Origin of the sequence: Streptomyces sp. NPDC014734 (genome assembly GCF_043083325.1) — a bacterium.
GTDB lineage: Bacteria > Actinomycetota > Actinomycetes > Streptomycetales > Streptomycetaceae > Streptomyces.
In genome coordinates this window covers 62,657-120,327 of the sequence record NZ_JBIBYN010000007.1, presented here as the reverse complement: position 1 = coordinate 120,327, position 57,671 = coordinate 62,657, and the positions used below count along the sequence as shown (strand labels likewise).

Sequence of the window (57,671 nt, the reverse complement as noted above, 5' to 3'; positions counted from 1 at the left end):
CCGGAGCCGCTCTCGCGCTGAGCGCATCGGGACGGTGGACGGCCACGGGGGTCACGGCCTGCGTCGGCACGGCACTGGTATTCCTTGCCTGGTCGGGGGCGCCGTTGCCCCGTGCGCTCAGTAGAAGCCGGGCCGGTCACGGGGGAGAACCGGCGGCCGACGGAAACGGTGCGGGCCACCGGCGGCGGACGCGCACCACCGTGACCGCCACCGCCGCCGCGTTGCTCTGCGCGGCGGCCGGGGCCGCGTCGGCGGGCCTGCACGGTGCGGACGTCCGGCAGGGGCCGGTACCCGAACTGGCACGGCAATTCGCGAGCGTCGAGGCGGAGGTGGCAGTGACCTCCGACGCACGCAAGACCGTGCCCCGGGTGCGAGGAGACCACAGCACACCCGCCTCGCTGCTCATGGACGCCGAGATCACCCGGCTCTTCGGCCACGACGGAACGGTCACCCGGCTGCGGACGCCCGTGCTGCTGATCGTCCGGCCCGGCGGGGAGGCGGCCCGGTGGCAGCGGCTGCTCCCCTCCACACGCCTGCGCATCGGCGGTCGGCTGGCACCGCCCCTGCACGAGGGGGAGCGCAACGCCGCCGTGCTGAGGCCGGACGGCAAGGGACCACCCCGCGTCATCGGGCCGCCCTCGTCCCTCCACCGCACGGCGGGCGCACTGCGCGCCGGACTGCGGCGGGCGACGGACCGGCTGGACCCCGACGCCCGCGCTCTCCTGCCGGGCCTGGTCGTCGGCGACACATCAAGGGTCTCGCCCGAACTGCGGGAAGCCTTCCGGGCGACCGACCTCACCCATCTGATGGCGGTCTCCGGCGCCAACCTGGCGATCCTGCTCGCCCTTCTGATCGGGCCGCCCGGCACAGCATCGCGCGCCGAACGCCGTGGCCTGGCGCCCCGTCTGGGTATTCCGCTGCGGCTGACCGCGCTGCTCGGCGGTGGGCTCACGTTCGCGTTCGTCATCGTCTGCCGCCCCGAGCCGAGCGTGCTGCGCTCGGCAGCCTGCGGACTGATCACCCTGCTGGCCATCGGCACCGGCCGTCGCAGATCACTGCTTCCGGCACTGGCCGCAGCGGTCCTGCTGCTGGTCCTGTACGACCCGTGGATGGCACGCAGTTACGGCTTCGCCCTCTCCGTACTGGCCACCGGTGCCCTGCTCACCATCGCCCCGAAATGGGCCGACGCGTTGCGACGGCGCCGAGTGCCGCCCCGGGTCTCCGAGGCGCTGGCAGCGGCCGCGGCGGCGCAGGCCGTGTGCGCGCCGGTCATCGTGCTGCTCGCCTCACAGGTCAGCCTGGTGGCGATCCCGTGCAATCTGCTTGCCGAGTTCGCGGTGGCGCCGGCCACGGTGCTCGGCTTCGCCGCGCTCGGCGCCGCGCCGGTGGCCATGCCCGTGGCAGAACTGCTCGCCCGGGTCGCGGGGTGGCCTGCCGGATGGATCGCCTCGGTGGCCCGCACCGGGGCGGGACTGCCCGGGGCGGCGATCGACTGGCCCGACGGCGGAAAGGGGGCGCTGCTGCTCACCGGGCTGACGGTGCTGGTGCTGCTGTTCGCCCGTCGTGCGGCGCGCCACCCCTGGATCTGTACGGTCGCCGCGTTGCTGCTGGTTCTCGCGGTGCTGCGCCCGGTTCCGCTCACCCGGGTGCTGACGGGATGGCCGCCCCCGGACTGGGCGTTCGCCATGTGCGACGTGGGCCAGGGAGACGCCCTGGTGCTGGCCGCGGGGGACGCCGCGGGAGTGGTCGTCGACACCGGACCCGATCCGGCGCCGGTCGACCGCTGCCTGCGCGATCTCGGCGTCTCCGAGGTGCCGTTGCTGGTTCTCACACACTTCCACGCGGACCACGTGAGGGGACTTCCGGGAGTACTGCGCGGCAGAGCGGTGGGGGCGATTCAGACGACGAGCCTGGACGAACCGCCGGAACAGGCGGCGTTCGTCCGGAGAACTGCCGCCGCGTCGGGAGTCCCGCTGATCCGGGCCGTTCCCGGCGAGCGCCGCCGGATCGGGCTGCTTGACTGGCAGGTCCTGTGGCCGGTGGGCGGGACGGGGGCAGCGGGCATACCGGCCGGTGCCACCCCGTGGGCCGGACCCGTACCGCAGGATCCGAACGACGCCAGCATCACCCTGTACGTCCGGACCGGAGGGCTGACCCTGCTGCTGCTCGGAGACCTCGAACCCCCGGCCCAACAGGCGCTGTTGGGAAGGTATCCCGCTCTGCCGCCGGTGGACGTGCTCAAGGTCGCCCATCACGGTTCCGCTCATCAGGAGCCGGAACTGCTGCGCAGCGCGCACCCCAGACTCGCCCTGGTGAGCGCGGGCAGGGGCAACCCGTACGGGCATCCGGCCCCCCGCACCCTCGACGCACTCGGGGCCGGTGGCGCGAGGGTACTGCGCACCGACAGGGACGGCGCTATCGCCGTGTCGGGGTTCGGGCCGCGGCTACGGGCGGTGGGCCGTTCGTGAAGCCGGGTTCCCCCGTCGTACCGGTACGGGTCGGCGCAGGCGCAGGGCGCGGACACCACGACGGCCGCGCTTCCGAGGAGCCGTCTTTGTGATCTTCTCCGTCCCGCCGCCGGTGCTCCGGATCGCCGCCGGTGCTTTGGATCGCCGTCCGTCCCCATCCGGCCGTCGGTACGGGCAAACCATGGTGTACGCGCGCATACGTCCCGCCGGATTCGGAGAAGCCACTTGCGCCGCTCCCGTACGGACGGCTGCGGTACCGGCGGAACGGCAATTCGGACCCTCGGTAACATCTCTACGCAAGCACTTGCGAGCTGCTCTGTTTGCCTCGAACACCACAAGGGTGGTCGAATGCATCATCGTCGGTGGGCCGGTGCTCCGACGCGTACGTCCAGTCGTCAGGCCCCAAGGTGACTTACCCCAGGGGGTAGTGGAGAGATGTTCGGCCGCTGGTTGCGAAGCAGGGCAACGACGGGTGCCGTGCGGGGCAACGCCCTCGCCGGGGTGGAGATGCCGCGCACCGCGGGGGCGCTCAGCTGTCGCGTGCTCGATCCGGTCAACGAGATTGTCCGGCAGGCCGAGTTCGTGGTCACGGACGGCGCGGGCCGCAAGGTCTTCGGTGGTGAGACGGACCCTTATGGCAATGTCCTCGCCACAGTCCCGGCGGGTGAGTACCGACTCGCTGTCACAGCCGAGGGATTCACCCCGTTCCACGGTGCGGCGACCGTCGTCGAGGGCGGTCACGCGAGCCTGGGCGACGTGACCCTGCAGATATCCCCGCTGCCGCAGTTGCCCGATCCGGGGGACTGGGAGGTGGAGCCGATGCATTCGCAGATCGGTTTCACGGCCCGGCACATCGGCATGGCACGTATTCACGGCAGGTTCAACAACTTCGCCGGTGCGGTCCGGATCGGCGACCGCATGGAGGACTCGGCCATGCACGTGATCATCGACGCCGCGTCGATCGACACGAACGTCCAGATGCGTGACGACCACCTGCGTTCCAGCGACTTCCTGGACGTCGGCCGCTACCCCACGATGGAGTTCTACGGCGACCGCTTCGTCCACCGCGGTGGCACCCGCTGGGGTGTGACCGGTGCGCTCACCCTGCACGGCGTCAGCCGCACGGTCACGCTGGACACCCACTACCTCGGCCTGGGCAACGGGCTGGAGGGCGAGACGCGCGCAGCCTGCCGGGCCACCACGGAACTGCATCGCGAGGACTTCACGCTCACCTGGCAGACCATGCTGGCCCGGGGCATCGCGGCAGTCGGCTCCAGCATCTCCATCGACCTGGACATCCAGATCGTCCCCAAGGCCTGAACAACCGGGACGCGGACCGGCGTCGCGTCGCGTGCGACGCGCAGGGCGCCTCACGGCACTTCGAGCCAGCCCTCGTACTCGGCGGCGAACGCGTCGAGCGCCGAAGCGTCAAGTCGTCCCGACGGGTCCTCCACGACCACCAGCCACTGGGCGTCCTCGGCATCGTCCTCGCCGGCCAGCGCATCGCGTACCAGCTGGGGCTCCTCGGCCACCCCGAAACGGTCGCCGAGCTCCTCGGCCACTTCCTCGGCGGCCTCGCGGTCGGGCAGCACCAGCACATGTCTCACATCGCTCACCTGCCCATTCTCCCGTACGGCGGGCGTCACGGAACTCGTTCCGGCGGACCGGCGGGGGAGGGAGCCGGGGGGTTTGTCAGTGGTGCGTGGGATGCTGGACGGCGATGGCCACCAGAAGGAATTCGACCGACGATCCGCTCGCCCCCCTCACGCTCGCCGTGGGTCAGGAGGACCTGCTCCTCGACCGCGCCGTGCAGCAGGTGGTCGCGGCGGCCCGTGCCACGGACCCCGACACGGACGTGCGCGACCTCACCCCCGACCAACTCCAGCCCGGCACCCTCGCCGAGCTGACCAGCCCGTCGCTCTTCGCCGAGCGCAAGGTCGTGATCGTCCGGAACGCGCAGGACCTCTCCGCCGACACGATCAAGGACGTCAAGGCGTACCTGGGCGATCCGGTCGAGGAGATCACTCTCGTCCTGCTGCACGCCGGGGGTGCCAAGGGCAAGGCGCTGTTGGACGCCGCGCGCAAGGCAGGGGCGCGGGAGGTCGCCTGTCCGAAGACGACCAAGCCCGCCGAGCGGCTCTCCTTCGTGCGGACGGAGTTCCGGACGCTGGGGCGGTCCGCGACGCCCGAGGCGTGCCAGGCGCTGGTCGACTCGATCGGCAGTGATCTGCGGGAGCTGGCGAGCGCGGTCGCGCAGCTGGTCGCGGATGTCGAGGGCACGATCGACGAGTCGGTCGTCGCCCGCTACTACACGGGCCGTGCGGAGGCTTCGAGTTTCACCGTCGCGGACCGCGCGGTCGAGGGGCGGGCGGCGGAGGCGCTCGAAGCGCTGCGCTGGTCGCTGTCGACGGGTGTGGCGCCGGTGCTGATCACCAGCGCGCTGGCGCAGGGGGTACGGGCGATCGGTAAGCTCTCCTCGGCGCGCGGGGGACGGCCCGCGGATCTCGCCCGTGAGCTGGGCATGCCGCCGTGGAAGATCGACCGGGTGCGTCAGCAGATGCGCGGGTGGACACCGGACGGTGTGGCGGTGGCCCTGCGGGCGGTCGCGGACGCGGATGCCGGAGTCAAGGGCGGCGGTGACGATCCGGAGTACGCGCTGGAGAAGGCCGTCGTCGCGATCGCACGGGCGGCGCGGTCGGGGCGCTGACCGCCCTTCCGCGTCCGTCTTTCGACGGCCGCCGTTCCGCGTCCGCTCGACCGCGTTGGCCTCTTGGGAAACCGCTCTGCCGCGTTCGCTCTGCTGTGCTCGCTCTGCTGTGTTCGCCCTGCCGCCCGAAGCCCCACCATCCGACCGGAGCCGTGCGGTCCGGGCACGACGAAGGCCCCGGCCGCGCTCCGGGGAGAGCGGGACCGGGGCCTCCGGTTCACACTTGGTGCGCCGCACCCGCGTGGCGAACGCAGGTTCGGTGTGCGGCGCGGGGGCCGGGCAGGGGCGGGAGAGAGGGCCCGCTGATCCGTTCCGGCAGGTGGATCTCAGACGGCTCAGCCCTGGAGGGAGGCAACCTTGGAGGCCAGCGCCGACTTCTTGTTGGCGGCGGCGTTCTTGTGGATGACACCCTTCGAGACGGCCTTGTCGAGCGCACGGGAGGCGTCGCGAGTGGCCACGGTGGCCTTCTCGACGTCACCGGCGGCGACGGCCTCACGGGCCTTGCGGATAGCGGTCTTGAGCGAGGACTTGACGGCCTTGTTGCGCAGGCGCGCCTTCTCGTTCGTCTTGTTCCGCTTGATCTGGGACTTGATGTTCGCCACGAAAGAGCCTTTTCAGGTTCGTTGGATCTTCGATGAGTGTCCTGCGGCCCGGGAGGGTCGCGAGACACAGCTGTCAACGGTACCAGCCGCGCTCGGACCGGCCCAAACCGGTCCCCGCCCCGCAACCATGGGACGATGGAGGCTACGTATCGATCCGACCGAACCGACATCGACCCGAGACACGGCGTTCGGCGTCTCAAGAATCAGGACCCTGCGTGCCCGCGACTCCTACCAACGTGCCCGAGCCGAGCCGTACCGACCCGGCGCTGATCCGCAACTTCTGCATCATCGCGCACATCGACCACGGCAAGTCGACCCTTGCCGACCGGATGCTTCAGCTGACGGGCGTGGTCGACCAGCGGCAGATGCGTGCTCAGTACCTCGACCGGATGGACATCGAGCGCGAGCGCGGCATCACCATCAAGTCCCAGGCGGTCCGTCTGCCCTGGGCGCCCACGACGGGTGAGGACGAGGGGCGCACCCATGTCCTCAACATGATCGACACCCCGGGTCACGTGGACTTCACCTACGAGGTCTCGCGCTCGCTCGCCGCCTGTGAGGGCACGGTCCTGCTGGTCGACGCCGCGCAGGGGATCGAGGCCCAGACGCTGGCCAACCTCTACCTGGCGATGGAGAACGACCTCACCATCATCCCGGTGCTCAACAAGATCGACCTGCCGGCCGCGCAGCCGGAGAAGTTCTCCGAGGAACTGGCCAACCTCATCGGCTGCCAACCGGAGGACGTGCTGAAGGTCTCCGCGAAGACCGGAGTCGGTGTGGACGCGCTGCTCGACCGGGTGGTGCGGGACATCCCGGCCCCGGTCGGCATGGCGGACGCCCCCGCACGGGCGATGATCTTCGACTCCGTCTACGACTCGTACCGCGGTGTCGTCACGTACGTCCGTGTCGTCGACGGCCAGCTCAACAAGCGCGAGCGCATCCGGATGATGTCCACCGGAGCCACCCACGAGCTGCTGGAGATCGGGGTCTCCTCCCCGGAGATGACCCCGGCCGACGGTCTCGGGGTGGGTGAGGTGGGCTACCTCATCACCGGTGTGAAGGACGTGCGGCAGTCCAAGGTCGGTGACACGATCACCTCCCTGAGCAAGGGCGCGACCGAGGCACTGGGCGGCTACAAGGATCCCAAGCCGATGGTGTTCTCGGGCCTGTACCCGCTGGACGGCTCGGACTACCCGGACCTGCGCGAGGCGCTCGACAAGCTCCAGCTCAACGACGCAGCCCTGGTGTACGAGCCGGAGACCTCCGCCGCGCTCGGCTTCGGTTTCCGCGTCGGCTTCCTCGGTCTGCTCCACCTCGACGTGATCCGTGAGCGGCTGGAGCGCGAGTTCGGTCTCGACCTCATCGCCACCGCGCCGAACGTGGTCTACCGCGTCGACATGGAGGACGGCACCGAGCACACCGTCACCAACCCGAGCGAGTTCCCCGAGGGCAAGATCGACCGGGTGCACGAGCCCGTCGTGCGCGCCACGATCCTCGCGCCCAGCGAGTTCATCGGCGCGATCATGGAGCTCTGCCAGAGCCGCCGCGGCACCCTGCTCGGCATGGACTACCTCTCCGAGGACCGGGTCGAGATCCGCTACACCCTGCCGCTCGCCGAGATCGTCTTCGACTTCTTCGACCAGCTGAAGTCCAAGACGCGCGGGTACGCCTCCCTGGACTACGAGCCCACCGGCGAGCAGACCGCGCACCTCGTCAAGGTCGACATCCTGCTGCACGGCGACAAGGTCGACGCGTTCTCCGCCGTCACGCACAAGGACAAGGCGTACGCCTACGGCGTGCGGCTGGTCGCCAAGCTGCGCGAGTTGATCCCGCGGCAGAACTTCGAGGTCCCGATCCAGGCGGCCATCGGCTCCAGGGTCATCGCCCGCGAGACCGTCCGCGCCATCCGCAAGGACGTCCTCGCCAAGTGCTACGGCGGTGACATCTCCCGTAAGCGGAAGCTGCTGGAGAAGCAGAAGGAGGGCAAGAAGCGGATGAAGATGGTCGGCAGTGTGGAGGTGCCGCAGGAGGCCTTCATCGCCGTGCTGTCCACGGACGACTCGGGCGGGGAGAGCAAGGGCAAGAAGTAGGCCGTTGCCACGGGTGGGCGGACGGATGCGGTTCCCGTGCCCGTCCGCCCCGGCTCCGTCCGCACCGTTCCGTCCGCACCACCCCCGGGTGCCCGCCCGACGGGCCCCTGCGTCGCAGCACTCCGCGACACAGGGGCCCGTTTGTTATGAAGCGGCGGCCCATTGCCTCTTACGCGGCGGACGCGGGCGCTCTACCCTGATCACGACCTCGTGGTTACTCGCCAGTTAAACAACGTGGGGTCGAGAGCCGCCAGACGCGCACCGTACGCACGGACGACGAGGCTCACGGGCCGAAGCGGAAACCACGCGGACGCACGCGGAAAGCCGGTGAGCAGGAGGCACGGGAAACCGTGTGGTGGGCGACGCGCAGGAAGACGAGCAGCACGAGCACGCGGGCAGCAACCCAGGAGCAGGCCAAGTGGAAGCCCGGTCCGGCCCAGGAGCAGGCCGGGCGGAAACCCGGCACGACAGGAGCAGTCCCAGCAGGAACCCGGCACAACCCAAGAGCGGGAATCCAGTAGCAGCCCAGTAGCAGCAGCCCAGCAGCAACCCAGCAGGAAAACGAGCAGCCACACATAACCACCAGCAGCGACCAGCAGCCGGTCGTGAAGCACTGCCGCAGGCCCGGAGGATGTCGTGAGCGACACACTGACCCAGATCGAGAACCGACCGCCCTCCGTGGCGAACCTCTTCGTCGACCGCGTGGCGGCCACCCCCGACGGGGAGGCGTACCGCTACCCGGTCCCCTCGGCCGGCGGCGAGGGACCCGATGACTGGAAGTCGCTGAGCTGGGCGCAGGCCGCCGAGCGCGTGTACGCGATCGCGGCGGGACTCATCGGACTGGGCGTGCGGCCGGAGGAGCGCGTCGCGCTCGCCTCCTCCACCAGGGTGGAGTGGATCCTCGTCGACCTCGGCGTGATGTGCGCGGGCGCCGCCACCACCACGGTCTACCCGTCGACCAACGTCGAGGAGTCGGCGTTCATCCTTGCCGACTCCGAGAGCCGGGTACTGATCGCCGAGGACGCGCAGCAACTGGCGAAGGCGCGGGAGCGCCGCGCCGACCTGCCCGAACTCGCCCACGTCGTCGTCATCGACCCCGAGGGTGCCGAGCCCGCCGAGGACGACCCGGAGGGCTGGCTGCTCACCCTCGCCGACCTGGAGGCCCGCGGTGCCGAGTACCTGGTGAAGCACCCCGAGGCGGTGAAGGAGCGGGTCTCCGCCATCACCTCGGACCAGCTTGCCACCCTCATCTACACCTCGGGCACCACCGGCCGCCCCAAGGGCGTGCGCCTGCCGCACGACAACTGGTCCTACATGGCCAAGGCCACCGTCTCGACCGGGCTGATCACCGCGGACGACGTCCAGTACCTCTGGTTGCCCCTCGCCCACGTCTTCGGCAAGGTCCTCACCTCCGGCCAGATCGAGGTGGGCCACGTCACCGCCGTGGACGGCCGGGTCGACAAGATCATCGAGAACCTGCCGGTGGTCCAGCCGACCTACATGGCCGCCGTCCCCCGGATCTTCGAGAAGGTCTACAACGGCGTCGCGGCCAAGGCGCGGGCCGGCGGCGGGGCCAAGTACAAGATCTTCCAGTGGGCGGCCGGGATCGCCCGCGAGTACGCGAAGGTCTCGCAGGACAACTTCCGGCACACCGGCACGGCGTCCGTCCCGTTCGGGCTCGGGGCCAAGCACAAGGTCGCCGACGCCCTTGTCTTCGCCAAGATCCGGGAGGCGTTCGGCGGCCGACTGCGCGCCTGCGTCTCCGGTTCCGCCGCGCTCGCCCCCGACATCGGCTACTTCTTCGCGGGCGCCGGCATCCACATCCTGGAGGGCTACGGCCTCACCGAGTCCAGCGCCGCCTCCTTCGTCAACCCGGGCGAGGCCTACCGCACCGGCACCGTCGGCAAGCCGCTGCCCGGCACCGAGGTGCGGATCGCCGACGACGGGGAGATCCTGCTGCGCGGCCCCGGTCTCATGGAGGGGTACCACGGGCAGCCGGAGAAGACCGCCGAGGTGCTGGAGGCGGACGGCTGGTTCCACACCGGGGACATCGGCGAGCTGTCCGTGGACGGCTACCTCCGGATCACCGACCGCAAGAAGGACCTGATCAAGACGTCCGGCGGCAAGTACATCGCCCCGGCGGAGGTCGAGGGACAGTTCAAGGCGGTCTGCCCGTTCGTCTCGAACATCCTGGTGCACGGCGCGGACCGCAACTACTGCACCGCCCTGATCGCGCTCGACGAGCCCACCATCCTCGGCTGGGCCGCCGAGAACGGCATGGGCGGGAAGGCGTACGCCGACGTGGTGGCCTCGCCGCGGACCGTCGAACTCATCGACGGATACGTGCGCCGGCTCAACGAGGGGCTCCAGCGCTGGCAGACCATCAAGAAGTTCCGGTTGCTGCCGCGTGATCTGGACATCGAGCACGGGGAGCTGACGCCCAGTCTGAAGCTGAAGCGGCCCGTCGTCGAGCGCGAGTACAAGGACCTCATCGACGACATGTACGTGGGGGCCCGCGAGGCATAGGGCCCATCCGGCCACCGGGGGAGAATCCGGCCCCCGCACGGAAGCACCCGGGCGCGGAACGGATCCCGCGAGCCCCCGTACCGAGGGGCCCGCGGGGTGCGCCCCGGGTTCCTCCGGGCCTGCCGCACGACGCGTCCGGCCCTGTCGTTCTCCGCTCACTTCGGCAACTCGCCTCTTATGGGCATGGTCAATCTGTCAGTCTGTCGGTGTCGTCAGTGGCGTCCAACGAGAAACAGACAGCAACGAGAACAGCCAGAGCGAGAACAGGTCAGGAGCTGCACCGTGGGGTCCGTTCCCTTGCAGCGGGACATCGTTCAGCGTCCCGGTATCACCGTCGGTCACCCGGAGGAGCGGCCGGTCGCCCGTACATCCCTGCCCGGAAACCTCCTCGCGCCCTCCGCGGGACGCCGGTTCGTCCAGGCCGCGCTCGCCGAGTGGAGCGGCCTCGGACTGCCGACGGCCGTGGGGTGCAGCGAGCGCCTCGCCGACGACGCGTCGGTCGTCGTCAGCGAGCTGGTCACCAACGCGGTCGTGCACGCCGGAACCAACGTCGAGCTGCTGTGCCGGCTGGAGGAGGCCACCGACGACGAGGCCGCCGCCCTCGTGCTGGAGGTCTCCGACCACCACCCCGCACGCGCCGTTCGCAGCGACCGCCCGGCGGACGACGGAGCCGGATACGTCCTTCCCGCCGATCCGGTCGAGTACGGCCGCGGCCTCCAGCTCGTCGGCACCCTCGCCGAGCGCTGGGGCATCACCTACCGCACCGGCCTCAAGACCGTCTGGGCCCGGCTCCCCGTCGACGACTGGAACCCGTTCCCCGAGGCGTCCGGCGAGCCCGGATTCCAGCACGGGCTGCGCGCCGCCGAACTGCTCGCACCCACCGCCCGGCGGGCCCTGCGCGACGACGCGGACTGGGCCGGCCGCGGCGCGCTGTCGTTCCTCGCCGAGGCGTCGGACCTGCTCGCCGGACAGCTCGACGAGGACATCGTGGCGGCGCTCGCCGGACAGTTACTCGTTCCCCGGCTCGCCGACTGGTGCGCGATCTGGCTGGAGCCCGAGAACGGCGGCCCGGTGGCCGTCCCCCGGCTGGCCAGCGTCTGGCACCGGGACGAGACCGAGACCCCCGGCCTGCGCACGGTGCTGGAGCAGGACCCGATCCGGCTGCCCGAACGGGTCGGCACCGGGCCCGTCTCGCTGGCCTGGACCGGAAACGAGGAGGACGGCGGGGAACCCGGGACGCACGAGGCGCACGCCGGATCCGCCCTCGCCTACCGGATCACCTCGGGCGGCCGGACGCTCGGAGCCGTGCTCCTCGGCAGGGAGGGCGCGGGACGCGTCCCCGACGAGGTGACCGCGCTGATAGAAGACTTCGTCCGCAGGGTGGGTCTCGCCGTCGGCGCCGCCCGCGCCTACACCCGGCAGGCCACCATCAGCCGCATCCTGCAACGCGCGCTGCTGCCCGGCAAGGTCGCCGACATACCCGGGGTGACCAGCTCGCTGGTGTACGAGCCCAGCGACGACGGGGTCGTCGGCGGGGACTTCTACGACATCTTCCCGTGCCCCGGCGACCGCTGGTGCTTCGTGCTCGGCGACGTCCAGGGCAGCGGCCCCGAGGCCGCCGTCGTCACCGGCCTCGCCCGGCCCTGGCTGCGGCTGCTGGCCCGAGAGGGATTCGGCGTCGGCGAAGTGCTGGACCGGCTCAACCGGCTGCTCCTGGACGACGCGATGGAGGCCGCCGAGGCCGCGGCGCTCATGGTGGCCGCGGCGGGCGGCCAGCACACCGCGGACACCGGGCAGTCCCGCTTCCTGTCCCTGCTGTACGGGGAACTCGTCCCGCTGCCGGACGGCGGGGTGCGCTGCACCCTGGCCAGCGCGGGCCACCCGCTGCCGCTGCTGCTCCGGCCCGACGGCGCGGTGCGCCCGGCCGCCGAACCGCAGATACTGCTCGGAATCTTCGACGACGTCGCCTACGAGAGCCAGAGCTTCGAGCTGGCGCCCGGCGACAGCCTGTTGTGCGTCACCGACGGGGTCACCGAGCGGCGCTCCGGAACGCTGATGTTCGACGACGGGGACGGCCTGGCCCTGGCCCTGGCCGACTGCGCGGGCCTGTCGGCGGACGGCATAGCGGACCGGATCAAGCGGGCCGTGCACGAATTCGCCGAGCGTCCGCCGGACGACGACCTGGCGCTGCTGGTGCTCCAGGCGGGGTGAGGCCGGGCCCGGCCGGGCGGGAGCGGGCGGGCCCGGGCGACGTATCCGCCCGGGGGCGGTCCGGGTGTGTCCGGGTGGTTCCGGCCGACGAGCGACAATGGGCGGTATGCCTTCCGTACTGCCCGATGGTGAACCCGTACCCGACGACGGGGCGCTGCCCCGTCATGCCCTGGAAGGCGCCGCCGACCGGCCGCTCGGCTTCTACCTGCACGTGCCCTACTGCGCGACCCGCTGCGGATACTGCGACTTCAACACGTACACCGCCACCGAGCTGCGCGGCTCCGGCGGCGCACTGGCCTCCCGGGACAACTACGCCGGGCACCTGATCGACGAGATCCACCGCGCCCGCACGGTCCTCGGCGACGATCCGCGCCCGGCCCGCACGGTCTTCGTCGGCGGCGGGACGCCGACCCTGCTGGCCGCCGCCGACCTGGTCCGGATGCTGGGGGCGATCCGCGACGAGTTCGGGCTCGCGGACGACGCCGAGATCACCACCGAGGCCAACCCGGAATCCGTCGGTCCGGCCTATCTCGCCGAACTGCGGGAGGGCGGCTTCAACCGGATCTCGTTCGGCATGCAGAGCGCCCGGCAGCACGTGCTGAAGGTCCTGGACCGCACGCACACCCCCGGGCGCCCCGAGGAGTGCGTCGCCGAGGCCCGCGAGGCGGGCTTCGAGCACGTCAATCTCGACCTGATCTACGGCACGCCCGGCGAGTCCGACGACGACTGGCGGGCCTCGCTGGACGCGGCGATCGGGGCGGGCCCGGACCATGTGTCGGCGTACGCGCTGATCGTCGAGGAGGGCACCGGACTGGCTCGGCGCATCCGGCGCGGCGAGGTCCCGATGACCGACGACGACGCCCACGCCGACCGGTACCTGATCGCGGAGGAGGCGATGACCGCGGCGGGCTTCTCCTGGTACGAGGTGTCGAACTGGGCCCGCACGCCCGAGGGCCGCTGCCTGCACAACGAGCTGTACTGGCGCGGTGCCGACTGGTGGGGGGCCGGACCCGGGGCGCACAGCCACGTCGGCGGGGTGCGCTGGTGGAACGTGAAGCACCCCGGGGCGTACGCGCAGGCGCTGGCCGAGGGGCGGTCGCCGGGGGCCGGGCGCGAGATCCTCTCCGCCGAGGACCGGCGGGTCGAGCGGATCCTGCTGGAGCTGCGGCTCGTGGACGGCTGCCCGCTGTCGCTGCTGAAGCCGGACGGGCTGGTCGCGGCGGGACGCGCGGTCGGGGAAGGGCTGCTGCGGCCCGAACCGTACGAGCGGGGCCGGGCGGTGCTCACCCTGCGCGGGCGGCTGCTGGCGGACGCGGTGGTGCGGGACCTGGTGGACTGAGACTGGACGCGCCGGACGGGACGGGACGGGGCGGGCGGAGGGCCGCGCGGGCGGGACGGGGGCGCGGACCGCGTATCGGCACCGCCCACCGCCCCCGGAAACGCCCCGCGCTACCCCTCCGGTGCCGTCACGAAGTCGATCAGGTGTTCCACGGAGCCCAGCAGGGACGGCTCCAGATCCCGGTAGGAGCGCACCGAGGACAGAATGCGCTGCCAGGCCGCGCCGGTGTTCTCCTCCCAGCCCAGCGCCCGGCACACCCCGGTCTTCCAGTCCTGGCCGCGCGGCACCGCCGGCCAGCCGCCGATGCCCACGGACGACGGCTTCACCGCCTCCCACACGTCGATGTAGGGATGGCCGACCACCAGCACGTTCGCGTCGGAGACCTGTTCCGCGATCCGGGACTCCTTGGAACCGGGGACCAGGTGGTCCACCAGGACGCCCAGCCTGGCGTCCGGGCCCGGGGAGAAGGCGCGCACGACGGCCGGGAGGTCGTCGACGCCCTCCAGGTACTCCACGACCACGCCCTCGATCCGCAGGTCGTCGCCCCAGACCCGCTCGACCAGCTCCGCGTCGTGCCGGCCCTCCACATAGATCCGGCCCGCCCGCGCCACCCGGGCACGCGCCCCGGGGACCGCGACCGATCCGGACGCCGTGCGCGCGGCACGTGCCGGGGCCGCCGCCGTCGGGCGCACCAGGGTGACCACCCTGCCCTCCAGCAGGAAGCCGCGCGGCGTCATCGGGAACACCCGGTGCTTGCCGAAGCGGTCCTCCAGGGTCACCGTCGGGCCCTCGGCCGTCTTCTCACAACGGATCACCGCACCGCAGAACCCGGTGGCGACCTCCTCCACGACCAGATCGGCTTCCGCGGGGACCTCGGGAACGGGGGCGGACCTCTTCCACGGCGGGGTCAGGTCCGGCTGGTAGCTGCGCATCGCACGACGATAGGACGGGAAGGGGGCACGACACGCCGGAGGGCCCGTCTCCCGTTCCCCCGGCCGGTGGTGGAACGCGGGGAACGTCGGGCGCGGCCGTCGTGGAACGGGGAAGGCCACGCGGCCGTCGTGGAACGCGGGGCGTCAGGCGCGGCCGTGCGGGGCGGCCAGCCAATCGCGCTGGGCCCGCACGAACGCCGCGTCCACCACCGCTCCGTGCCCCGGCACGTACAAGGCGTCCTCGCCGCCGAGCGCCAGCAGCCGGTCCAGCGCGTCCGGCCAGCGCGACAGGGCAGCGTCCCGGCCCGCCTGCGGTTCGCCGGACTCCTCGACCAGGTCGCCGCAGAAAACCACCGCCGGGGAGCCGGGCACGACGGCCACCAGGTCGTGGCCGCTGTGCGCGGGGCCCAGGCTCGCGAGCAGCACCCGGCGGCCGCCGCCCAGATCGAGCGTCAGCGCGTCGGCCACCTCGTGGTGCGGCGCCACCAGAGCCTCGACGGCCGCCGCCGCGTCCTGCTCGGACACCCCGTGACGTACCGCGGAGGAACGGATCGCGTCCGCACCGTGCCTCATCAGCGCGGCCATCCCGGCAGCTCCGTACACCTCGGCGCCGGGGAACGCGGCGGTGCCCAGTACGTGATCGAAATGCGGGTGGCTGAGTGCGACATGCGTCACGTCCCGGCCGAGCAGGGTCCGCGCCATGTCCCGGATCTCCGCACCCTCGCGGAGCGTCGATCCGGTGTCGCAGAGCAGCACTCCGTCGGCCCCGGCCACCAGCGCGACCGTCGCGTCCCACCCGGGAAGACGACGCCGGCCCACACCGTGACCGAGTCGCTCCCAGCCGAACTCTTCCCAAGACACGTCCATACCGGGACGCTACCGGCAGAGGCCCGCACGGTCTCACGAAGGTCCGGCCGGTTGCTCTTGCTAGGTCCCCACTCGACCGCCGTACACTGGCCGGGGGATTGCTGGCACTCGCGCCGACAGAGTGCCAGGGGGATTCCCGGGAAAGAAACGGGCGGGGCCCACGCACGGCCCGAGAACCACCGCTGAACGACTACTTGGAGGTGCGCGCGATGCTCAGCGAACGCAGACTCGAAGTGCTGCGCGCCATCGTCCAGGACTACGTCGGCACCGAGGAACCCGTCGGCTCCAAGGCGCTGACCGAGCGGCACAAGCTGGGGGTGTCCCCGGCCACCGTGCGCAACGACATGGCGGTGCTGGAGGACGAGGGCTTCATCGCCCAGCCCCACACCAGCGCGGGCCGCATCCCGACGGACAAGGGATACCGGCTCTTCGTCGACCGGCTCGCGGGCGTCAAGCCGCTCTCGTCGCCGGAACGTCGCGCCATTCACAATTTCCTCGACGGCGCGGTCGACCTCGACGACGTCGTGGGCCGCACCGTCCGGCTGCTCGCGCAGCTGACCCGGCAGGTCGCCATCGTGCAGTACCCCTCGCTGACCCGGTCGACGGTGCGGCACGTGGAACTGCTGTCGCTGGCACCCGCCCGGCTGATGCTCGTGCTGATCACGGACACCGGCCGGGTCGAGCAGCGCATGGTCGACTGCCCCGCGCCGTTCGGCGAGACCTCCCTCGCAGATCTGCGGGCCCGGCTCAACAGCCGGGTCGTCGGACGCCGTTTCACGGACGTCCCGCAGCTCGTGCAGGACCTGCCGGAATCCTTCGAGAGCGAGGACCGGGGAACCGTGTCCACCGTGCTCTCCACCCTGCTCGAAACCCTCGTCGAGGAGACGGAGGAGCGGCTGATGATCGGCGGCACCTCCAACCTCACCCGCTTCGGGCACGACTTCCCGGTGATGATCCGGCCGGTGCTGGAGGCACTGGAGGAACAGGTCGTGCTGCTGAAGCTGCTCGGCGAGGCCAAGGACTCGGGCATGACCGTACGCATCGGGCACGAGAACGCCCACGAAGGACTGAACTCCACGTCCGTCGTCGCGGTCGGCTACGGTTCGGGCGACGAAGCAGTCGCCAAACTCGGCGTGGTCGGACCGACCCGCATGGACTACCCCGGAACGATGGGAGCGGTACGCGCAGTGGCACGTTACGTCGGACAGATCCTGGCGGAGTCGTAAGTGGCCACGGACTACTACGCCGTACTCGGCGTACGCCGCGACGCGTCCCAGGACGAGATCAAGAAGGCATTCCGGAGGCTCGCCCGCGAGCTGCACCCGGATGTGAATCCCGATCCGAAGACCCAGGAGCGGTTCAAGGAGATCAACGCCGCCTACGAGGTGTTGTCGGACCCGCAGAAGAAGCAGGTCTACGACCTCGGCGGCGACCCGCTGTCCGCCTCCGGCGGCGGCGCCGGCGCGGGCGGCTTCGGACAGGGCGGCTTCGGCAACTTCTCCGACATCATGGACGCGTTCTTCGGCACGTCGTCGCAGCGCGGGCCCCGCTCGCGCACCCGGCGCGGCCAGGACGCCATGATCCGGCTGGAGATCGACCTCGCCGAGGCCGCGTTCGGCACCACCAAGGAAATCCAGGTCGACACGGCCGTCGTCTGCACCACGTGCAGCGGCGAGGGCGCCGCCCCCGGCACCTCCGCCCAGACCTGTGACATGTGCCGCGGTCGCGGCGAGGTCTCGCAGGTCACCCGGTCCTTCCTCGGACAGGTCATGACCTCGCGGCCCTGCCCGCAGTGTCAGGGCTTCGGCACGATCGTGCCGACCCCGTGCCCGGAGTGCGCCGGGGACGGCCGCATCAGGTCGCGGCGGACACTCACCGTGAAGATCCCCGCCGGTGTCGACAACGGCACCCGCATCCAGCTCGCGGGCGAGGGAGAGGTCGGCCCCGGCGGCGGCCCGGCCGGCGACCTGTACGTGGAGATCCACGAGCTGGCGCACCCGGTGTTCCAGCGCCGCGGCGACGACCTGCACTGCACCGTCACCATCCCGATGACGGCGGGCGCCCTCGGCACCAAGGTGCCGCTGGAGACGCTCGACGGTCTGGAGGAGGTCGACATCCGGCCCGGCACCCAGTCCGGCCAGTCGGTCCCGCTGCACGGCCGCGGCATCACGCATCTGCGGGGCGGCGGTCGCGGCGACCTGGTGGTGCACGTCGAGGTGATGACCCCGACGAAGCTCGACCCGGAACAGGAACGACTCCTGCGGGACCTGGCGAAGGCGCGCGGTGAGGAACGGCCCACCGGCCAGTTCCAGCCCGGCCAGCAGGGGCTGTTCTCCCGGCTGAAGGACGCCTTCAACGGGCGCTGACGCCGTGCGGACATCCTCCGCGATCGTGGGACGGGCCCGCTCGACGGGCCCGTCCGTCGTCCGGGGCGCAGCGGGCCGCAGGCCGCGCACGACGCACCGCGCCGAACGTGACACGATGCGGTCATGTCCTCCGTGTTGACCGATCTCTGCCGGTATCCGATCGTGCAGGCCCCGATGGCGGGCGGCGCGTCCGGCCCGCAGCTCGCCGCCGCCGTCTCCGAGGCGGGCGGACTGGGGTTCCTCGCCGCCGGGTACAAGACGGCGGACGGCATGTACCACGAGATCAAGCAGTTGCGCGCGCTGACCGGCCGGCCCTTCGGCGTCAACCTCTTCATGCCGCAGCCCGCCCTCGCCGACCCCAGCGCCGTCGAGGTGTACCGGCACCAGCTCGCCGGTGAGGGCGCCTGGTACGAGACCCCGCTCGGCGACCCGGACGACGGAGGCGTCGACGACGGCTACGAGGCCAAGCTCGCCGTCCTGCTGGACGACCCCGTCCCGGCCGTCTCCTTCACCTTCGGCTGCCCGGCCCGCGACACCCTCGACGCGCTCGCCGCTGTCGGCACGTACACCGTCGTGACGGTGACCACGCCCGAGGAGGCGCAGGCGGCGCAGTGGGCGGGCGCCGACGCGGTCTGCGTGCAGGGGGTGGAGGCGGGGGGCCACCAGTCCACCCACCGCGACGACCCACTGACCGACGGCACCGGCATCGGGCTGCTCTCCCTGGTCGCGCAGGTCCGCGAGACCGTGGAGCTGCCGATCGTCGCCACCGGCGGACTCATGCGCGGCGCCCAGATCGCCGCGGTGCTCGCCGCGGGCGCGGCGGCGGCACAACTGGGCACGGCGTTCCTGGTCTGCCCCGAGTCCGGCGCGAACCCGCTGCACAAGCAGGCACTGACCAACCCGCTCTTCGCGGGGACCACCCTGACCCGGGCGTTCTCCGGGCGCCCCGCCCGCGGCCTGGTCAACCGCTTCATCCGCGAGCACGGCCCGTACGCCCCCGCCGCCTATCCGCAGGTCCACTACCTGACCGCCGGTCTGCGCAAGGCCGCGGCCAAGGCCGGGGACGCCCAGGGCATGGCCCTGTGGGCCGGGCAGGGACACCGGATGGCACGCGAGCTGCCCGCCGGCCGGCTGGTCGGGCTGCTCGTCGAGGAACTGGACGCCGCGCGGGCGGCCATGAGCACGGGGAGCGCCCAGTGACCGCACCGGTCTTCGTCGTCGAACGGGTCCCCGAGGGGCCCGAGTTCGTGCTGGAGGGGCCCGAGGGACGGCACGCCGTCGCGGTGAAGCGGCTGCGCCCCGGCGAGGACGTGGTGCTGACGGACGGTCACGGCAGGTGGACGGAAGGGGTCGTCGCCGCGGCCGAGGGCAAGGACCGGCTGCACGTCACCGATCTGGTGGCCGTCCACGAGGAGGCGGCGCCCGCGCCCCGGATCACCGTCGTCCAGGCCCTGCCCAAGGGCGACCGCGGCGAGGTCGCCGTCGAGACGATGACCGAGACCGGAGTCGACGCGATCGTGCCCTGGCAGGCGTCGCGCTGCGTCACCCAGTGGCGGGGCGACCGCGGCCTCAAGTCCCTCGCGAAGTGGCGGGCCACCGCCCGGGAGGCGGGCAAGCAGTCGCGCCGGGTGCGCTTCCCCGAGGTCGCGGACGCGCTGACGACCAAACAGGTCGCCGCGCTCCTGACCACGGCCGACTTCGCCGCCGTCCTGCACGAGGACCGGGAGCACGACAGCGAGCCGCTGGCCACCGTCCAACTCCCCGCCCAGGGCGAGATCGTGCTGGTCGTGGGCCCCGAGGGCGGGGTGTCGCCGGACGAGCTGGCGGCCTTCGCCGGGGCGGGCGCCCGGATCTGCAGGCTCGGCACGAGCGTGCTGCGCACCTCGACGGCCGGGACGGCGGCGACGGCCCTGCTGATGGGGCGCACCGGCCGCTGGGCGTGAGCGCCCTCCCGCGCACCGGTGTCACCCCCCGTGTGGCCGCACGCCGTCCGCGGCGCCTACCGTTCGGTGGGCGAACGGTGGGAAGCTGCCCGTATGGGGACATCAAGGGCATGGAGCCCGCGTGGAATGCGTCGTTTTCTGGCCGCGTCCGGGCTCGCGGTCGCGGCGGTCGCGGGCGCCGTCGCCTGTGACCCGGCAGGCGGACTGAACTCCGCCTCCATCGCCGTGACCACCGACCGGACCGGCACCAGCGCCCTCCAGCGCAACGGCGTCGACGTGCGCTGGCTGAACTGCTCGGCCGGTGTCGACGGGGCCGTCGCGGTGAACGCCTCGCCCGCCGCCTCCGTACCCCGGACCGGACACGTCGACTGCACCGGGCGGACCGGGAACGGCATGGACGTCACGATCAGCGGCACGGTGACCCAGGCGCTCGACGGGCGGTGCGTGCGGGGCGACCTGACCGCGAAGGCGGGCGGCAGGGCCGTGTTCCGGACGGACGTGCTCGGCGACTGCGACGCCGGGCCGACGTTCGGCGCGGTGTACCCGCTCCGGGACGACGACCGGGAGGGCGCCCGGCCCGCGGTCACCGTGACGGTCACGGTGCCCGGTGTGTCCTGGGGCAAGTGACCGCGGACGCGGTGTCCGGGCACCCGACGGACTCCGGCCAACCCGGTACCGCGGAGCACGGCAGCGGCCTAGGGTGATCGGTGTGACGCAGTCTGCCTACCTCCGATACCCCCATGTCCAGGGCGATCTGATCGCCTTCACCGCCGAGGACGACGTCTGGCTGGCACCGCTGGACGGCGGCCGGGCCTGGCGTGTCAGCGCCGACAACCGCCCCGTCAGCCATCCGCGGATATCCCCCGACGGAACCCGGGTCGCCTGGACGTCCACCCGGGACGGGGCATCCGAGGTGCACATCGCACCGGTCGACGGCGGCCCCTCCGAGCGGCTCACGTACTGGGGCGACGCACAGACCTCCGTACGCGGCTGGACGCCCGAGGGCGACGTCCTGGCCATCAGCACCCAGGGGCAGTTGTCCCTGCGGCGCAGTTGGGCCAGGGCCCTCCCGGTCGACGGCGGTCCCGCCCGCACCCTGCCGTACGGCCCGGTCGGCTCCCTCGCGTACGGGCCCGGCGGACGGGTCCTGCTGCTCTCCGCCACCATGGGGCGCGAGGCCGCCTCCTGGAAGCGCTACCGCGGCGGCACCGCGGGCAAGTTGTGGATCGAGCGGGAGGAGACGCCCGACGGGCAGCCGGAGTTCGTGCGGCTCCACGCGGACCTCGACGGGAACATCGAGACACCCATGTGGGTCGGGGACCGGATCGCCTTCCTCTCCGACCACGAGGGCGTCGGCGCGGTCTACTCCTCGCTCCCCGACGGTTCCGGTCTGCGCCGGCACACCGGTGTCGAGGGCTTCTACGCCCGCCACGCGACCACCGACGGCAGCCGTGTCACCTACGCGTCGGCCGGTGAACTCTGGCTGCTGGACGACCTCGAAGGGGCCGAGCCCCGTCGGCTCGACCTCCGCCTCGGCGGTCAGCGCGCCGACCTCCAGCCCCACCCCGTGCACGCCGCCGGCCATCTCGAAACCGCGTCCCCGGACCGCAGCGGACGCGGCAGCGCCGTCGCCTCGCGCGGCGCCGTCCACTGGGTCACCCACCGCGACGGCCCGGCCCGCGCGCTCGCCGCCGAACCCGGCGTGCGCGCCAGAATGCCCCGCTCCTTCCAGGCCGACGGCGACCAGCACGTCGTCTGGGTCACCGACGCCGAGGGCGACGACGCCCTGGAATGCGCCCCCGCCACCGGCACCGCGCCGGGCGCCGTGCCCCGCCGCCTCGCCGCGGGACGCCTGGGCAGGGTCCTCGGCCTCGCCGCGGCCCCGGACGGCAGCCGGTTCGCCGTCGCCGCCCACGACGGGCGGGTCCTGATCGTCGAGCGGGAGAGCGGCGAGGTCCACGAGGTGGACCGCAGCGAGCACGGCGACGCCTCCGGCCTGGTCTTCTCACCCGACTCCGCCTGGCTCGCCTGGTCGCACCCCGGGCCCGAACCCCTCCGGCAGCTGAAGCTCGCCCACCTCGCCGATCTGTCGGTGGCCGAGGCGACGCCGCTGCGCTTCCGGGACTTCGCCCCCGCGTTCACCACCGACGGAAAGCACCTCGCGTTCCTCTCCGAGCGGTCCTTCGACCCGGTCTACGACGCCCATGTCTTCGACCTCGCCTTCATCGGCGCCTGCCGCCCGCACCTGCTGACGCTCGCCGCCGCCACACCCTCCCCGTTCGGGCCGCAGCGGCACGGCCGCCCGACCGAGAAGGAGAAGAGCGGCGAGGACGAGGACAACCCGACCGCGCTGCCCGTCACCCGCATCGACCTCGACGGCCTCGCCGACCGGATCGTGCCGATGCCCGTGGAGGCCGGCCGGTACTCCTCGCTGCGGGCCGCGAAGGACGGACTGCTGTGGCTGTGCCACCCGGTGACCGGGGTGCTCGGCACGAGCGGCGCCACCCCCGACTCCCGCGGGCCCGAGACCACTCTGGAACGCTACGACCTGGAGAAGCTGCGCTGCGAGGAACTCGCCTCCGACGTCAGCGGTTTCGCGGTCAGCGGTGACGGCAGGCGTCTCGTCCTGCGCACCGGGGGCAAGCTGCGCGTCGTGCCGTCCGACAGCCGGGTGTCCGGGGACGACGACCACGACGGCGACGGCGTCACCGTCGACCTGTCCCGGATCCGCCGCACCCTCGACCCGGCCGCCGAATGGCGCCAGATGTACGACGAGGCCGGGCGCATCATGCGGGACAACTTCTGGCGTGCCGACATGGGCGGTGTCGACTGGGACGGGGTCCTGGACCGCTACCGTCCGGTGCTGGAGCGGGTCGCCACCCACGACGACCTGATGGACCTGCTGTGGGAGGTGCAGGGCGAGCTCGGCACCTCGCACGCCTATGTGAGACCGCCCGCCTGGTGGCGCGACGAGGCGACCCGGCAGGGACTCCTCGGCGCGGACATCTCCCGCACGGACGAGGGCGGTTGGCGCATCGACCGGATCCTGCCGTCCGAGACCTCCGACCCGCGGGCCCACTCGCCGCTCGCCGCGCCGGGCGTCGCGGTGCGTGCCGGGGACACGATCCTGGCCGTGGACGGGTGCGCGGTCGACCCGCTGGCCGGGCCCGGGCCGCTGCTGGCCGGTTCGGCCGGCAAGCCGGTCGAGCTGACCGTCTCGCCGGTGGACGGCGGCGACCCGCGTCACGTCGTCGTCGTGCCGGTCGCCGACGAGGAGCCGCTGCGCTACCACGCGTGGGTGGCCGACCGCCGGGCGTACGTCCACGAGCACTCCGGCGGGCGCCTCGGCTACCTCCACGTCCCCGACATGGTCGGCTCGGGCTGGGCACAGCTCCACCGCGACCTGCGCGTCGAGGTGGCCCGAGAGGGACTGGTCGTGGACGTCCGGGAGAACCGCGGCGGCCACACCTCGCAGCTGATCGTGGAGAAGCTGGCCCGGCGCGTCATCGGCTGGGACCTGCCGCGCGGCAGGCGGGCCGTCAGCTACCCGGAGGACGCGCCGCGCGGCCCGGTGGTCGCCGTCGCCAACGAGTTCTCCGGCTCGGACGGCGACATCGTGAACGCCGCGATCAAGGCGCTGCGCATCGGGCCGGTCGTGGGCACGCGGACCTGGGGCGGTGTGGTCGGCATCGACAGCCGCTACACGCTCGTCGACGGGACGTCGGTCACCCAGCCCAAGTACGCCTTCTGGCTGGAGGACCAGGGCTGGGGCGTGGAGAACCACGGCGTCGATCCCGACGTCGAGGTCGTGATGGCGCCGCAGGACCACGCGGCGGGGCGCGACCCGCAGTTGGACGAGGCGATCCGGATCGCGCTGGCGTCGCTCGCCGAGACACCGGCGAAGCGCGCGCCGGAGCGCTTGGGGGAGTAGGCCGCGGCCCGGCCCTCCCGGCCGGGCCGTCCGGGGCCGGCGCGGTGCGCGGACGCGCCGCACCGGCCCCCGGCGGGCCCCGCTACCATGCCGTACACCCACTCACCACCGACCGAGGAGTCGACCCCATGGCGGGAGAACCGCAGCCCGACTGCCTGTTCTGCAAGATCGTCTCGGGTGAGATCCCGGCCACCATCGTCCGGGAGACCGAGACCACCGTCGCCTTCCGGGACATAAACCCCCAGGCGCCCACGCACGTCCTGGTCATCCCGCGCCTCCACCACCCGGACGCCGCCTCGCTCGCCGCCGCCGAGCCCGCCGTCGCCGCCGACGTGCTGCGCGAGGCCGGGAACGTCGCCGCCGACGAGAAGATCACCGACACCGGCTACCGGATCGTCCTCAACACCGGTGCGGGTGCGGGCCAGACCGTGTTCCACGCGCACGCCCACGTCCTGGGCGGCCGCGGCATGCAGTGGCCTCCCGGCTAGGGACGGGCGGCCGCACACCGTGTCCGTACGCGAGTTCGTGGTCCTCGGCACAGCCAGCCAGGTCCCGACCAGACACCGCAACCACAACGGCTATCTGCTGCGCTGGGACGGCGAGGGCATCCTCTTCGACCCCGGCGAGGGCACCCAGCGCCAGATGCTGCGGGCCGGGGTCGCCGCGTACGACATCGACCGGATCTGCGTGACGCATTTCCACGGCGACCACTCGCTCGGCCTGGCCGGGGTGATCCAGCGGATCAACCTCGACCGGGTCCCGCACCCGGTCACCGCGCACTACCCGGCGAGCGGCCGGCGCTTCTTCGAACGGCTGCGGTACGCGACCGCCTACCGCGAGACCGTCGAGCTCACCGAGGCCCCGGTCGCCGCCGACGGGGTCCTCGCCACCACCGGGGCGTACACGCTCAGCGGTCACCGGCTCTCGCACCCCGTCGAGTCGTACGGCTACCGCCTCGTGGAACCCGACCGCCGCCGCATGCTGCCCGCCAGGCTCGCCGAGTACGGCATCAGGGGGCCGGACGTCGGCAGGATCCAGCGGGAGGGCGCCCTCGGTCCGGTCACGCTCGACGACGTCTCCGAGCACCGGCGCGGCCAGCGGTTCGCGTTCATCATGGACACCCGGCTCTGCGACGGTGTCCACGCGCTCGCCGAGGGATGCGATCTGCTGGTCATCGAGTCGACCTTCCTCGACGAGGACGAACGGCTCGCCACCGAGCACGGGCACCTGACCGCGGGACAGGCGGCCCGGGCGGCCCGGGACGCGGGCGTGCGGCACCTCGTGCTCACCCACTTCTCCCAGCGGTACGACGACCCGTCCCTGTTCGAGGCCCAGGCCCGTGCCGCGGGGTTCGAGGGCGAGCTGACCGTCGCCCGCGACCTCGACCGGATCCCGGTGCCCAGCCGGCACCACCTCCTCTGACCCGCCCGCCGCGAGCCCCGCACCCGCGGAGCCTCCCGTACCGGGGAACCACATCAGCACCGGCGCATCCACCCCGCACCGGTGAACACACCAGCACCACCCCTTGTGAGCGTGAACCCGTGCACCACCTCCCCAAAGCCGAACTCCACCTCCACATCGAGGGAACCCTCGAACCCGAGCTGGCCTTCGCGCTCGCCGCGCGCAACGGCGTGCCCCTGCCCTACGCGGACACCGAGGAACTCCGCACCGCCTACCTCTTCGACGACCTGCAGAGCTTCCTCGACCTCTACTACGCCCTGATGGCGGTGGTCCGGACCGAGCGGGACTTCGAGGAACTCGCCGACGCCTATCTCGCCCGCGCCGCCGCCCAGGGCGTCCGGCACGCGGAGATCTTCTTCGACCCGCAGGCGCACACCGCCCGCGGCGTCCCGATCGGCACCGTCATCGAGGGGCTCGGCCGGGCACTGGACCGCAGCGAGGAGAAGCACGGCATCTCCACCCAGCTGATCATGTGCTTCCTGCGCGACCTGTCCGCCGAGTCGGCGCTGGAGACCCTGGAGGCCGCGAAGCCGTACCTGCACCGGATCAGCGCCGTCGGCCTCGACTCCGCGGAGGTCGGGCACCCGCCGGTCAAGTTCCGCGAGGTGTACGAGGCGGCCGGCGCGCTCGGCCTGCGCAAGGTCGCCCACGCCGGTGAGGAGGGCCCGCCGGAGTACATCCGTCAGGCGCTGGACGTCCTCGGGGTCGAGCGCGTCGACCACGGACTGCGCTGCATGGAGGACCCGGACCTGGTGAAGCGGCTGGTGGCCGACCGGGTGGCACTTACCCTCTGCCCGCTGTCCAACGTACGGCTGCGCGCCATCGACGTCCTGGAACAGCACCCGCTGCGGGACATGATGGCCGCCGGGCTGCTCTGCACGGTGAACTCCGACGATCCCGCCTACTTCGGCGGTTACGTCGGCGACACCTTCCACGCCGTCCACGAGGCGCTCGGCCTGGACCGCGAACAACTGCGCGCCCTGGCCCGCAATTCCTTCGAGGCCGCCTTCCTCGACCACGACGAGGAGCGCCGGGCCCGCTACCTCGCCGAGGTCGAGGCCCACACATTCGACTGAGAGCCTTTCCGGCGACCTCCGACCGGACGGCCTCCGGACTCCGGTCAGAGGTCGCCCGACAGGCTCTGCGCGCCCCCGCCCGGCGTTCCGGACGGACCTGCCGTTCGGAACGCGCTCCGGCTCGGACGCCTGCGGCGCAGCGCGGGCGGGCTGATCTCGGCGACGGCCTGTTCGGGCGCGCCCAGCTGGGGCACCGGACCGGGCACCGCACCACTGGTGACGGCGAGGAGCGCCGCCGGTGCGCCGCCCCGGCGGCGTACCGCCCCCGGCAGCAGGGGACGGCCGCCGGTGTGCAGGGCGACGGCCGTGAACGGGGCGGCGACCAGGAGCGTGACGGCGCCCAGCAGCAGCCCCATGACCGGGTATCCGGCCCGTTCGGACAGCACACTGCCGAGCACCGGCCCGCAGGCCACCCCGACGGACGACGCCGACCCCGCGAGCACCGCCCACCGGCCGCGCACGTCCAGTGAGGCGGCGAGGCCGATGAGGTACGAGAGGACCACCGGGTAGACGGTGTTCCACAGGATCTCGCCGGTGGCGAACGAACCGAGGCTCCCGGCCGACGAGCTGAGCACGATGCTCCCCGCGATGACGACCGTGCCCATGCCGATCGGCACCGCCCGCCCGAGCCGCGCGCCCAGCATTCCGGCGCCCATCACCCCGAGCAGCCCCGTTCCGAGCGCGGCGGCGAACACCGCGCCGACGGTGACCTCGGAGAGTCCGACCTGGACCGCGCCGATCCGGCTGCTTACCCCCCACAGCGCGTTCTGCGCCATGGACCAGACGAGCATGCAGCCCGCCAGCACCAGGCCGGAGCGGCGGTGCGGCAGCCGGCTCGTGACGGGGGCGGCCGTACCGCCCCGCGCGGCCCCGTCGAGGCGCGCGGTGGCGGGCCAGACGAGCAGCGCGACGACGGCGATCGAGGCGAACGGCAGCCGGTGACCGCCGCCGAGGTGGGGGATCGTCAGGTACAGGGCGCCCGCCGTCGCGGAGACGCTCAGCAGGCCGAGCGACGAGGTCCGGTGCGGGTCCCGCCGGGCGGCGATGCCCGCGGCGGCCACCGCGGTCGCCGTTCCGGAGCCGAGACCGCCGACCACCACACCGGCGACGACCAGCGGCACGGAGCCGGCCAGCGCCGCGCAGCCGTATCCCGCCATGGCGAGCAGCAGCCCGATCCGCGCGGGTCCGCGCTGTCCGTACCTCTCGACCCGGCCCGCCAGGGTGAACCCGGCGGTCGCCGAACTCAGCAGCAGGGCGCTGCCCACCAGACCGGCCTGGGCCGGTCCCAGTCCCAGATGGGCGGAGAGCCGCCCGACGACGGTGGGGAGCAGATAGGCGGCGAGGTAACCGGCGGTGAACACGGCGACCAGCGGCCACGCGGCGCGAGGGCGCGAGGACATGGGCGTTCCTGAGGACATGCCGAAGGAGGCAGGGAAGGCAGAGGGGAGGGTGTTGCGGGAGGAACAAGGAGATACGGGGCACGCGTCGGCAAGATGCGCCAACCGGGCTCGCGGCCCAATTTGTATCAACCGTCCCCGACTCACCGAAAGTCGCATCAGTGTGATCTGGGTCACCTATACGTTTGACTTGTGTGCGATCGGGTAGCCGATGACGTTTGCGCAGGTCAGTGCCTGTGCGTCGGAGGTCGGTGCGAGTCCGCGGAGCACGGCGGCGCGGGCCCTCCGGTTATGGGGGCGGATCGGGCAGACTGGCCGCAACCGCCACGACCGGGGAGCGCAAGGTGAGCACGGACAGGCCAGGCATCGACCCACTGGACGGGCTGCGCGCCCCGCAGGACCCGGACTGCGACGTCTTCCTCACCGGGACGGTCTTCCTCGACATCATCTTCACCGGCCTGGACAGCGCCCCGGTGCGCGGCACCGAGTCCTGGGCGCGCGGCATGGGCTCCAGCCCCGGCGGTGTCGCCAACATGGCCACCGCACTGGCCCGGCTGGGGCTGCACACCTCGCTCGCGGCGGCGTTCGGCGACGACCACTACGGGGAGTACTGCTGGGACGCCCTGGAGCAGGGCGAGGGCATCGACCTGTCCATGTCGCACACCGTCCCCGGCTGGCACTCGCCGGTGACCGTGTCGATGGCCTACGAGGGCGAGCGCACGATGGTCTCGCACGGCCACGAGGCCCCCGGCCCGACGCATGTCCACGGCGACGCGCTGCCCGCCGGGGAGCCCGTGTTCCCGCGCTGCCCGCCCCGCGCGCGGGCCGCCATCGCCTCGCTCGTCCCCGGCCGCGTCGAGCCCTGGGTGGCCACGGCGGCGCGGAACGGCGCGACGGTCTTCGCCGACGTCGGCTGGGACGACACCGGCCGCTGGGACCTGGACGCCCTCGCCGACCTGGAGCACTGCCGGGCGTTCCTGCCCAATGCCGAGGAGGCGATGCGCTACACCCGCACCGACTGCCCGCGGGCCGCCGCCCGCGCCCTTGCCGAGCGGGTGCCGCTCGCCGTGGTCACCCTCGGCTCGGAGGGCGCGTACGCGGTGGACGCGACGACCGGGGCGAGCGCCGAGGTCCCCGCGATCGAGGTCGAGGCGCTGGATCCGACCGGGGCCGGTGACGTCTTCGTCGCCGGATTCGTCACCGGCACCCTGGCGGACTGGCCGCTGGCCGACCGGCTGGCCTTCGCCGGGCTGACCGCGGCGCTCTCGGTGCAGGAGTTCGGGGGGTCGCTGTCCGCGCCGGGCTGGGACGAGATCGCCGCCTGGTGGCAGCGGGTGCGGACCCTCACCGGCCAGGACCCGGCGGCGCTCCAGCGGTACGCGTTCCTGGACGACCTGCTGCCCGCGGCGGCGCGGCCGTGGCCGCTGCGCCGGGCCGTGCCGACGATCGGCTTCCGTCACCCGGCGTGACCACCGGGCCGTGACCGGAGCGGTCCACCCGCACGGGTGTGCGCGACGGGTACGAAAAAGCTCTCGGTGTTGTCGGCGCGGAGTCGTAGGCTGGGTAACCCAGAGGCCGTCGAGCGGCGACAGCCTTGCAACGGGAGGTATGTGCAGGCCACAGGGCCGGCCCATGACGCAGACACCCATAGCTCAGACCCCCGCGCCCGGGCAGGCGCGAGCCCGGTTCACCGTTCCGGCCAAGCACCCGATGGTGACCGTACTCGGCTCCGGCGACGCCCTGTTGCGCGTGATCGAGAAGGCTTTCCCGGCGGCCGACATCCATGTTCGGGGCAACGAGGTCAGCGCCGTCGGGGATGCGGCGGAAGTCGCCCTGATCCAGCGCCTGTTCAACGAAATGATGCTGGTGCTCCGCACCGGTCAGCCGATGACGGAGGACGCAGTGGAACGCTCGATCGCCATGCTCAGGGCGAGCGAGAACGGCGAGGGGGACGGCGAGGAGACACCGGCCGAGGTGCTCACCCAGAACATCCTCTCCAGCCGCGGTCGCACCATCCGCCCCAAGACGCTCAACCAGAAGCGGTACGTCGACGCCATCGACAGGCACACCGTCGTGTTCGGCATCGGCCCCGCGGGTACCGGCAAGACCTACCTCGCCATGGCCAAGGCGGTCCAGGCCCTGCAGTCCAAGCAGGTCAACCGGATCATCCTGACCCGTCCCGCGGTCGAGGCGGGCGAACGCCTCGGCTTCCTGCCGGGCACGCTCTACGAGAAGATCGACCCGTACCTGCGCCCGCTGTACGACGCGCTGCACGACATGCTCGACCCCGACTCGATCCCGCGGCTGATGGCGGCGGGCACGATCGAGGTCGCGCCGCTCGCCTACATGCGCGGCAGGACGCTCAACGACGCCTTCATCATCCTGGACGAGGCCCAGAACACCAGCCCCGAGCAGATGAAGATGTTCCTCACCCGCCTCGGTTTCGACTCGAAGATCGTCATCACCGGTGACATCACCCAGGTCGACCTGCCGAACGGGACGAAGAGCGGTCTGCGCCAGGTCCAGGACATCCTGGAGGGCGTCGAGGACGTCCATTTCTCACGGCTCACCTCCCACGACGTGGTCCGGCACAAGCTCGTCGGCCGTATCGTCGACGCGTACGAGAAGTACGACAGCCGAGACAGCCAGCACGGGAAGTAGCCACAGCGCACCATGTCGATCGACGTCAACAACGAGTCCGGAACCGAGGTCGACGAGCGGGCGATCCTCGACATCGCCCGCTACGCGCTCGCGCGCATGCGGATCCACCCCCTCTCCGAGCTCTCGGTGATCGTGGTGGACACCGACGCCATGGAGCAGCTGCACATCCAGTGGATGGACCTGCCCGGGCCGACGGATGTCATGTCCTTCCCGATGGACGAGCTCCGTCCGCCGGCCAAGGACGACGAGGAGCCCCCGCAGGGGCTCCTCGGTGACATCGTGCTCTGCCCGGAGGTCGCCGAGAAGCAGGGCCAGGAGGCGGAGACCGGGCACTCCATGGACGAGGAGCTCCAACTCCTCACCGTCCACGGGGTGCTGCACCTCCTCGGGTACGACCACGAGGAACCGGACGAGAAGGCCGAGATGTTCGGCCTCCAGGCCGCGATCGTCGACGGCTGGCGTGCCGAGCAGGGGCTCACCGGCCCGTCGCCCGCCCCCACGGTCTCGTGAGCGTTCCTCTCGTCCTGGGCGCCGTCCTGCTGGTCGTCGTCGGCTGGCTGGCCGCCTGCGCGGAGGCGGGCATCGCCCGCGTGTCGAGTTTCCGGGCCGCCGAGGCGGTCCGCTCCGGGCGGCGCGGCAGCCGGAAACTGGAACAGGTAGCGGCGGACCCGACCCGCTATCTGAATGTCGCCCTGCTGGTGCGGGTCGCCTGCGAGATGTCGGCAGGCGTCCTCGTGACGTACGCCTGCCTCCAGGAGCTCCCGAGGACCTGGGAGGCGCTGGCCGTCGCCATGGCCGTGATGGTCCTCGTCTCCTACGTCGCCATCGGGGTGTCGCCGCGCACCATCGGCCGCCAGCACCCGCTGAACACGGCCACGGCCGCGGCGTACGTGCTGCTGCCGCTGGACAGGGTCATGGGCCCGATCCCGCAACTGCTGATCCTCATCGGCAACGCGCTGACGCCGGGCAAGGGCTTCCGCAAGGGGCCGTTCGCCAGCGAGGCGGAACTGCGCGCGATGGTCGACCTCGCCGAGGCGGAGTCGCTGATCGAGGACGAGGAGCGCCGCATGGTGCACTCCGTCTTCGAGCTCGGCGACACGCTGGTGCGCGAGGTCATGGTGCCGCGTACCGACCTGGTCTGCATCGAGCGCTACAAGACGATCCGGCAGGCGCTGACCCTGGCGCTGCGCTCCGGCTTCTCCCGTATCCCCGTCACCGGGGAGAACGAGGACGACATCGTCGGCATCGTGTATCTCAAGGACCTGGTCCGCAAGACGCACATCAACCGGGAGTCGGAGGCCGAACTCGTCTCCACGGCGATGCGGCCCGCGGCGTTCGTGCCCGACACGAAGAACGCGGGCGACCTGCTGCGCGAGATGCAGCAGGACCGCAGCCACGTCGCCGTCGTCATCGACGAGTACGGCGGCACGGCGGGCATCGTCACCATCGAGGACATCCTTGAGGAGATCGTCGGCGAGATCACCGACGAGTACGACCGCGAACTGCCGCCCGTGCAGGAACTGGAGAACGGCTGCTACCGGGTGACCGCCCGCCTCGACATCGGCGACCTCGGGGAGCTGTTCGGCCTCGACGAGTACGACGACGAGGACGTGGAGACGGTCGGCGGGCTGCTGGCGAAGGCGCTGGGGCGGGTGCCGATCGCCGGTGCCTCGTCCGTCGTGGGCCTGCCCGACGGGCGTCGGCTCCGGCTGACCGCCGAGTCCACGGCGGGCCGCCGCAACAAGATCGTCACGGTGCTGGTGGAGCCGGTGGAGCGCGAGCGGGAGGAGGCGGAGTGACTCCGCAGCAGCTGAGGGCCTTCTGCCTGGAGTTCAACGCGGGCGTCGAGGAGTTCCCGTTCGGACCGCAGACGTCCGTCTTCAAGGTGCTCGGCAAGATGTTCGCGCTCAGCACGCTGGACGCCCGCCTGCTGACGGTGAACCTCAAGTGCGATCCCGACGACGCGGTGCGGCTCAGGGAGGAGTACGCCGCGGTGGTGCCGGGCTGGCACATGAACAAACGCCACTGGAACACCGTGACGGTGTCCGGGGTGCCCGACCGGGTGCTGCGCGAACTGATCGAGGACTCCTACGACCTGGTGGTGGCGGGGCTGCCGAAGGCCCAGCGGCTGAGACTCGACCGGGCGTAGCACCGGTCCGGCACCCCGTCCGCACGACGCCGGTCCCGGCGGGGCAGGGGCACTCGCGCCGGGGGCTCGTATGCTCGTCGCATGACTGAGAGCACCGACCTCGGCCCCGAGGACCGCAAGATCGTCACGCTGGCGCGCAGCGCCCGTGCCCGCAACGGCGTGCCGGAGGGCGCGGCAGTCCGGGACGAGACCGGACGCACCTATGTCGCGGGCACCGTACGGCTGGAGTCGCTGCGGCTCAGCGCGTTGCAGACCGCCGTGGCGATGGCCGTGGCCAGCGGCGCCACCTCGCTGGAGGCGGCGGCGGTGGTCTCCGATGCGCGGACCCCGTCCGACGAGGACCGGGCCGCGGTACGGGATCTCGGCGGCCCGGACACCCCGGTACTGCTGGCCGGGCCCGACGGCGCGCTGCGGGTCAGGGTGACGGCGGGCTGACGGGGGCCCGGACTCGGCCGCGGGCCCACCGGCCCGGTCCCCGGCGGACGCGGGCGCGATCTTGACAGCACCTGATGGGCCATCAGTCGACGCCCCCCGCTTGCATTGACTTCTTTTCGGCCGGAGCCGTCAATGGCCCCCTGCCGGCGCGGAAGAGCCGCCGCGCCGCATCCGCCAGGAGGGGGCCCATGCGTCCGACTGTTCGAGGAATCACCACGCGAAGATCCGGCGTCCGCGGATCCGGCGCCGGAGCGACCGACGCGGGAGCGGGCACGGGGGGAGCCGGTCCCCGTATCCGTACCGGGCGCGGCCGTCGCTGGGCCGCCGTACTGGCCACGGGTGCGTTCGTCGTCGCCGGCGCGGGCGGGTTCGCGAGCCCCGCGCAGGCCACGGTCACGGCCTCCGTCCCGGTGGACTTCCCCACCCACTGCATCCCGCCGGCCATCGCGGGCATCCCGCCGATCGACGGGACGACGACGGCCGAGATCACCGTCGACAACGCCGCCCCGGAGGTGGGCGAGACGGTCACGGTCACCTACACCGTCGTCACACCGGCCGCGGGCAACCCCGTCGACCTGGCGCTGCCCGCCGACATCATGACGCCGACCGGCGCGGTCACCGTCGGCGGCGCGCAGTCCGCGACCGTCACCGTCGCCGGCCCGAAGAAGAACGACCCGGTGCCCGGCAAGGGCGTCTTCCCGTCGTTCTCGATGACCGGCACCTTCACGGTCACCGCGCCCGGCCAGATCACGCTGTCGCCCGGCGACTACAACATCCACACCAGCTACATCATGGAGCTGGACACCCCGTGCACGGTGACGGACCCGCCCGCCCCCGTCTCGGAGACGATCATCGCGTCGGACGGCGGCGGACAGGTCAACGAGCGGGCCATCTCGCTCGGGGCCGCGTCCGGCCGGGCCGGTGAGGCGGTCGCCGTGACCGGGACGAAGTTCACCCCCGGTACGGCCGTCACCCTCGCGGGCCGGGCGGGCGAGGGCCAGACCGGCGACACGGCCACCGTCACGGCGGACGGCTCCGGCCGTTTCAGCGGCCGGCTCACCGTCGACGACCCGGCCACCACCGGCATCGTCGCCTACGAGGGCGGTGCCTGGGACGCGGCGAGGGGAGCGGGTCCACAGGCGTACACCGTCACCGGCGGCGGCGGGATTCCGGACGGCAGCCAGCGCCTCGACACGTCGGTGAAGGCGGGCACGCTGTCCATGCTCCAGGACGGGGACACCGTCGACCTGTCGGCGGTCGACTTCGGCCGGGGCGGGGTCTCCCGGGGCTCCCTGCGGACGGTGACCGTCGAGGACTACCGCGGCGGTCCGGCCGGCTGGTCCCTGACCGGCAGGGTCACCGATTTCACGGGCCCCGGCGGCGCGACGATCGACGCGTCCGCACTCGGCTGGACCCCGGTCTGCGCCACGAAGCCCGGCAGCCCGAGCACCTGCGCCGCCGGTTCCCCGGGACCGGTCGGCAGCGGAGGCGCCACCCTGGCGTCCGCGCCGGACGGGACGCTCACCGGTGGCGAGTTCACCGTCGACGCCCGGCTCGCGCTGAACGTACCGGCGTACGCGGCCCCCGGCGCGTACTCCGGCGTACTCACCCTCACCCTCACCTGACCGGACACGCTCCGCGGCGGGACGGCCCCACCGGCCCTCCCGCCGCGGTGTCCGATCGCTCCGGCGCCGCCACCCGGCCGTGCCGTCGAACCGGCGTCGCACGGCAGACGGCAGTTCGACGGCACGGCCCGGCCCGGTTCCGGCGCACACCCGCCCGGACCGGCCGCCCGCGCCCCGCCGTCCAGGCCCCCGCCGCCCCGCCCGATCCGGAGGTCCCGCACCGTGCGCAAGCTGTACGTACTCCTCCTGGCCGGCGCCCTCCTGCTGACCGGCGCCCCCGCGGCCCATGCCGCGGACAACGGCAGCTGGTCGGTCCAGCCGGCCGCCGCACAGACCGGTCAGCGCCCGTACTTCTACCTCTCCGCCGACCCCGGAGCCACGCTCCACGACAAGGTCACCGTCACCAACAAGACGGACCGGCCGCGGACCTTCCTGCTGTACGCGGCCGACGCCTACAACACCGCCCGCGACGGCGGGTTCGCCGTCCGTTCGCAGGACGAGGAGCAACGCTCGGTCGGCGTCTGGGCCAAGACCGGCAGCGACCGGGTCGCCGTGCCCGCGCACGGCTCGGTCACCGTCCCGGTCACCCTCACCGTCCCCCGGGACGCCGAGCCGGGCGACCACCCCGGGGCGATCGTCGCCCTCGACGAACACATGGAATCCACCGGCCCGGGAGCCGTCGGCGTCGGCATCCGCAAGGCGGTCGGCGCCCGGATCTACCTGCGGGTGAGCGGGCCGACCCTGCCCGCGCTCTCGGTGGACGACATCGAGGTCGAGCACACCCAGCCGCTCGTACCGGGCACCGGCGCCAGCCGCGCCGTCATCTCGTACACACTCCACAACCGGGGCAACGTCACCCTCAACCCCAAGGTCGCCCTCAAGGCCGAGGGCCTCTTCGGACGCACCCTGCTCGCCCGCGACCTGAAACGGATCCCGTCCGAGCTGCTGCCCCGCCAACAGGTCCGGCTGACCGAGCAGTGGCTCGGCGCGCCCGAGCTGGAGTGGGGCGAGATCGAGCTGACCGCGAGCGCCCGAGACACCCGCGAGTCCGCCTCCGTCGCGTACGTCGCGCTGCCCTGGCTGATGGCCGGACTCCTGGTGCTGGTGGTCGCGGGCGGGGGCGCGGGGCTGTGGCTGCGGGCCCGCCGGAAACGTGCCCGGACCGTCTGAACCGGTGCCCGACAGGCCCGCCGCGGCCCTTGGTGCGGCGGGCCCGCCGGGATCGGGGACAATGGGCGCCATGAGCGTTCGACCTGACACAGAAGCCGCCGCACAGCAGGGCGCGGGCAAAGCCCCCCACCGGGCCGGTTTCGCCTGCTTCGTGGGCCGCCCCAACGCGGGCAAGTCCACCCTCACGAACGCTCTGGTAGGCCGGAAGGTGGCGATCACCTCCAACCGCCCCCAGACCACCCGGCACACCGTGCGCGGCATCGTGCACCGCGAGGACGCCCAGCTCGTCCTCGTCGACACCCCCGGGCTCCACAAACCGCGCACCCTGCTGGGCGAGCGCCTCAACGACGTCGTGCGGACCACCTGGGCCGAGGTCGACGTCATCGGCTTCTGCCTGCCCGCCGACCAGAAGCTCGGCCCCGGCGACAAGTACATCGCCAAGGAACTCGCGGGCATCAGGAAGACCCCGAAGATCGCCATCGTCACCAAGACGGACCTCGTCGACTCCAAGCAGCTCGCCGAACAACTGCTCGCCGTCTCCCGCCTCGGCGAGGAACTCGGCTTCGAATGGGCGCAGATCGTCCCGGTGTCGGCGGTGAAGGGCAACCAGGTGGCACTGCTGGCCGACCTGATCGCCCCGCTGCTCCCCGAGAGCCCGCCGCTCTACCCGGAGGGCGACCTCACCGACGAGCCCGAGATGGTCATGGTCGCGGAGCTGATCCGGGAGGCCGCGCTCGAAGGCGTGCGCGACGAGCTGCCGCACTCGATCGCCGTCGTCGTCGAGGAGATGCTGCCGCGCGAGGACCGCCCGGCGGACAAACCGCTGCTCGACATCCACGCCAACGTCTACATCGAGCGCCCGAGCCAGAAGGGCATCATCATCGGCCCGAAGGGCAAGCGGCTGAAGGACGTCGGCACGAAGTCCCGCAAGCACATCGAGGCCCTTCTCGGCACGCCGGTCTTCCTCGACCTGCACGTGAAGGTCGCCAAGGACTGGCAGCGCGACCCCAAGCAACTGCGGAAGCTGGGCTTCTGACCGACCGGGCGGCCGGGCCGCGCTCCCGGCGTCACGGCCCGGCCGGGAGCGTTTCCCGGCCCGGGGCCACCCCGGTCTCACGCGCCCTCCTTCAGGACGCGTGAGACAAGTGCGCGCTGCGCGTCGGTCAGCCGGGGATCCGCGCAGTGCACCGTCCGGTCGCCGACCGTGATCCGGTACCGGAAACCGTCCGGCACGCCCGCGGGCGGGGTGCCCTGGGCCGCGGCGAGCGCCGATTCGGCAAGGGCCTCCCACTCCTCGGCGTCGGCCCGGCCGGAGGTGTCCACCTCGCCCCGGCGCGCGATACCGGCGAAGCCACCGGTCCTGCTGACCTGAATCCGCATGCGGTTGTCCTCCATCGCCCAGCGGGCCGGGGCACGGGCCCGATCGTCCTACTCGGCCGGCACGCCCACCTCCGACCACGCCTTCAGGACCGCCTCGGTCTCGTCGCCCTCCCCGAAGCGGCTGCGGGACGCGGCCACTGTCAGCCGGGCGAAGTCCGCGAAGTCCGCGTCCACGGCCAGTTGACCGCCGGTGAGCACATCGAACCAGATCTGACCGGCCCGTTCCCAGGCGTTGCCGCCGAGCGCCGTCGCCAGTACGTAGAACGCGCGGTTCGGGATGCCGGAGTTCAGGTGCACCCCGCCGTTGTCCTGACTGGTGTGGACGTAGTCCTCCATCTTTCCGGGCTGCGGGTCCTTGCCGAGGACGTCGTCGTCGTACGCCGTCCCCGGCTCCTTCATCGAGCGCAGCGCGACGCCCTGGACCCCGGGGGCCAGCAGGCCGGCGCCGATCAGCCAGTCGGCCCGGTCCGCGCTCTGGCCCAGCGAGTACTGCTTCACCAGCGAGCCGAAGACGTCGGACACCGATTCGTTGAGCGCGCCGGACTGGCCGTAGTAGCTCAGATTGGCGGTGTACTGCGTCAGGCCGTGGGTCAGTTCGTGGGCGATGACGTCGATCGGCAGGGTGAAGTCGAGGAAGACCTCGCCGTCGCCGTCGCCGAACACCATCTGCTCGCCGTCGAAGAAGGCGTTGTTGTACTTCTCGTCGTAGTGCACGGAACCGATCAGCGGCAGTCCCTTGCCGTCGATCGAACTGCGGCCGTACGCCTTGAACAGGAGTTCGAAGGTGGCGCCGAGCCCCGCGTACGCGCGGTTGACGCTCGCGTCCTGCGTGGGCTCCTGGCCCTCGGCGCGGACCTCGGTGCCGGGCAGCTGGGTGCGGTGACGGCAGTCGTACATCGTGCGGTCGGGCTTGTCCGGCGCCTCGCCCTCGGTCTCGGTCCCGGGGGAGGCGGGCAGGGTGACGACCGTGGCCATCTGGCGCCGGGTGCGGCGGGCGGCGTCGCCCTCCAGGGTGCGGCGGGCCGGACCGGCGAGATCGGGGTTGTCCGACTGCGAGAGCTTGTCGAGGACATGGGGCGGCACGATGGTGCAGAAGACGGGGCGGAACCCGTGCTGTGACTGAGGGTGCATGCACCCGACTGTGGCATCGCGTAACCGGGATGTCACCGGTTGCGACGAGGATTGACGAAATGGAGTGATCGGTCACGCCTGGGCGTTTTAGGTGCCCGGTCCCGCATACTGATACGGGACGGACGCATGGGGCGCCCCTCGGCTAATCTCGTTCGCATCATGCGTTTCGGGCTGCTTCTTCTTAGCTGCCGCGGCGAGGGCCTGTAGTCGTAGGCCGACCCCCTCCCCGCGGAGTCTGGTGTTGCAGCGACACAGTCGGCCGTCCCATTGGTTGGACCCCGAGGAGCCGTACGACATGACCGCCGCACATCCCGCCCGGACGCCTGCAGAGACCGCCGTCGGCCGTCCGACGCCGATCACCAACGCCACCCATCTGCAGAAGCCGTCCGGGATGCCGATCCACAAGTACGGCCGCTACGAGGCCGTCGACATCCCCGACCGCACCTGGCCGGACAACCGGATCACCGTCGCGCCCCGCTGGCTGTCCACCGACCTGCGCGACGGCAACCAGGCCCTGATCGACCCGATGTCGCCCGCCCGCAAGCGCGAGATGTTCGACCTGCTCGTACGCATGGGATACAAGGAGATCGAGGTCGGCTTCCCGTCCTCCGGCGAGACCGATTTCGCGTTCGTCCGCTCCATCATCGAGGAGGGCGCGATCCCCGAGGACGTGACGATCTCCGTCCTGACGCAGGCCCGCGAGGACCTGATCGAGCGGACCGTCGAGTCCCTGATCGGCGCCCGCCGCGCCACCGTGCACCTGTACAACGCCACGGCCCCCACCTTCCGCCGGGTCGTCTTCCGCGGTTCCAAGGACGACATCAAGCAGATCGCGGTGGACGGCACCCGGCTGGTCATGGAGTACGCGGAGAAGCTGCTGGGCCCGGAGACGACCTTCGGCTACCAGTACAGCCCGGAGATCTTCACCGACACCGAACTGGACTTCGCCCTGGAGGTCTGCGAGGCGGTCTGTGACGTATGGCAGCCCGAGGAGGGCCGCGAGATCATCCTCAACCTGCCCGCCACCGTGGAGCGTTCGACGCCGTCCACGCACGCGGACCGGTTCGAGTGGATGTCGCGGAACCTGACCCGCCGCGAGCACGTCTGCCTGTCCGTCCACCCGCACAACGACCGCGGCACCGCCGTCGCCGCCGCCGAGCTGGCGATCATGGCGGGCGCGGACCGGATCGAGGGCTGCCTGTTCGGCCAGGGCGAGCGCACCGGCAACGTCGACCTGGTCACCCTGGGCATGAACCTGTTCTCGCAGGGTGTCGACCCGCAGATCGACTTCTCGCAGATCGACGAGATCCGCCGCACCAGCGAGTACTGCAACCAGATGGAGGTCCACCCGCGCCACCCCTACGCGGGCGACCTGGTGTACACCGCCTTCTCCGGCTCCCACCAGGACGCCATCAAGAAGGGCTTCGACGCCATGGAGGCCGAGGCGGCCGCCCGGGGCGAGGGCGTGACCGTCGACGACATCGAATGGGCGGTTCCCTACCTGCCGATCGACCCGAAGGACGTCGGCCGCAGCTACGAGGCCGTCATCCGGGTCAACTCGCAGTCCGGCAAGGGCGGGATCGCCTACGTCCTGAAGAACGACCACAAGCTGGACCTGCCGCGCCGGATGCAGATCGAGTTCTCCCGGATCATTCAGGCCAAGACCGACGCCGAGGGCGGCGAGGTCACCCCGTCGCAGATCTGGTCCACGTTCCGGGACGAGTACCTGCCGAACCCCGAGAACCCGTGGGGGCGCGTACAGATCCGCTCCGGACAGTCCACCACCGGTTCCGACGGCCGGGACACGATCACCGTCGAGGCGACCGTGGACGGCACCGACACCGTGCTGACCGGTGCCGGCAACGGCCCGATCTCCGCGTTCTTCGAAGCGCTGCAGGCCATCGGCATCGACGCCCGTCTCCTGGACTACACCGAGCACACCATGAGCGAGGGCGCCAGCTCCCAGGCCGCCTCCTACATCGAGTGCGCCATCGACGGAAAGGTCCTGTGGGGCATCGGCATCGACGCCAACACCACGCGCGCCTCGCTGAAGGCGGTCGTCTCCGCCGTCAACCGCGCCACTCGCTGACCCGGCGGGCCCGCAGGGGCCGCAGCCGCACGGCCGAGGACCCCGCCCCCACCGCTCATCTCCGGGGGCGGGGTTCGGCCATCTCCACAGTTGTGGTGATCGGGGTACTGACGTCACCTCATGACTGTGGTTAACATCACGTCCCACACGGCAATGTTGCCGGGCGCTACGGAGGTGTGCGACGTGCGGTCAGCCCTGGGACAACGCGCCATGAAACTGCGCATCTGCGGCATCCGCACCGTCTGGGACGCCGTCGGCGACGGGGAGTTCTTCTGCCCCGGCTGCGGAGGCGACCGCAACTACCGCCGCCTCACCGGACGCCGCCGCTTCGCCGTGCTCGGAGTGCCGATGCTGCGCCGCGGCACCACCGGCCCCGTCGTCGAGTGCGCCGCCTGCCGGGGGCACTTCGGCACCGACGTGCTCGACCACCCCACCACCACCCGGCTCTCCACGATGCTCCGGGACGCCGTCCACACCGTCACGCTCGGCGTCCTGGCGGCCGGCGGCACCAGTTCCCGCACGGTCCTGCGGACCGCGGCGGCCACCGTGCGCGGCGCCGGTTTCGACGACTGCACCGAGGAGCAGCTCTCCACCGTCGTCGAGGTCCTCTCCGCCGACATCGGCCACGGTTCCGCCTTCGACCCAGCGGCCGAGGCGTGCGGCGCGGCCCTCGCCATCGAACTGCACGAGGCGCTGGAACCCCTCGCCCCGCACCTGGCCCCCGCAGGGCGCGAGGCGATCCTGCTCCAGGGCGCCCGGATCGCCCTCGCCGACGGCCCGTACGGCCCCTCCGAGCGCGAGGTGCTGACCACGGTCGGCGGCGCGCTGCAGATCTGCGCCGAGGACACCGCCCGGCTGCTGGCCGCGGCCGCCCGCACCCCCTCCTGAGAGCCTGCCGGGCGGCCTCTGAGCGGGCGGCCACGCCCCGGCACGCGCGCTTCCCGCGCAGTCCTCGGCCGCCGCCCCGGGGAGCCGCGGGTCCGGCGGGCCGTTCCCGTGCCGGACAATGGACGCATGAGCTTGTTCCGGGACGACGGTGTGGTGCTGCGCACGCAGAAGCTGGGCGAGGCCGACCGGATCATCACGATTCTCACCCGCGGCCACGGCCGGGTGCGGGCCGTGGCGCGCGGGGTGCGCCGCACCAAGTCCAAGTTCGGCGCGCGGCTGGAACCCTTCTCCCACGTCGACGTGCAGTTCTTCGCCCGGGGCGGTGAGCTGATCGGCCGGGGTCTGCCGCTCTGCACCCAGAGCGAGACGATCGCCCCGTACGGTGGCGGGATCGTCACCGACTACGCCCGCTACACCGCGGGCACCGCGATGCTGGAGACGGCCGAGCGGTTCACCGACCACGAGGGCGAACCCGCGGTCCAGCAGTACCTGCTGCTCGTCGGCGGGCTGCGCACCCTCGCCCGCGGCGAGCACGAGCCGCACCTCGTCCTCGACGCCTTCCTGCTGCGCTCGCTCGCCGTGAACGGCTACGCGCCGAGCTTCGAGGACTGCGCGAAGTGCGGGATGCCCGGGCCGAATCGGTTCTTCTCCGTCGCGTCCGGCGGCGTCATATGCGGTGACTGCCGGGTGCCCGGCAGCGTCGTACCCTCGACCGAGGCCGTCCGTCTGCTGAGCGCCCTGCTCACCGGCGACTGGGCGACGGCGGACGCGTGCGAGGCGCGTCACGTCAGGGAGGGCAGCGGACTGGTGTCCGCCTACCTGCACTGGCACCTGGAGCGCGGGTTGCGCTCACTGCGGTACGTAGAGAAGTGACACAGGCGGATCAGGCACAGGGAGCGAGACAGTTCATGGCAGTACGCGGGATGCTCGGCGGCCGTAACCGGCGCGACTACAAGACACCGGAGCCGCACCCCTCCGGTGCCACGCCCCCGAAGATCCCCGGCGAGCTGGTGCCCAAGCACGTCGCCGTCGTGATGGACGGAAACGGCCGCTGGGCCAAGGAGCGCGGCCTCCCGCGCACCGAGGGCCACAAGGTCGGCGAGGGCGTCGTCATGGACGTCCTCAAGGGCTGCATCGAGATGGGTGTCAAGAACCTCTCGCTGTACGCGTTCTCCACCGAGAACTGGAAGCGGTCCCCGGAGGAGGTGAAGTTCCTGATGAACTTCAACCGGGACGTCATCCGCCGCCGCCGCGACGAGATGGACGAGCTGGGCATCCGCATCCGCTGGGTGGGACGCATGCCGAAGCTGTGGAAGTCCGTCGTCCAGGAGCTCCAGGTCGCCCAGGAACAGACCAAGGGCAACGACAGGATGACGCTGTACTTCTGCGTCAACTACGGCGGCCGGGCCGAGATCGCCGACGCCGCGCAGCGCCTCGCGCAGGACGTCGCGGCCGGGAGGCTGGACCCGTCGAAGGTCAACGAGAAGACGTTCGCGAAGTACATCTACTACCCGGACATGCCGGACGTCGACCTCTTCGTCCGCCCCAGCGGGGAGCAGCGCACCTCCAACTACCTGATCTGGCAGAGCGCCTACGCCGAGATGGTCTTCCAGGACGTGCTGTGGCCGGACTTCGACCGCCGCGACCTGTGGCGGGCCTGTCTGGAGTACGCCCAGCGGGACCGGCGCTTCGGCGGCGCGGTGGAGGCGGCCCCGGCCACGAAGGGCTGAGGAGACGGTCCGGACCGCCGGTTCCGCGGCCGGGCAACGGAAACGGGCCCGGGAGGCGGAATGGGGCCCCAGGAGGCGGAATGGGGCCCCGGGGTACGGAGACGGGGCCCCGGGGCACGGAAACGGGGGCCGACGGCAGTTCCGTCGGCCCCCGTCGCCGGGAGTGTCGGCCGTCTTCGGGCGTCGCGAGCCCGCCCTCTGCTGCTCCCGGCTCGTTACCCGTCCGTCCTGTCCGCGGAGCCCGTGCTCTTCGCGCACTCCGCGCAGGTCCCGAAGATCTCCACGGTGTGGGCCACGTTCACGTAGCCGTGCTGCGAGGCGATCCCCTCCGCCCACTGCTCCACCGCGGGTCCCTCGACCTCCACGGCCTTGCCGCACATCCGGCACACCAGGTGGTGGTGGTGTTCCCCGGTCGAGCAGCGCCGGTACACGGACTCGCCGTCCGTGGTGCGCAGCACGTCGACCTCGCCCGCGTCGGCGAGGGACTGGAGGGTGCGGTAGACGGTGGTCAGCCCGACCGAGTCGCCGCGGTGCTTGAGCACGTCGTGCAACTCCTGCGCACTGCGGAACTCGTCCACCTCGTCGAGCGCTGCCGCCACCGCCGCCCGCTGCCGGGTCGACCGGCCGCGTACCGGGGCCGCGTTCGTTCCACTGATCGGCGCTGTGGCCACAGCCGCCTCCTCGTGTCGCCCGTACTTGTGTCGGGCCATTGTGCCAGCCCACCCGGGCGCCGTGGTCACACTCGTAGATCATCCGCGGCCGGGCGGGCCGCCGGTACTTCCAGGGTGCACTCCCCGGTCACGGCCTCGCCTCGCCGGGCGCGCCTCCTGGCCAACGGCGTCGCGAGGGCGGTCAGGGCGACGAAGACCACGATGGCCAGCAGCACGATCGTCGCGCCGGGCGGGACGTCCTGGTAGTACGAGGTGATGGTGCCGGTCAGGGTCACCGCCGTACCGATGGCGACGGACAGCACGAACGTCACCTTGAAGGACCGGGCGATCTGCTGCGCTGCCGCGACCGGCACCACCATCAGCGCGCTGACCAGCAGCAGTCCGACGACCCGCATCGCCACGGTGACCGTCACGGCCGCCGTCACGGCGATCAGCAGGTTCAGCGCGCGCACCGGCAGCCCGGTGACCCGGGCGAACTCCTCGTCCTGGCTGACCGCGAACAGCTGCCGCCGCAGCCCCAGCATCACCAGCAGCACGAAGGCGGCCAGCAGGCAGATCGCGGTGACGTCCTCGCTGGAGACCGTGGCGAGGGAGCCGAAGAGGTACGAGGTGAGGTTGGCGTTGGAGCCGGCGTCGGAGAGGCTGATCAGCAGGACGCCGCCCGCCATGCCGCCGTAGAACAGCATGGCCAGTGCGATGTCGCCCCGGGTGCGTCCGTACCAGCGGATCAGTTCCATCACGACGGCGCCGACGACGGCGACCGCCGTGGCCATCCACACCGGGCTGGTGGAGAGCAGGAAGCCGAGGCCGACGCCGGTCATCGCGATGTGGCCGATGCCGTCTCCCATCAGCGCCTGGCGGCGCTGGACGAGGTAGATGCCGACGGAGGGGGCGATGACGCCGACGAGCACGGCGGCGAGCAGGGCCCGCTGCATGAAGGGGAGATCGAGGAATTCCATGGTCAGCTCAGCAGTCCGGTCCGGACGGGCTCGGAGGCCGCGTGGGGGTGTACGTGGTCGTGGCCGGGCAGGGCGTGCTGGCCCAGCGCCTGCGGGGGCGGCCCGTCGTGCATCACACAGCCGTCGCGCAGCACGATCGCGCGGTCGATCAGCGGCTCCAGCGGGCCGAGCTCGTGCAGCACCAGCAGCACCGTGGCACCGGCCGCGACCTGGTCGCGCAGGGTGGTGGCGAGGATCTCCTGGCTTGCCAGGTCGACCCCGGCCATCGGCTCGTCCATGATCAGCACCTCGGGTTCGGCGGCCAGGGCCCGGGCGATCAGCACCCGCTGGTGCTGCCCGCCCGAGAGCGCGTTCACCGAGTCCGTGGCCCGGTCGGCGAGGCCGACCAGTTCGATGGCCCGGTCCACGGCGGCCCGGTCGGCCCTGCGGAGCGGGCCGAGCCTCGTGCGCGAGAGCCGCCCGGAGGAGACGACCTCGCGGATGGTGGCGGGGACGCCGCCCGAAGCGGTGGTGCGCTGCGGCACGTACCCGATGCGGGACCAGGCGCGGAAGCGGCGCAGCGGGGTGCCGAACAGTTCGACGGAGCCCCCGGTGAGCGGGACCTGGCCGATGACCGAGCGGACGGCGGTCGACTTGCCCGAGCCGTTGGCGCCGAGCAGGGCGACGACCTCGCCGCGGTGGACGGCCAGATCGACGCCGCGCAGCACCGGACGCGCTCCGAGCGTGGCCGTGGCGCCGCGCAGGGCTATGACGGGTTCGGCCGTGGTGTTCCCGGTCTCGGGCATGAGTGCCTCCGGTGCTGCTGTGGCGGGTGTCGCGCGGGTCACTTGGTGCCGAGCGCCTTCTGGAGGGCGGCGAGGTTGGACCGCATGACCTCGATGTAGTCGGTGCCCTTGGACTTGTCCGTGATTCCCTCCAGCGGGTCCAGGACGTCGGTCCGCAGGCCGGTGTCCCGGGCGAGGGTCTTCGCGGTCTTGTCGCTGGCGAGCGTCTCGAAGAATACGGTGGTCGCCCCGTCCTTCTTCGTGATGGTGTGGATCGCCTTGATCCGGGCGGGGCTGGGCTCGGCCTCGGGGTCGACGCCGGCGATGCCCTCCTGGGTGAGGCCGTAGCGCTCGGCGAGGTACCCGAAGGCGGAGTGGGTGGTGATGAACGTCTTGGTGGCGGTGTTCCGCAGGCCGTTCGCGTACGCGGTGTTCAGGCCGTCCAACTCGGTGACCAGCGCCTCGGTGTTCTTGCGGTAGTCCGCGGCGTGGCCGGGGTCGGACTTCTCCAGGGACTTCCCGACGCCCTTGGCGACCTCGGCGTACTTCACCGGGTCGAGCCAGATGTGGGGGTCGGCCCCGGCCTCGTCCCCGTGGTGGTCGTGGTCGTCCCCGTGGTCGTGGTCGTGGTCGTCGGGGCCGGTCTCGGTGCCGTGGGTCTCCAGCTTCGTCAGCGTCGAGGCGTCGACGACGTCCTCGGCGCCGGACTGCTTGATGGCGTCGTCGACGGCGGGCTGGATGCCCTTGAGGTAGAGGACGAAGTCGGCGTCGCCGAGCCCGCCGATCTGCCGGGGGCTCAGTTCCAGGTCGTGCGGCTCCACGCCGGGCTTGGTCAGTGTGGTGACGGAGACGTGCTCCCCGCCGATCCGCTCGGCCAGGAACTGCATCGGGTAGAACGAGGCCACCACGTTCAGCTTGTCGCCGTTCTTGTGGTCGGAGGAGTCGGAGGAGGAGCAGGCCGTGAGGGCGGTGAGGCCGAGGACGGCGGCTCCGGCGACGGCGGCGGTCGGTATGAGGCGGCTGACGTTCATGACAGTCATTTTCAACAAAAGTGGAAACGATTGTCAACAAGGATGATGAGATGACCGCACGGTCGATCGAGCCGGTACCGATTTGATCCAGGGGCAGGCACCGCCGGTAACCTGAAGCATTCGCCCGCCTCGTCTCCTGAGCTCCACCCCACCGAGGCGCTACGAGCCACCCCTGTCCGTTTTCGTCGTCGTAATGAAGAGAGCACCGTGGCCGCCGACAAGATCGACTCCATCGTCAGCCTGAGCAAGCGCCGTGGCTTTGTTTACCCCTGCAGCGAGATCTACGGCGGCCAGCGTGCCGCCTGGGACTACGGACCGCTGGGTGTCGAGCTGAAGGAGAACCTCAAGCGCCAGTGGTGGCGCTACATGGTCACCTCGCGCGAGGACGTGGTCGGACTCGACTCGTCGGTCATCCTTGCCTCCGAGGTGTGGGCCGCCTCCGGCCACATCGCCACGTTCACCGACCCGCTGACCGAGTGCACCTCCTGCCACAAGCGCTTCCGCGCCGACCACCTGGAGGAGGCGTACGAGGAGAAGCACGGCCACGCGCCCGCGAACGGCCTCGCCGACCTCAACTGCCCCCACTGCGGCAACAAGGGCACGTTCACCGAGCCCAAGCAGTTCTCCGGCCTGCTCTCCACCCACCTCGGCCCGACCCAGGACTCCGGCTCGGTCGCCTACCTGCGCCCCGAGACCGCCCAGGGCATCTTCACCAACTTCGGCCAGGTGCAGCAGACCTCGCGCAAGAAGCCGCCGTTCGGCATCGCCCAGATGGGCAAGTCCTTCCGGAACGAGATCACTCCGGGCAACTTCATCTTCCGCACCCGTGAGTTCGAGCAGATGGAGATGGAGTTCTTCGTCAAGCCGGGCGAGGACGAGAAGTGGCACGAGTACTGGATGGAGCAGCGCTGGAGCTGGTACACCGGCCTGGGCCTGCGCGAGGAGAACATGCGGTGGTACGACCACCCCGCGGAGAAGCTCTCGCACTACTCCAAGCGCACCGCTGACATCGAGTACCGCTTCCGCTTCGGCGGCAGCGAGTGGGGCGAGCTGGAGGGCGTCGCCAACCGCACCGACTACGACCTCAAGGCGCACTCCAAGGCGTCCGGCACCGACCTGGCGTACTACGACCAGGAGGCCGGCGAGCGCTGGACCCCGTACGTCATCGAGCCGGCGGCGGGTGTCGGCCGCGCGATGCTCGCCTTCCTCCTCGACGCCTACATCGAGGACGAGGCGCCCAACGCCAAGGGCGTCATGGAGAAGCGCACCGTGATGCGCCTCGACCCGCGTCTCGCGCCGGTCAAGGTCGCCGTCCTCCCGCTGTCCCGCAACCCGCAGCTTTCGCCGAAGGCCAAGGGCCTCGCCGCCGACCTGCGGCAGAACTGGAACATCGAGTTCGACGACGCGGGCGCCATCGGCCGCCGCTACCGCCGCCAGGACGAGATCGGCACGCCGTTCTGCGTCACCGTCGACTTCGACACCCTGGACGACAACGCGGTGACCGTGCGCGAGCGCGACACCATGAAGCAGGAGCGCGTCTCGCTCGACCAGATCCAGGCCTACCTCGGCGCCCGACTGCTCGGCTGCTGACACACCGCCCCGCAGGGGCATGCCCGGCCGGAGCCCCCGATCTCCCGTACCGCGTACGGAGGGAGCGGGGGCTCTGCCGTGGTCCGTACGCGTCCGGCGCGAGCGGAAAATCCGGCTGCGGCCACCGACGGCACCGGGGTACGGTTGCGCCATGTCTTCGTTCTTCCAGATCTACGAGTGAGAGCGCGGCGGGTCGGAGCACCCGCCGCCCACCGGATCGATCAAGGATCAAAGGTCGCCCCAGACCTCACTTCTCACCACGAACGGGAGAACGCCGTGGCCAAGAGCCGCAACAACCTCCTCGGTGTGGGCGGACAGCGCAAGAAGCTGTCCCGCGCCGACCAGCAGGGCACCGGCCCCGCACATCAGGCCGACCGCAAGGCGGCCGCCGACCAGAAGCAGGAACTGCTGCGCCGGATGCGTGAGCGCACGCAGCCGGGACCGGACGCCGAGTCGGCCGAGTCGGCGCCCGAGTCCGCCGGGGCATCGGCGGACGACACCGCGCGGTCGGAGACGGACGGACAGGACGCCCCCGCGCGGGACTGACGCCGCCTCAACACCCGTACGACCTCACGACCGTGGGCCCGGATCACCTGGAGTGGTCCGGGCCCACGCCCGTGTGCGGGGCCCGCCGTCCGCCCGCCGGTCCCGGGCGTTCATGACACCGTGCGCGGCAGCCGCAGACTCAGCAGCGTGGTCAGCACCACCGCGGCGAGTTGGACCAGCAGGGTCACGACGAGCGCGTCCCGCATTCCCGAGCCCGGGGCGAGGGAGAGGAACAGCGTGCCGAGGGTGGCGACGCCGAGTGCCAGCGCGGCCTGTTGCGTCGTCGTCATCACCCCGCCGCCCACCCCGGCGCGTGCGGTCGGCACGTCCGAGAGCACGATGCGGAACAGCACGGGCAGTTGCAGCCCCTGTCCGAGGCCCGCGACCGCCACCCCGGGCAGCAGCTCCCACGGCCCGAGCCCCGACCACCGGTGCCACACCGTGAACGCGAGGGCCAGCACGCCCGCCGCCTGGATCAGCCCACCGGCCGTCACGACCCGGCTGCCGAACCGCCGGACCAGACGCGGACCGGCCAGCGACGCCACGAAGAAGGCGACCGCCATCGGGGCCAGCGACAGACCGGCCGCCGCCGGGCCCAGCCGCAGCCCCTGCTGCAACGCCACCGCGATCACGAACATGAAACCGCCGAAGCCGATCGAGAACGGCACCACCAGCGCCAGCCCGCGCCGCAAGGAGTCCAGCCGCAGCAGGCTCGGCGGCACCAGCGGGGTCCGCCCGAGCCGGTCGGCCCGCCGCTCGACCCGGTAGAAGGCATACGAGACGAACGGGAACAGGGCCAGCGAGACCCGGGTCCACACCGGCCAGCCCGCCGCACGCCCCTCCGTCAGCGGGGCGAGCAGTGTCACCAGCGAGGCGGCCAGCAACAGGGTGCCCGGTACGTCGACCGGCGCGGGCCGCTGCGAACGGGTCTCCGGCACCCAGCGGGCGGCCAGGACCAGCCCCACCGCCGCCACCGGAACGTTCACCAGGAACACCGAGCGCCAGCCCGCCCCCGCCCCGAACACCGACGACAGCGGTGCGGCGGCGACGAGCACGCCGCCCAGGATCTGGCCCGCGACCATGGACAGCCCGGCCGTCGCTCCGTACAGGCTCAGCGCCCGGGCCCGCCGGTGCCCGGAGGTGGCCGCCTGGATGGTGGCGAGGACCTGCGGCAGCATCAGCGCCGCCGCGGCGCCCTGAGCCACCCGGGCTCCGACGAGAGTCCAGGCGTCGGGCGCCAGTCCGCAGGCGAGCGAGGTGACGCCGAAGGCGGCGATGCCCAGCAGGAAGAGACGGCGTCGTCCGGCCGTGTCGCCGAGCCTGCCGCCGAGGACGAGCAGTACGGCATAGGCCAGGCCGTAGCCCGCGACGACCAGTTCGAGCAGCGCGGGCCCCGCGTCCAGGTCGTGGTCGATCGTCGGCAGGGCGACGTTCACGATGAAGAAGTCGATGAGCGGCAGCGCCGCGCCGAGGAGCACGGTGAACAGCCCGAGCGTGCCGAGCACCGGGGCGGGGTGATCGTGCCGTACCACGCGGGTGGTGCCGGTGGCCGCTTGCGTCCGTACAGGTGATTCGTTCACGCCGACGAGAATCCCCGCTCCGCCAGCCTGGTACCAGAGTGTCGTTATCCTGGTATCAACGGCACCTGGCAGCGCACGCGGAGCTGCGGCGGGTGGTTCGGCAGGCTGGGGGCATGAGGACGATGGCGAGTGAACGGGGCGGCGTGCGCGCGGGGGCCGGTACGTCCGCTCCGGCGCGGGGCACTGTGCCCGCCGGGGACCACGGCCCGTCCGTGCCCGCCGGGGGCCACCGGGGCCGCGTTCCGTCCGGGGACGACGTCAGACGGCAGGAGCTCGCCGAGTTCCTGCGCAGCCGCCGCGAGCGGATCACCCCCGAGCAGGTCGGGCTGGTCCGCGGCCGTCGCCGTCGCACCCCGGGCCTGCGGCGCGAGGAGGTCGCTCAGCTCTCCGCCGTCGGCGTCACCTGGTACACGTGGCTGGAGCAGGCCCGTGACATCCAGGTGTCGTCCCAGGTGCTGGACGCGCTCGCCCGCGCCCTGCTGCTCGACCGCACCGAGCGCCGCCACCTCTTCTCGCTGGCGGGCGCCGTCGACCCGTCGCCCGGCGCCGACTGCCCGAGCGTCACCCCGGCGCTGCGGGAGATGCTGCGACAACTGGACCCCGTCCCGGCCTGCGTCCAGAACAGCCGCTACGACATCCTCGCGTACAACCGGACCTACGGGCGGTTGTTCTGCGACCTGGACGCCGTCGCTCCCGAGGACCGCAACTGCATGCTCCTCGTCTACACCAACCCCCAGTGGCGTGCCGCCGTCGTCGACCTCCCCCGGACAGCCCGGCTGATGGCCGCCAAGTTCCGGATGTCGATGGCCGAGCATCTGGCCGAGCCCGCGTGGAAGGCGCTCCTGGCACGGCTGGAGGCGGCCTCGCCGGAGTTCCGGGAGAACTGGGCGCGGCACGAGGTGGTGGGCCCCGGCGACCGGACCAAGGTCTTCCGCAACGCCCGCGTCGGGCTGCTGCGCGTCGACCACACCGATCTGTGGCTCGGACCGTCGTCCGGTCCGCGCATGGTGACGTACACCCCCGCCGACGACGAGACCCGGCGGCGGCTGGAACGCCTTCAGGCCCTGGAGCCCGCCGAGGCCTGGTCCCCGGCGGAGGCCGCCGCCGGTGTCTCCAGCCGCTGAGCGGTCCGGCGCGCCGTCTCCCGCGCCCAGCGCCCGCTGGTCAGCGCCCCCACCAGCAGGACGGACACCCCGCACCCGGTGAGGATCCACCAGGCGGGTCCGGCCGCGTCCACGAAGGCGTCGGCGTACGCGGCCCCGCGCGGTGATCCGGTCCCGGCCACGCCCGCCGCGAGCACCGCACCGATCACGGCGACCCCGAGCGTCCCGCCGACCTGCCGGCTCGTCGAGGCGACCGCCGCCGCCACCCCGGCCTGGGAGCGCGGCATCCCGGAGACTGCCGTGTTGGTGATCGGCGCGTTCACCATCCCGAAGCCGAGACCGAACAGCACGTACCCGGTGAACAGCAGGACATTGTCCGTCTCGGCGCCGAACACGGCGAACAGCAGCCCGCACGCCGTCATGGCCACGCCGGCCACCAGCAGCGGCAACCGCGGCCCGCGGCTGCCGACGAGCCGCCCCGACAGCGGGGCGCAGACGAAGGTGAGCGCCGCCATCGGCAGCATGTAGAGCCCGGCGTGCAGGGCGCTCAGCCCGCGCACGTTCTGGAGGTACAGCGTGTTGAGGAAGAGGAATCCGCTCAGCGCGGCGAAGGCCGAGACAGCGATGGCGGTCGCGCCGCTGAACGGGGCACTGCGGAAGAACCGCAGATCGATGAGGGGTTCGGTGCGTCGGCGCTCGTAGAGGAGCAGTCCGGCGAGGGCCCCGACGGCGATGACCGCGAACGTCAGGATGCGCGGTGACGTCCAGCCCGCCGACGGCGTCTCGATGATCACGTACGTCAGCGAGCCCAGCAGTGCGATCACCAGGAGCTGGCCCACCGGGTCGGGCCGACGCGGCTTCGGGGCGCGGGATTCGGGCACGTAGCGCCAGGTGAGCAGCAGCGCGACGAGCCCGACCGGCAGATTGACCCAGAAGATCGACCGCCAGCCGACCGAGTCCACCAGCAGGCCACCGACCACCGGGCCCGCCGCCATGGAGATGCCGACGACACCGCCCCACACCCCGATGGCGCGGGCCCGCTCGCGCGGGTCGGTGAAGGTGTTGGTGATGATCGACATCGCGACCGGGTTGAGCATCGAACCGCCCACCGCCTGCACCATCCGGAACGCCACGAGCGATTCCAGGTTCGGTGCCAGCGAGCAGAGCAACGAGCCGAGGGTGAAGAGGACCAACCCGGTCCGGAAGACTCTTCGGCGCCCGATCCGGTCGGCCGTGGAACCCGCGAGCATCAGCAGCGAGGCGAGGACGAGGGTGTAGGCGTCGATGGTCCACTGCATGCCCGCGACCGTGGCGTGCAGTTCCTTCTGCATGGAGGGCAGGGCGACGTTCAGGACGGTGTTGTCGAGACTGACGATCAGCAGGCTCATGCAGCAGATCGCCAGCACCAACTGCCGTCGGCGGGGGCTCAGCTCGGGCATACATGGATAGTACGGTTAACTAACGAACTCCGCCGAGAGGGCGGTCCCGCCGGGCCGGTGCGCGCCGTACGGGACAATGGGGCCATGACCACGCTCGCCCCGCCCCTCCCTCAGCTCCGGATCGGCCCGCACCTGGTGCAGCCGCCGGTGGTGCTCGCGCCCATGGCCGGCATCACCAACGCCCCGTTCCGCACCCTGTGCCGGGAGTTCTCCGGCGGCAAGGGGCTGTTCGTGAGCGAGATGATCACCACCCGGGCGCTGGTCGAGCGCAACGAGAAGACCATGCAGCTCATCCACTTCGACGCGAGCGAGACCCCGCGTTCGATCCAGCTGTACGGGGTGGACCCGGTCACCGTCGGCAAGGCCGTGCGCATGATCGTCGACGAGGACCTGGCCGACCACATCGACCTGAACTTCGGCTGCCCGGTCCCCAAGGTGACCCGCAAGGGCGGCGGCTCCGCGCTCCCGTACAAGCGGCCCCTGCTGCGCGCGATCCTCCACCAGGCGGTCTCCCACGCGGGCGACCTGCCGGTCACCATCAAGATGCGCAAGGGCATCGACGACGACCACATCACCTACCTGGACGCGGGCCGGATCGCCGTCGAGGAGGGCGTCACGGCCGTCGCCCTGCACGGCAGGACGGCCGCCCAGCACTACGGCGGCACCGCCGACTGGGACGCCATCGCCCGGCTCAAGGAACACGTCCCGGAGATCCCGGTGCTGGGCAACGGCGACATCTGGTGCGCGCAGGACGCCCGCCGGATGATGCGCGAGACCGGCTGCGACGGCGTGGTCGTGGGGCGGGGCTGCCTGGGCCGCCCCTGGCTCTTCGGCGACCTGGTGAGCGCGTTCGACGGCACGGGGACGACGCGGGCGCCGCGCCTGCGCGAGGTGGCGGACGTGATGGTGCGGCACGCGACGCTGCTGGGGGAGTGGATCGGCGACGAGGCCCGCGGCGTGATCGATTTCCGCAAGCACGTCGCCTGGTACCTCAAGGGTTTCTCGGTCGGTTCGGAGATGCGCAAGAAGCTGGCGATCACCTCCTCGCTGGACGAGCTGGCCGGGCAGTTGCACGAGCTGGACCTCGACCAGCCGTGGCCGGACGGCGCGGACGGGCCGCGCGGGCGCACCTCGGGCAACAACCGTGTGGTGCTGCCGGACGGCTGGCTGAAGGACCCGTACGACTGCGCGGGCGTGAGCGCGGACGCGGAGCTGGACACCTCCGGCGGCTGAACACGGACGCGGAGCCCGATCTTCCGGCGGCGGCTGAACGCGGAAAGGTCCCGGCCTTCTGGCCGGGGCCTTTCCGCGTTCGCGGCGCGGGCCGACTCCATAGGCACCGCGTGCCGCGCCGTTCAGTGCGCTCATCTGAGCGCAATATCCGGCCAGATTCAACGCTATTCGGCCGCAAGTCCACCGTCGCAGGCCTGTTCTCGGTGTCGAATGCCCGTTCCCCTCACGCTCGGCATCGAGGTGATGATCAAAGAGTGACCTCGCGGTGCCGCTCGCACGTCCGAATGGTGACATCTGAGCGCGGACCGTAGAGTGATTCTCGCCACCTTGAGAGTTGACTCGCTCAGATGAGCGCAATTTTGAGGGATGCATTTCTCAAATGATGGCACTCCGTGCCATGGGTCTCCGCTTTGATCGATCGATGCTTCCGTTGCGCTGAGTGCCCGGATCGGCGAACATCGATGACGACGAGTGGTTACTCGTTCAAGAAGTGAACACATTCCTCCGATGAGAGGAGTATTCGTGTCACTTTCGATCTGCTGGCGGACGGGTGGTTGAGGCCCCATGACGCGCAAGTGGACGTACCCAGAAACCTTCGATCTGGGTATGTTCCTCGCCGTCAGGGCAGCCACCGCGTCTTCGAGGAGTCGAGACCCGTGTCGGAAAACAAAGATCCCCACGTATCCACCCCGGAATCCTCGGAGCCCCGGAGCCAGAAGTTCGTTTACGACTTCACCGAGGGCAACAAGGACCTGAAGGACCTTCTCGGCGGCAAGGGCGCCAACCTCGCCGAGATGACCAACCTCGGGCTCCCCGTGCCCCCCGGCTTCACCATCACCACCGAGGCGTGCAAGGTCTACCTCGACAGCGGCGAGGAACCGACGGAGCTGCGGAACGAGGTCAGCGCGCATCTGGACGCGCTGGAGACGCGGATGGGCAAGAAGCTCGGCCAGACGGACGACCCGCTGCTGGTCTCGGTCCGCTCCGGCGCGAAGTTCTCCATGCCCGGCATGATGGACACGGTCCTCAACATCGGCCTCTCCGACGACTCCGTGGCGGGCCTCGCCACGCAGGCGGGCGACGAGCGGTTCGCGTGGGACTCCTACCGGCGCCTCATCCAGATGTTCGGCAAGACCGTGCTCGGTGTCGACGGCGACCTCTTCGAGGAGGCGCTTGAGGCGGCGAAGGAGGCCAAGGGCGTCACGGTCGACGTGGATCTCGACGCGGCCGACCTGAAGAAGCTGGTCAAGCAGTTCAAGAAGATCGTCTCCCGGGACGCCGGACGCGACTTCCCGCAGGACCCGCGCGAGCAGATGGACCTGGCGATAAGGGCCGTCTTCGACTCGTGGAACACCGACCGGGCCAAGCTCTACCGCCGTCAGGAGCGCATCCCCGGCGACCTCGGTACGGCCGTCAACGTCTGCTCGATGGTCTTCGGCAACCTCGGCCCCGACTCCGGCACGGGTGTCGCGTTCACCCGCGACCCGGCCAGCGGTCACCAGGGCGTCTACGGCGACTACCTGCAGAACGCGCAGGGCGAGGACGTCGTCGCCGGCATCCGCAACACCGTGCCGCTCGCCGAGCTGGAGTCGATCGACAAGAAGTCGTACGACCAGCTGATGACGATCATGGAAACCCTCGAAACGCACTACAAGGACCTGTGCGACATCGAGTTCACCATCGAGCGCGGCCGGTTGTGGATGCTCCAGACCCGGGTCGGCAAGCGCACCGCCGGCGCGGCCTTCCGGATCGCCACCCAGCTCGTCGACCAGGGCCTGATCGACGAGGCCGAGGCACTCCAGCGGGTCAACGGGGCGCAGCTGGCGCAGCTGATGTTCCCGCGCTTCGACGACGACGCCGTGACCGAGCTGCTGGGCCGGGGCATCGCCGCCTCGCCCGGTGCCGCCGTCGGCAAGGCCGTCTTCGATTCGTACACCGCGGTGAAGTGGTCCCGGTCCGGCGAGAAGGTCATCCTGATCCGCCGCGAGACCAACCCCGACGACCTCGACGGCATGATCGCGGCCGAGGGCATCCTGACCTCGCGCGGCGGCAAGACCTCGCACGCCGCCGTCGTCGCCCGCGGCATGGGCAAGACCTGTGTCTGCGGCGCCGAGGACCTGGAGGTCGACACCAAGCGGCGCCGGATGACGGTGGGCGGCCGGGTCGTCGAGGAGGGGGACGTCGTCTCCATCGACGGCTCAACCGGCAAGGTGTACCTCGGTGAGGTGCCCGTCGTGCCGTCCCCGGTGGTCGAGTACTTCGAGGGCCGGATGCACGCGGGCGCCGACGACGCCGACGAACTGGTCGCCGCCGTGCACCGGATCATGGCGTACGCGGACCGGATGCGCCGGCTGCGGGTCCGGGCCAACGCCGACAACGCCGAGGACGCGCTGCGCGCCCGCCGCTTCGGCGCCCAGGGCATCGGCCTGTGCCGCACCGAGCACATGTTCCTCGGCGAGCGGCGCGAGATGGTCGAGAGGCTGATCCTCGCGGACACCGACGCCGAGCGCGAGACCGCGCTGGAGCAGCTGCTCCCGCTCCAGAAGGCCGACTTCATCGAGCTGTTCGAGGCGATGGACGGGCTGCCCGTCACCGTACGGCTGCTCGACCCGCCGCTGCACGAGTTCCTGCCCGACATCACCGAGCTCTCGGTGCGGGTCGCGCTCGCCGAGGCCCGCGAGGACGCCAACGAGAACGACCTGCGGCTGCTCCAGGCGGTGCACAAGCTGCACGAGCAGAACCCGATGCTCGGTCTGCGCGGGGTCCGGCTCGGACTCGTCATCCCCGGCCTGTTCGCCATGCAGGTACGGGCGATCGCCGAGGCCGCGGCCGAGCGCAAGAACGCCAAGGGCGACCCGCGCGCCGAGATCATGATCCCGCTCGTGGGCACGGTCCAGGAGCTGGAGATCGTCCGCGAGGAGGCCGACCGGGTCATCGCCGAGGTCGAGGCCGCCACCGGCACCCGGCTGAAGCTGACCATCGGCACGATGATCGAGCTGCCGCGCGCCGCGCTGACCGCCGGGCAGATCGCCGAGGCCGCGCAGTTCTTCTCCTTCGGCACGAACGACCTCACCCAGACCGTGTGGGGCTTCTCCCGGGACGACGTGGAGGCCTCGTTCTTCACCGCGTACCTGGAGAAGGGCATCTTCGGGGTGTCGCCGTTCGAGACGATCGACAAGGACGGCGTCGGCTCGCTGGTCCGCAGCGCCGTCGAGGCCGGCCGGGCCACCCGCCCGGACCTGAAGCTCGGCGTCTGCGGCGAGCACGGCGGCGACCCGGATTCGGTGCACTTCTTCCACGAGGTGGGTCTGGACTACGTGTCCTGCTCCCCGTTCCGCATCCCCGTCGCCCGCCTCGAAGCGGGACGCGCGGCGGCGGAATCCGCGGGCAGCGACAGCCGCTGACGCGACACCGCGTCCCCGTCCCCTCTCCCGGAGCCGCCGTCGGCCGTCGGACCCTCACCGGCCCGGCGGCCGCTCCGGGGAATCCGGAGGCGGGGGGGGCCCCGGGGGGGGGGGGGCCCCCCCGGCCCGGGGGGGCCCCCCCCCCCCCCCCCCCCCCCCCCCCCCCCCCCCCCCCCC

Annotated in this window: 47 protein-coding genes (1 of these 47 cut by a window edge); 34 read left to right on the top strand and 13 right to left on the bottom strand. The window is 71.8% G+C overall.

Going from position 1 to position 57,671, the window contains the following annotated elements; genetic code table 11:
- Both ACF1CT_RS14070 and ACF1CT_RS14065 read left to right on the top strand, forming a co-directional pair.
- Positions 1 to 2,468, top strand: partial view of a ComEC/Rec2 family competence protein gene (locus ACF1CT_RS14070; protein ID WP_391784067.1) — the 3' portion only. 112 nt of this gene lie to the left of the window's left edge; the window shows 2,468 of its 2,580 coding nt (coding positions 113-2,580); its start codon lies beyond the left edge, outside the window; its stop codon occupies positions 2,466 to 2,468.
- A 435-nt stretch (positions 2,469 to 2,903) separates the two neighbouring features.
- The gene (locus tag ACF1CT_RS14065; protein WP_391784066.1) at positions 2,904 to 3,788 is read left to right on the top strand and encodes a YceI family protein; all 885 of its coding nucleotides are present in this window, start codon (positions 2,904 to 2,906) and stop codon (positions 3,786 to 3,788) included.
- A 50-nt stretch (positions 3,789 to 3,838) separates the two neighbouring features.
- Here the strand turns inward: ACF1CT_RS14065 and ACF1CT_RS14060 are convergent, their stop codons facing one another.
- A complete protein-coding gene (locus ACF1CT_RS14060) occupies positions 3,839 to 4,084 on the bottom strand; it encodes a hypothetical protein (RefSeq protein WP_391784065.1) in 246 nt (81 codons plus the stop codon).
- A gap of 104 nt (positions 4,085 to 4,188) precedes the next feature.
- On the opposite strand from ACF1CT_RS14060, the gene holA reads away from it, so the two are divergent.
- Positions 4,189 to 5,175, top strand: coding sequence for a DNA polymerase III subunit delta (gene holA / locus ACF1CT_RS14055; protein ID WP_391784064.1), 987 nt, complete (start codon positions 4,189 to 4,191; stop codon positions 5,173 to 5,175).
- 335 nt (positions 5,176 to 5,510) lie between these two features.
- Here the strand turns inward: holA and rpsT are convergent, their stop codons facing one another.
- The gene (gene rpsT, locus ACF1CT_RS14050; protein ID WP_335936930.1) at positions 5,511 to 5,777 is read right to left on the bottom strand and encodes a 30S ribosomal protein S20; all 267 of its coding nucleotides are present in this window, start codon (positions 5,775 to 5,777) and stop codon (positions 5,511 to 5,513) included.
- A 215-nt stretch (positions 5,778 to 5,992) separates the two neighbouring features.
- Here rpsT and lepA point away from each other — a divergent pair, with 215 nt between their 5' ends.
- From lepA to hemW, 4 genes are all read left to right on the top strand, one after another.
- Positions 5,993 to 7,867, top strand: a complete 1,875-nt coding sequence (gene lepA, locus ACF1CT_RS14045) for a translation elongation factor 4 (protein ID WP_391784063.1) — start codon at positions 5,993 to 5,995, stop codon at positions 7,865 to 7,867.
- Between the two features lie 636 nt (positions 7,868 to 8,503).
- Positions 8,504 to 10,393: an AMP-dependent synthetase/ligase gene (locus ACF1CT_RS14040; RefSeq protein WP_391784062.1), complete on the top strand. Its 1,890-nt coding sequence runs from the start codon at positions 8,504 to 8,506 to the stop codon at positions 10,391 to 10,393.
- A 297-nt stretch (positions 10,394 to 10,690) separates the two neighbouring features.
- Positions 10,691 to 12,604 carry a SpoIIE family protein phosphatase gene (locus tag ACF1CT_RS14035; protein ID WP_391784220.1) on the top strand — a complete coding sequence of 638 codons (1,914 nt, stop codon included), beginning with the start codon at positions 10,691 to 10,693 and terminating at the stop codon, positions 12,602 to 12,604.
- 97 nt (positions 12,605 to 12,701) lie between these two features.
- Positions 12,702 to 13,943: a radical SAM family heme chaperone HemW gene (hemW, locus tag ACF1CT_RS14030; protein ID WP_391784061.1), complete on the top strand. Its 1,242-nt coding sequence runs from the start codon at positions 12,702 to 12,704 to the stop codon at positions 13,941 to 13,943.
- Between the two features lie 110 nt (positions 13,944 to 14,053).
- Here hemW and ACF1CT_RS14025 read toward each other — a convergent pair whose 3' ends face one another.
- Both ACF1CT_RS14025 and ACF1CT_RS14020 read right to left on the bottom strand, forming a co-directional pair.
- Positions 14,054 to 14,875, bottom strand: coding sequence for a DUF3097 domain-containing protein (locus ACF1CT_RS14025; protein WP_391784060.1), 822 nt, complete (start codon positions 14,873 to 14,875; stop codon positions 14,054 to 14,056).
- Positions 14,876 to 15,019: 144 nt separating this feature from the next.
- Complete coding sequence (locus ACF1CT_RS14020) at positions 15,020 to 15,742, bottom strand: MBL fold metallo-hydrolase (RefSeq protein WP_391784059.1); 723 nt, start codon at positions 15,740 to 15,742, stop codon at positions 15,020 to 15,022.
- A gap of 209 nt (positions 15,743 to 15,951) precedes the next feature.
- Between ACF1CT_RS14020 and hrcA the strand changes: the two genes are divergently transcribed.
- The 9 genes from hrcA to ACF1CT_RS13975 all read left to right on the top strand — a co-directional run bounded on the left by hrcA (position 15,952) and on the right by ACF1CT_RS13975 (position 26,519).
- Positions 15,952 to 16,968, top strand: a complete 1,017-nt coding sequence (gene hrcA / locus ACF1CT_RS14015) for a heat-inducible transcriptional repressor HrcA (RefSeq protein WP_391784058.1) — start codon at positions 15,952 to 15,954, stop codon at positions 16,966 to 16,968.
- Positions 16,969 to 18,108: a molecular chaperone DnaJ gene (gene dnaJ / locus ACF1CT_RS14010; RefSeq protein WP_391784057.1), complete on the top strand. Its 1,140-nt coding sequence runs from the start codon at positions 16,969 to 16,971 to the stop codon at positions 18,106 to 18,108.
- A gap of 123 nt (positions 18,109 to 18,231) precedes the next feature.
- Positions 18,232 to 19,308, top strand: a complete 1,077-nt coding sequence (locus ACF1CT_RS14005) for a nitronate monooxygenase (RefSeq protein ID WP_391784056.1) — start codon at positions 18,232 to 18,234, stop codon at positions 19,306 to 19,308.
- Positions 19,305 to 20,051 (top strand): 16S rRNA (uracil(1498)-N(3))-methyltransferase, encoded by a 747-nt coding sequence (locus tag ACF1CT_RS14000; RefSeq protein ID WP_391784055.1) that lies wholly within the window; start codon positions 19,305 to 19,307, stop codon positions 20,049 to 20,051. The genes ACF1CT_RS14005 and ACF1CT_RS14000 overlap by 4 nt, the downstream gene beginning before the upstream one ends.
- A gap of 126 nt (positions 20,052 to 20,177) precedes the next feature.
- Complete coding sequence (locus ACF1CT_RS13995; protein ID WP_391784054.1) at positions 20,178 to 20,678, top strand: hypothetical protein; 501 nt, start codon at positions 20,178 to 20,180, stop codon at positions 20,676 to 20,678.
- Positions 20,679 to 20,760: 82 nt separating this feature from the next.
- Complete coding sequence (locus ACF1CT_RS13990; protein ID WP_391784053.1) at positions 20,761 to 23,982, top strand: S41 family peptidase; 3,222 nt, start codon at positions 20,761 to 20,763, stop codon at positions 23,980 to 23,982.
- 128 nt (positions 23,983 to 24,110) lie between these two features.
- Positions 24,111 to 24,470, top strand: coding sequence for a histidine triad nucleotide-binding protein (locus tag ACF1CT_RS13985; protein WP_391784052.1), 360 nt, complete (start codon positions 24,111 to 24,113; stop codon positions 24,468 to 24,470).
- A gap of 19 nt (positions 24,471 to 24,489) precedes the next feature.
- Entirely contained in the window at positions 24,490 to 25,404 is a 915-nt protein-coding gene (locus ACF1CT_RS13980) for a ribonuclease Z (protein WP_391784051.1), read from the top strand.
- A gap of 119 nt (positions 25,405 to 25,523) precedes the next feature.
- Positions 25,524 to 26,519 (top strand): adenosine deaminase, encoded by a 996-nt coding sequence (locus ACF1CT_RS13975; RefSeq protein ID WP_391784050.1) that lies wholly within the window; start codon positions 25,524 to 25,526, stop codon positions 26,517 to 26,519.
- Between the two features lie 44 nt (positions 26,520 to 26,563).
- On the opposite strand, the gene ACF1CT_RS13970 is transcribed toward ACF1CT_RS13975, so the two are convergent.
- On the bottom strand, positions 26,564 to 27,919 hold the full coding sequence (locus ACF1CT_RS13970; protein ID WP_391784049.1) for an MFS transporter: 1,356 nt from the start codon (positions 27,917 to 27,919) through the stop codon (positions 26,564 to 26,566).
- Positions 27,920 to 28,260: 341 nt separating this feature from the next.
- Between ACF1CT_RS13970 and ACF1CT_RS13965 the strand changes: the two genes are divergently transcribed.
- The 9 genes from ACF1CT_RS13965 to era all read left to right on the top strand — a co-directional run bounded on the left by ACF1CT_RS13965 (position 28,261) and on the right by era (position 36,992).
- Positions 28,261 to 29,385 (top strand): carbohydrate kinase family protein, encoded by a 1,125-nt coding sequence (locus tag ACF1CT_RS13965; RefSeq protein ID WP_391784048.1) that lies wholly within the window; start codon positions 28,261 to 28,263, stop codon positions 29,383 to 29,385.
- Positions 29,386 to 29,548: 163 nt separating this feature from the next.
- Entirely contained in the window at positions 29,549 to 30,577 is a 1,029-nt protein-coding gene (locus ACF1CT_RS13960; RefSeq protein WP_391784047.1) for a PhoH family protein, read from the top strand.
- Positions 30,578 to 30,589: 12 nt separating this feature from the next.
- The gene (ybeY, locus tag ACF1CT_RS13955; protein WP_391784046.1) at positions 30,590 to 31,087 is read left to right on the top strand and encodes an rRNA maturation RNase YbeY; all 498 of its coding nucleotides are present in this window, start codon (positions 30,590 to 30,592) and stop codon (positions 31,085 to 31,087) included.
- On the top strand, positions 31,084 to 32,376 hold the full coding sequence (locus ACF1CT_RS13950) for a hemolysin family protein (RefSeq protein ID WP_391784045.1): 1,293 nt from the start codon (positions 31,084 to 31,086) through the stop codon (positions 32,374 to 32,376). The genes ybeY and ACF1CT_RS13950 overlap by 4 nt, the downstream gene beginning before the upstream one ends.
- Positions 32,373 to 32,726 (top strand): MmcQ/YjbR family DNA-binding protein, encoded by a 354-nt coding sequence (locus ACF1CT_RS13945; protein WP_391784044.1) that lies wholly within the window; start codon positions 32,373 to 32,375, stop codon positions 32,724 to 32,726. The genes ACF1CT_RS13950 and ACF1CT_RS13945 overlap by 4 nt, the downstream gene beginning before the upstream one ends.
- Positions 32,727 to 32,807: 81 nt before the next feature.
- On the top strand, positions 32,808 to 33,161 hold the full coding sequence (locus ACF1CT_RS13940) for a cytidine deaminase (RefSeq protein ID WP_391784043.1): 354 nt from the start codon (positions 32,808 to 32,810) through the stop codon (positions 33,159 to 33,161).
- A gap of 188 nt (positions 33,162 to 33,349) precedes the next feature.
- Positions 33,350 to 34,786, top strand: a complete 1,437-nt coding sequence (locus ACF1CT_RS13935) for a beta-xylosidase (protein WP_391784042.1) — start codon at positions 33,350 to 33,352, stop codon at positions 34,784 to 34,786.
- A gap of 222 nt (positions 34,787 to 35,008) precedes the next feature.
- Positions 35,009 to 35,956 (top strand): WxL protein peptidoglycan domain-containing protein, encoded by a 948-nt coding sequence (locus ACF1CT_RS13930; protein ID WP_391784041.1) that lies wholly within the window; start codon positions 35,009 to 35,011, stop codon positions 35,954 to 35,956.
- A gap of 61 nt (positions 35,957 to 36,017) precedes the next feature.
- Entirely contained in the window at positions 36,018 to 36,992 is a 975-nt protein-coding gene (gene era, locus ACF1CT_RS13925) for a GTPase Era (protein WP_391784040.1), read from the top strand.
- Positions 36,993 to 37,069: 77 nt separating this feature from the next.
- On the opposite strand, the gene ACF1CT_RS13920 is transcribed toward era, so the two are convergent.
- Both ACF1CT_RS13920 and ACF1CT_RS13915 read right to left on the bottom strand, forming a co-directional pair.
- Complete coding sequence (locus tag ACF1CT_RS13920; protein ID WP_391784039.1) at positions 37,070 to 37,336, bottom strand: protealysin inhibitor emfourin; 267 nt, start codon at positions 37,334 to 37,336, stop codon at positions 37,070 to 37,072.
- 48 nt (positions 37,337 to 37,384) lie between these two features.
- Positions 37,385 to 38,467 (bottom strand): M4 family metallopeptidase, encoded by a 1,083-nt coding sequence (locus ACF1CT_RS13915; RefSeq protein ID WP_391784038.1) that lies wholly within the window; start codon positions 38,465 to 38,467, stop codon positions 37,385 to 37,387.
- A 295-nt stretch (positions 38,468 to 38,762) separates the two neighbouring features.
- On the opposite strand from ACF1CT_RS13915, the gene leuA reads away from it, so the two are divergent.
- The 4 genes from leuA (at position 38,763) to ACF1CT_RS13895 (ending at position 43,174) form a co-directional block, all read left to right on the top strand.
- The gene (leuA, locus tag ACF1CT_RS13910) at positions 38,763 to 40,556 is read left to right on the top strand and encodes a 2-isopropylmalate synthase (RefSeq protein WP_391784037.1); all 1,794 of its coding nucleotides are present in this window, start codon (positions 38,763 to 38,765) and stop codon (positions 40,554 to 40,556) included.
- Between the two features lie 153 nt (positions 40,557 to 40,709).
- Positions 40,710 to 41,444, top strand: coding sequence for a TerB family tellurite resistance protein (locus ACF1CT_RS13905; RefSeq protein WP_391784036.1), 735 nt, complete (start codon positions 40,710 to 40,712; stop codon positions 41,442 to 41,444).
- A gap of 126 nt (positions 41,445 to 41,570) precedes the next feature.
- Positions 41,571 to 42,317 carry a DNA repair protein RecO gene (gene recO / locus ACF1CT_RS13900; protein ID WP_391784035.1) on the top strand — a complete coding sequence of 249 codons (747 nt, stop codon included), beginning with the start codon at positions 41,571 to 41,573 and terminating at the stop codon, positions 42,315 to 42,317.
- A 35-nt stretch (positions 42,318 to 42,352) separates the two neighbouring features.
- Positions 42,353 to 43,174, top strand: a complete 822-nt coding sequence (locus ACF1CT_RS13895; protein WP_391784034.1) for an isoprenyl transferase — start codon at positions 42,353 to 42,355, stop codon at positions 43,172 to 43,174.
- Positions 43,175 to 43,389: 215 nt separating this feature from the next.
- Here the strand turns inward: ACF1CT_RS13895 and ACF1CT_RS13890 are convergent, their stop codons facing one another.
- The 4 genes from ACF1CT_RS13890 to ACF1CT_RS13875 all read right to left on the bottom strand — a co-directional run bounded on the left by ACF1CT_RS13890 (position 43,390) and on the right by ACF1CT_RS13875 (position 46,599).
- Positions 43,390 to 43,845 (bottom strand): Fur family transcriptional regulator, encoded by a 456-nt coding sequence (locus tag ACF1CT_RS13890; RefSeq protein ID WP_391784033.1) that lies wholly within the window; start codon positions 43,843 to 43,845, stop codon positions 43,390 to 43,392.
- Positions 43,846 to 43,910: 65 nt separating this feature from the next.
- A complete protein-coding gene (locus tag ACF1CT_RS13885; protein ID WP_391784032.1) occupies positions 43,911 to 44,804 on the bottom strand; it encodes a metal ABC transporter permease in 894 nt (297 codons plus the stop codon).
- A 2-nt stretch (positions 44,805 to 44,806) separates the two neighbouring features.
- Positions 44,807 to 45,589: a metal ABC transporter ATP-binding protein gene (locus ACF1CT_RS13880; protein WP_391784031.1), complete on the bottom strand. Its 783-nt coding sequence runs from the start codon at positions 45,587 to 45,589 to the stop codon at positions 44,807 to 44,809.
- 38 nt (positions 45,590 to 45,627) lie between these two features.
- A complete protein-coding gene (locus ACF1CT_RS13875) occupies positions 45,628 to 46,599 on the bottom strand; it encodes a metal ABC transporter substrate-binding protein (protein ID WP_391784030.1) in 972 nt (323 codons plus the stop codon).
- A 207-nt stretch (positions 46,600 to 46,806) separates the two neighbouring features.
- Here ACF1CT_RS13875 and ACF1CT_RS13870 point away from each other — a divergent pair, with 207 nt between their 5' ends.
- Complete coding sequence (locus ACF1CT_RS13870; RefSeq protein WP_391784029.1) at positions 46,807 to 48,189, top strand: glycine--tRNA ligase; 1,383 nt, start codon at positions 46,807 to 46,809, stop codon at positions 48,187 to 48,189.
- A gap of 276 nt (positions 48,190 to 48,465) precedes the next feature.
- Positions 48,466 to 48,735 carry a DUF6243 family protein gene (locus ACF1CT_RS13865; RefSeq protein ID WP_391784028.1) on the top strand — a complete coding sequence of 90 codons (270 nt, stop codon included), beginning with the start codon at positions 48,466 to 48,468 and terminating at the stop codon, positions 48,733 to 48,735.
- A gap of 110 nt (positions 48,736 to 48,845) precedes the next feature.
- Here the strand turns inward: ACF1CT_RS13865 and ACF1CT_RS13860 are convergent, their stop codons facing one another.
- Positions 48,846 to 50,315, bottom strand: coding sequence for an MFS transporter (locus ACF1CT_RS13860; protein ID WP_391784027.1), 1,470 nt, complete (start codon positions 50,313 to 50,315; stop codon positions 48,846 to 48,848).
- Positions 50,316 to 50,428: 113 nt separating this feature from the next.
- Between ACF1CT_RS13860 and ACF1CT_RS13855 the strand changes: the two genes are divergently transcribed.
- Complete coding sequence (locus tag ACF1CT_RS13855; RefSeq protein ID WP_391784026.1) at positions 50,429 to 51,439, top strand: helix-turn-helix domain-containing protein; 1,011 nt, start codon at positions 50,429 to 50,431, stop codon at positions 51,437 to 51,439.
- Here the strand turns inward: ACF1CT_RS13855 and ACF1CT_RS13850 are convergent.
- Positions 51,373 to 52,857 carry an MFS transporter gene (locus ACF1CT_RS13850; protein WP_391784025.1) on the bottom strand — a complete coding sequence of 495 codons (1,485 nt, stop codon included), beginning with the start codon at positions 52,855 to 52,857 and terminating at the stop codon, positions 51,373 to 51,375. The two genes, ACF1CT_RS13855 and ACF1CT_RS13850, sit on opposite strands and share 67 nt — an antisense overlap.
- 84 nt (positions 52,858 to 52,941) lie before the next feature.
- On the opposite strand from ACF1CT_RS13850, the gene dusB reads away from it, so the two are divergent.
- Together dusB and ppdK are read left to right on the top strand one after the other, a co-directional pair.
- Positions 52,942 to 54,090, top strand: coding sequence for a tRNA dihydrouridine synthase DusB (gene dusB / locus ACF1CT_RS13845; RefSeq protein WP_391784024.1), 1,149 nt, complete (start codon positions 52,942 to 52,944; stop codon positions 54,088 to 54,090).
- Positions 54,091 to 54,746: 656 nt separating this feature from the next.
- Positions 54,747 to 57,494: a pyruvate, phosphate dikinase gene (gene ppdK / locus ACF1CT_RS13840; protein ID WP_391784023.1), complete on the top strand. Its 2,748-nt coding sequence runs from the start codon at positions 54,747 to 54,749 to the stop codon at positions 57,492 to 57,494.
- Positions 57,495 to 57,671 lie beyond the last annotated feature (177 nt).

Bases quoted from the DNA above. Each gene is read 5' to 3' on its own strand.
- ACF1CT_RS13905 (WP_391784036.1), top strand. From the start codon at position 40,710: ATGTTGCCGGGCGCTACGGAGGTGTGCGACGTGCGGTCAGCCCTGGGA.
- recO (WP_391784035.1), top strand. From the start codon at position 41,571: ATGAGCTTGTTCCGGGACGACGGTGTGGTGCTGCGCACGCAGAAGCTG.
- ACF1CT_RS13895 (WP_391784034.1), top strand. From the start codon at position 42,353: ATGGCAGTACGCGGGATGCTCGGCGGCCGTAACCGGCGCGACTACAAG.
- hrcA (WP_391784058.1), top strand. From the start codon at position 15,952: ATGCTCAGCGAACGCAGACTCGAAGTGCTGCGCGCCATCGTCCAGGAC.
- ACF1CT_RS13915 (WP_391784038.1), bottom strand. From the start codon at position 38,467: ATGCACCCTCAGTCACAGCACGGGTTCCGCCCCGTCTTCTGCACCATC.
- ACF1CT_RS13970 (WP_391784049.1), bottom strand. From the start codon at position 27,919: ATGTCCTCGCGCCCTCGCGCCGCGTGGCCGCTGGTCGCCGTGTTCACC.
- ybeY (WP_391784046.1), top strand. From the start codon at position 30,590: ATGTCGATCGACGTCAACAACGAGTCCGGAACCGAGGTCGACGAGCGG.
- ACF1CT_RS13920 (WP_391784039.1), bottom strand. From the start codon at position 37,336: ATGCGGATTCAGGTCAGCAGGACCGGTGGCTTCGCCGGTATCGCGCGC.
- holA (WP_391784064.1), top strand. From the start codon at position 4,189: ATGGCCACCAGAAGGAATTCGACCGACGATCCGCTCGCCCCCCTCACG.
- hemW (WP_391784061.1), top strand. From the start codon at position 12,702: ATGGGCGGTATGCCTTCCGTACTGCCCGATGGTGAACCCGTACCCGAC.
- ACF1CT_RS14020 (WP_391784059.1), bottom strand. From the start codon at position 15,742: ATGGACGTGTCTTGGGAAGAGTTCGGCTGGGAGCGACTCGGTCACGGT.
- ACF1CT_RS13940 (WP_391784043.1), top strand. From the start codon at position 32,808: ATGACTGAGAGCACCGACCTCGGCCCCGAGGACCGCAAGATCGTCACG.
- ACF1CT_RS13885 (WP_391784032.1), bottom strand. From the start codon at position 44,804: ATGGAATTCCTCGATCTCCCCTTCATGCAGCGGGCCCTGCTCGCCGCC.
- ACF1CT_RS13880 (WP_391784031.1), bottom strand. From the start codon at position 45,589: ATGCCCGAGACCGGGAACACCACGGCCGAACCCGTCATAGCCCTGCGC.
- ACF1CT_RS13995 (WP_391784054.1), top strand. From the start codon at position 20,178: ATGCGTCGTTTTCTGGCCGCGTCCGGGCTCGCGGTCGCGGCGGTCGCG.
- ACF1CT_RS14005 (WP_391784056.1), top strand. From the start codon at position 18,232: ATGTCCTCCGTGTTGACCGATCTCTGCCGGTATCCGATCGTGCAGGCC.
- dusB (WP_391784024.1), top strand. From the start codon at position 52,942: ATGACCACGCTCGCCCCGCCCCTCCCTCAGCTCCGGATCGGCCCGCAC.
- ACF1CT_RS14065 (WP_391784066.1), top strand. From the start codon at position 2,904: ATGTTCGGCCGCTGGTTGCGAAGCAGGGCAACGACGGGTGCCGTGCGG.
- ACF1CT_RS13875 (WP_391784030.1), bottom strand. From the start codon at position 46,599: ATGAACGTCAGCCGCCTCATACCGACCGCCGCCGTCGCCGGAGCCGCC.
- leuA (WP_391784037.1), top strand. From the start codon at position 38,763: ATGACCGCCGCACATCCCGCCCGGACGCCTGCAGAGACCGCCGTCGGC.
- ACF1CT_RS13960 (WP_391784047.1), top strand. From the start codon at position 29,549: ATGACGCAGACACCCATAGCTCAGACCCCCGCGCCCGGGCAGGCGCGA.
- ACF1CT_RS14025 (WP_391784060.1), bottom strand. From the start codon at position 14,875: ATGCGCAGCTACCAGCCGGACCTGACCCCGCCGTGGAAGAGGTCCGCC.
- ACF1CT_RS13985 (WP_391784052.1), top strand. From the start codon at position 24,111: ATGGCGGGAGAACCGCAGCCCGACTGCCTGTTCTGCAAGATCGTCTCG.
- era (WP_391784040.1), top strand. From the start codon at position 36,018: ATGGGCGCCATGAGCGTTCGACCTGACACAGAAGCCGCCGCACAGCAG.
- ACF1CT_RS13935 (WP_391784042.1), top strand. From the start codon at position 33,350: ATGCGTCCGACTGTTCGAGGAATCACCACGCGAAGATCCGGCGTCCGC.
- ACF1CT_RS13855 (WP_391784026.1), top strand. From the start codon at position 50,429: ATGAGGACGATGGCGAGTGAACGGGGCGGCGTGCGCGCGGGGGCCGGT.
- ACF1CT_RS13850 (WP_391784025.1), bottom strand. From the start codon at position 52,857: ATGCCCGAGCTGAGCCCCCGCCGACGGCAGTTGGTGCTGGCGATCTGC.